Annotated in this window: 67 protein-coding genes and 1 pseudogene (2 of these 68 only partly in view); 39 read left to right on the top strand and 29 right to left on the bottom strand. The window is 41.7% G+C overall.

Annotation, left to right across the window (positions count from 1 at the left end):
- A protein-coding gene (locus WC407_RS06425; protein ID WP_373021777.1) for a diguanylate cyclase crosses the window boundary here: on the top strand, positions 1-1838 show its 3' portion. Its footprint begins 424 nt before the window's first position; only the last 1838 of its 2262 coding nucleotides appear in the window; its start codon lies beyond the left edge, outside the window; it ends in the stop codon at positions 1836-1838.
- 30 nt (positions 1839-1868) lie between these two features.
- On the opposite strand, the gene WC407_RS06420 is transcribed toward WC407_RS06425, so the two are convergent.
- From WC407_RS06420 to WC407_RS06405, 4 genes are read right to left on the bottom strand one after another with little or no spacing between them, the layout of a single operon-like run.
- A complete protein-coding gene (locus WC407_RS06420) occupies positions 1869-3239 on the bottom strand; it encodes a deoxyribodipyrimidine photo-lyase (protein ID WP_373021776.1) in 1371 nt (456 codons plus the stop codon).
- Complete coding sequence (locus tag WC407_RS06415; RefSeq protein ID WP_373021775.1) at positions 3239-4186, bottom strand: YbgA family protein; 948 nt, start codon at positions 4184-4186, stop codon at positions 3239-3241. Before WC407_RS06415 ends, WC407_RS06420 begins: the two co-directional genes overlap by 1 nt.
- Entirely contained in the window at positions 4186-4383 is a 198-nt protein-coding gene (locus WC407_RS06410; protein ID WP_373021774.1) for a hypothetical protein, read from the bottom strand. Before WC407_RS06410 ends, WC407_RS06415 begins: the two co-directional genes overlap by 1 nt.
- Positions 4384-4440: 57 nt before the next feature.
- Positions 4441-4980, bottom strand: a complete 540-nt coding sequence (locus WC407_RS06405) for a hypothetical protein (protein ID WP_373021773.1) — start codon at positions 4978-4980, stop codon at positions 4441-4443.
- A 262-nt stretch (positions 4981-5242) separates the two neighbouring features.
- Here WC407_RS06405 and WC407_RS06400 point away from each other — a divergent pair, with 262 nt between their 5' ends.
- Positions 5243-5758 carry a hypothetical protein gene (locus WC407_RS06400; RefSeq protein WP_373021772.1) on the top strand — a complete coding sequence of 172 codons (516 nt, stop codon included), beginning with the start codon at positions 5243-5245 and terminating at the stop codon, positions 5756-5758.
- 9 nt (positions 5759-5767) lie between these two features.
- Here the strand turns inward: WC407_RS06400 and WC407_RS06395 are convergent, their stop codons facing one another.
- Together WC407_RS06395 and ppa are read right to left on the bottom strand one after the other, a co-directional pair.
- Positions 5768-6058: a hypothetical protein gene (locus tag WC407_RS06395; protein ID WP_373021771.1), complete on the bottom strand. Its 291-nt coding sequence runs from the start codon at positions 6056-6058 to the stop codon at positions 5768-5770.
- A 6-nt stretch (positions 6059-6064) separates the two neighbouring features.
- A complete protein-coding gene (ppa, locus tag WC407_RS06390) occupies positions 6065-6586 on the bottom strand; it encodes an inorganic diphosphatase (protein ID WP_373021770.1) in 522 nt (173 codons plus the stop codon).
- A 160-nt stretch (positions 6587-6746) separates the two neighbouring features.
- Between ppa and WC407_RS06385 the strand changes: the two genes are divergently transcribed.
- Entirely contained in the window at positions 6747-7055 is a 309-nt protein-coding gene (locus WC407_RS06385) for a hypothetical protein (RefSeq protein ID WP_373021769.1), read from the top strand.
- Between the two features lie 13 nt (positions 7056-7068).
- The gene (locus tag WC407_RS06380; RefSeq protein WP_373021768.1) at positions 7069-8898 is read left to right on the top strand and encodes a biotin/lipoyl-containing protein; all 1830 of its coding nucleotides are present in this window, start codon (positions 7069-7071) and stop codon (positions 8896-8898) included.
- 16 nt (positions 8899-8914) lie between these two features.
- Here WC407_RS06380 and WC407_RS06375 read toward each other — a convergent pair whose 3' ends face one another.
- Positions 8915-9910 carry a chemotaxis protein CheW gene (locus WC407_RS06375; protein WP_373021767.1) on the bottom strand — a complete coding sequence of 332 codons (996 nt, stop codon included), beginning with the start codon at positions 9908-9910 and terminating at the stop codon, positions 8915-8917.
- Positions 9911-10213: 303 nt separating this feature from the next.
- On the bottom strand, positions 10214-10666 hold the full coding sequence (locus tag WC407_RS06370) for a hypothetical protein (protein WP_373021766.1): 453 nt from the start codon (positions 10664-10666) through the stop codon (positions 10214-10216).
- Positions 10667-11092: 426 nt separating this feature from the next.
- Between WC407_RS06370 and WC407_RS06365 the strand changes: the two genes are divergently transcribed.
- The 6 genes from WC407_RS06365 to WC407_RS06340 all read left to right on the top strand — a co-directional run bounded on the left by WC407_RS06365 (position 11093) and on the right by WC407_RS06340 (position 16420).
- Entirely contained in the window at positions 11093-12826 is a 1734-nt protein-coding gene (locus WC407_RS06365; protein WP_373021765.1) for a molybdopterin-dependent oxidoreductase, read from the top strand.
- The gene (locus WC407_RS06360) at positions 12823-13998 is read left to right on the top strand and encodes an aspartate aminotransferase family protein (protein WP_373021764.1); all 1176 of its coding nucleotides are present in this window, start codon (positions 12823-12825) and stop codon (positions 13996-13998) included. Before WC407_RS06365 ends, WC407_RS06360 begins: the two co-directional genes overlap by 4 nt.
- An 8-nt stretch (positions 13999-14006) precedes the next feature.
- Positions 14007-14996, top strand: coding sequence for an SAM-dependent methyltransferase (locus WC407_RS06355; protein WP_373021763.1), 990 nt, complete (start codon positions 14007-14009; stop codon positions 14994-14996).
- 3 nt (positions 14997-14999) lie between these two features.
- Positions 15000-15521: an ankyrin repeat domain-containing protein gene (locus tag WC407_RS06350; protein ID WP_373021762.1), complete on the top strand. Its 522-nt coding sequence runs from the start codon at positions 15000-15002 to the stop codon at positions 15519-15521.
- Position 15522: 1 nt separating this feature from the next.
- Positions 15523-15723 (top strand): sulfur carrier protein ThiS, encoded by a 201-nt coding sequence (gene thiS / locus WC407_RS06345; protein WP_373021761.1) that lies wholly within the window; start codon positions 15523-15525, stop codon positions 15721-15723.
- A gap of 118 nt (positions 15724-15841) precedes the next feature.
- Positions 15842-16420, top strand: a complete 579-nt coding sequence (locus WC407_RS06340) for a superoxide dismutase (RefSeq protein WP_373021760.1) — start codon at positions 15842-15844, stop codon at positions 16418-16420.
- Here WC407_RS06340 and WC407_RS06335 read toward each other — a convergent pair.
- From WC407_RS06335 to fliL, 3 genes are read right to left on the bottom strand one after another with little or no spacing between them, the layout of a single operon-like run.
- Positions 16417-16692, bottom strand: a complete 276-nt coding sequence (locus WC407_RS06335; RefSeq protein WP_373021759.1) for a hypothetical protein — start codon at positions 16690-16692, stop codon at positions 16417-16419. The genes WC407_RS06340 and WC407_RS06335 overlap by 4 nt on opposite strands.
- Before the next feature lie 4 nt (positions 16693-16696).
- Positions 16697-17053, bottom strand: coding sequence for a holo-ACP synthase (gene acpS, locus WC407_RS06330; RefSeq protein WP_373021758.1), 357 nt, complete (start codon positions 17051-17053; stop codon positions 16697-16699).
- Entirely contained in the window at positions 17050-17628 is a 579-nt protein-coding gene (gene fliL / locus WC407_RS06325; RefSeq protein WP_373021757.1) for a flagellar basal body-associated protein FliL, read from the bottom strand. Before fliL ends, acpS begins: the two co-directional genes overlap by 4 nt.
- A 102-nt stretch (positions 17629-17730) precedes the next feature.
- Here fliL and WC407_RS06320 point away from each other — a divergent pair, with 102 nt between their 5' ends.
- The 4 genes and pseudogenes from WC407_RS06320 to WC407_RS06305 all read left to right on the top strand — a co-directional run bounded on the left by WC407_RS06320 (position 17731) and on the right by WC407_RS06305 (position 21907).
- Positions 17731-18525, top strand: a complete 795-nt coding sequence (locus WC407_RS06320; RefSeq protein ID WP_373021756.1) for an MlaE family ABC transporter permease — start codon at positions 17731-17733, stop codon at positions 18523-18525.
- A gap of 235 nt (positions 18526-18760) precedes the next feature.
- Positions 18761-19417, top strand: a pseudogene (locus WC407_RS06315) (methyl-accepting chemotaxis protein); the annotation flags it as partial.
- 54 nt (positions 19418-19471) lie between these two features.
- The gene (locus tag WC407_RS06310; protein WP_373022064.1) at positions 19472-19849 is read left to right on the top strand and encodes a CZB domain-containing protein; all 378 of its coding nucleotides are present in this window, start codon (positions 19472-19474) and stop codon (positions 19847-19849) included.
- 3 nt (positions 19850-19852) lie between these two features.
- Positions 19853-21907: an EAL domain-containing protein gene (locus WC407_RS06305; protein WP_373021755.1), complete on the top strand. Its 2055-nt coding sequence runs from the start codon at positions 19853-19855 to the stop codon at positions 21905-21907.
- A 13-nt stretch (positions 21908-21920) separates the two neighbouring features.
- Here the strand turns inward: WC407_RS06305 and WC407_RS06300 are convergent, their stop codons facing one another.
- The 5 genes from WC407_RS06300 to WC407_RS06280 are packed head-to-tail and all read right to left on the bottom strand — an operon-like array spanning position 21921 to position 25712.
- On the bottom strand, positions 21921-22601 hold the full coding sequence (locus WC407_RS06300; RefSeq protein WP_373021754.1) for a carbonic anhydrase: 681 nt from the start codon (positions 22599-22601) through the stop codon (positions 21921-21923).
- Positions 22592-22864: a hypothetical protein gene (locus tag WC407_RS06295; protein ID WP_373021753.1), complete on the bottom strand. Its 273-nt coding sequence runs from the start codon at positions 22862-22864 to the stop codon at positions 22592-22594. The genes WC407_RS06300 and WC407_RS06295 overlap by 10 nt, the downstream gene beginning before the upstream one ends.
- 51 nt (positions 22865-22915) lie before the next feature.
- A complete protein-coding gene (gene radA, locus WC407_RS06290) occupies positions 22916-24268 on the bottom strand; it encodes a DNA repair protein RadA (RefSeq protein ID WP_373021752.1) in 1353 nt (450 codons plus the stop codon).
- 2 nt (positions 24269-24270) lie between these two features.
- On the bottom strand, positions 24271-25155 hold the full coding sequence (ftsY, locus tag WC407_RS06285) for a signal recognition particle-docking protein FtsY (RefSeq protein WP_373021751.1): 885 nt from the start codon (positions 25153-25155) through the stop codon (positions 24271-24273).
- Positions 25156-25157: 2 nt separating this feature from the next.
- The gene (locus WC407_RS06280) at positions 25158-25712 is read right to left on the bottom strand and encodes a TlpA family protein disulfide reductase (protein ID WP_373021750.1); all 555 of its coding nucleotides are present in this window, start codon (positions 25710-25712) and stop codon (positions 25158-25160) included.
- Positions 25713-25766: 54 nt separating this feature from the next.
- On the opposite strand from WC407_RS06280, the gene WC407_RS06275 reads away from it, so the two are divergent.
- The 3 genes from WC407_RS06275 (at position 25767) to WC407_RS06265 (ending at position 28457) form a co-directional block, all read left to right on the top strand.
- Positions 25767-26411 carry a 5-formyltetrahydrofolate cyclo-ligase gene (locus WC407_RS06275; RefSeq protein WP_373021749.1) on the top strand — a complete coding sequence of 215 codons (645 nt, stop codon included), beginning with the start codon at positions 25767-25769 and terminating at the stop codon, positions 26409-26411.
- Positions 26317-27885 (top strand): ribonuclease Y, encoded by a 1569-nt coding sequence (rny, locus tag WC407_RS06270; RefSeq protein WP_373021748.1) that lies wholly within the window; start codon positions 26317-26319, stop codon positions 27883-27885. The genes WC407_RS06275 and rny overlap by 95 nt, the downstream gene beginning before the upstream one ends.
- A gap of 122 nt (positions 27886-28007) precedes the next feature.
- On the top strand, positions 28008-28457 hold the full coding sequence (locus tag WC407_RS06265; protein ID WP_373021747.1) for a CZB domain-containing protein: 450 nt from the start codon (positions 28008-28010) through the stop codon (positions 28455-28457).
- On the opposite strand, the gene WC407_RS06260 is transcribed toward WC407_RS06265, so the two are convergent.
- Positions 28454-29017: a DUF3365 domain-containing protein gene (locus WC407_RS06260; protein ID WP_373021746.1), complete on the bottom strand. Its 564-nt coding sequence runs from the start codon at positions 29015-29017 to the stop codon at positions 28454-28456. The two genes, WC407_RS06265 and WC407_RS06260, sit on opposite strands and share 4 nt — an antisense overlap.
- 65 nt (positions 29018-29082) lie before the next feature.
- Positions 29083-29967 (bottom strand): cation diffusion facilitator family transporter, encoded by an 885-nt coding sequence (locus WC407_RS06255; RefSeq protein WP_373021745.1) that lies wholly within the window; start codon positions 29965-29967, stop codon positions 29083-29085.
- 56 nt (positions 29968-30023) lie between these two features.
- Here WC407_RS06255 and cmoB point away from each other — a divergent pair, with 56 nt between their 5' ends.
- Both cmoB and WC407_RS06245 read left to right on the top strand, forming a co-directional pair.
- A complete protein-coding gene (gene cmoB, locus WC407_RS06250; RefSeq protein ID WP_373021744.1) occupies positions 30024-30917 on the top strand; it encodes a tRNA 5-methoxyuridine(34)/uridine 5-oxyacetic acid(34) synthase CmoB in 894 nt (297 codons plus the stop codon).
- A 2-nt stretch (positions 30918-30919) separates the two neighbouring features.
- On the top strand, positions 30920-31396 hold the full coding sequence (locus WC407_RS06245) for a hotdog domain-containing protein (RefSeq protein ID WP_373021743.1): 477 nt from the start codon (positions 30920-30922) through the stop codon (positions 31394-31396).
- Here WC407_RS06245 and WC407_RS06240 read toward each other — a convergent pair.
- Positions 31389-31982 carry an MBL fold metallo-hydrolase gene (locus WC407_RS06240; RefSeq protein ID WP_373021742.1) on the bottom strand — a complete coding sequence of 198 codons (594 nt, stop codon included), beginning with the start codon at positions 31980-31982 and terminating at the stop codon, positions 31389-31391. The two genes, WC407_RS06245 and WC407_RS06240, sit on opposite strands and share 8 nt — an antisense overlap.
- 220 nt (positions 31983-32202) lie before the next feature.
- On the opposite strand from WC407_RS06240, the gene WC407_RS06235 reads away from it, so the two are divergent.
- Positions 32203-32817, top strand: coding sequence for a hypothetical protein (locus tag WC407_RS06235; protein WP_373021741.1), 615 nt, complete (start codon positions 32203-32205; stop codon positions 32815-32817).
- On the opposite strand, the gene WC407_RS06230 is transcribed toward WC407_RS06235, so the two are convergent.
- Positions 32818-33588 (bottom strand): transglutaminase family protein, encoded by a 771-nt coding sequence (locus tag WC407_RS06230; protein ID WP_373021740.1) that lies wholly within the window; start codon positions 33586-33588, stop codon positions 32818-32820.
- The gene (locus WC407_RS06225) at positions 33573-33836 is read right to left on the bottom strand and encodes a GIY-YIG nuclease family protein (RefSeq protein WP_373021739.1); all 264 of its coding nucleotides are present in this window, start codon (positions 33834-33836) and stop codon (positions 33573-33575) included. The genes WC407_RS06230 and WC407_RS06225 overlap by 16 nt, the downstream gene beginning before the upstream one ends.
- A gap of 29 nt (positions 33837-33865) precedes the next feature.
- On the opposite strand from WC407_RS06225, the gene WC407_RS06220 reads away from it, so the two are divergent.
- The 6 genes from WC407_RS06220 to thrC are packed head-to-tail and all read left to right on the top strand — an operon-like array spanning position 33866 to position 39937.
- A complete protein-coding gene (locus tag WC407_RS06220) occupies positions 33866-34678 on the top strand; it encodes a ferritin-like domain-containing protein (RefSeq protein ID WP_373021738.1) in 813 nt (270 codons plus the stop codon).
- Positions 34679-34738: 60 nt separating this feature from the next.
- Positions 34739-35539: an NAD+ synthase gene (locus tag WC407_RS06215; RefSeq protein ID WP_373021737.1), complete on the top strand. Its 801-nt coding sequence runs from the start codon at positions 34739-34741 to the stop codon at positions 35537-35539.
- Between the two features lie 12 nt (positions 35540-35551).
- Entirely contained in the window at positions 35552-36670 is a 1119-nt protein-coding gene (locus tag WC407_RS06210) for a DegT/DnrJ/EryC1/StrS family aminotransferase (RefSeq protein ID WP_373021736.1), read from the top strand.
- The gene (locus WC407_RS06205; protein WP_373021735.1) at positions 36667-37578 is read left to right on the top strand and encodes a tetraacyldisaccharide 4'-kinase; all 912 of its coding nucleotides are present in this window, start codon (positions 36667-36669) and stop codon (positions 37576-37578) included. Before WC407_RS06210 ends, WC407_RS06205 begins: the two co-directional genes overlap by 4 nt.
- Positions 37562-38413: an acetylglutamate kinase gene (gene argB, locus WC407_RS06200; protein WP_373021734.1), complete on the top strand. Its 852-nt coding sequence runs from the start codon at positions 37562-37564 to the stop codon at positions 38411-38413. The genes WC407_RS06205 and argB overlap by 17 nt, the downstream gene beginning before the upstream one ends.
- Before the next feature lie 54 nt (positions 38414-38467).
- Complete coding sequence (gene thrC / locus WC407_RS06195) at positions 38468-39937, top strand: threonine synthase (protein WP_373021733.1); 1470 nt, start codon at positions 38468-38470, stop codon at positions 39935-39937.
- A gap of 109 nt (positions 39938-40046) precedes the next feature.
- Here the strand turns inward: thrC and ppk2 are convergent, their stop codons facing one another.
- The gene (gene ppk2, locus WC407_RS06190; RefSeq protein ID WP_373022063.1) at positions 40047-40931 is read right to left on the bottom strand and encodes a polyphosphate kinase 2; all 885 of its coding nucleotides are present in this window, start codon (positions 40929-40931) and stop codon (positions 40047-40049) included.
- Between the two features lie 99 nt (positions 40932-41030).
- Positions 41031-42944 (bottom strand): thioredoxin domain-containing protein, encoded by a 1914-nt coding sequence (locus tag WC407_RS06185; protein ID WP_373021732.1) that lies wholly within the window; start codon positions 42942-42944, stop codon positions 41031-41033.
- Between the two features lie 179 nt (positions 42945-43123).
- Between WC407_RS06185 and WC407_RS06180 the strand changes: the two genes are divergently transcribed.
- The 7 genes from WC407_RS06180 (at position 43124) to WC407_RS06150 (ending at position 48250) form a co-directional block, all read left to right on the top strand.
- Entirely contained in the window at positions 43124-43489 is a 366-nt protein-coding gene (locus tag WC407_RS06180; RefSeq protein WP_373021731.1) for a thioredoxin family protein, read from the top strand.
- Positions 43490-44836: an alginate export family protein gene (locus WC407_RS06175; protein ID WP_373021730.1), complete on the top strand. Its 1347-nt coding sequence runs from the start codon at positions 43490-43492 to the stop codon at positions 44834-44836.
- Positions 44837-44949: 113 nt separating this feature from the next.
- Positions 44950-46773, top strand: coding sequence for a protein-disulfide reductase DsbD (gene dsbD, locus WC407_RS06170; RefSeq protein ID WP_373021729.1), 1824 nt, complete (start codon positions 44950-44952; stop codon positions 46771-46773).
- Positions 46770-47153, top strand: coding sequence for a thioredoxin family protein (locus WC407_RS06165; protein WP_373021728.1), 384 nt, complete (start codon positions 46770-46772; stop codon positions 47151-47153). Before dsbD ends, WC407_RS06165 begins: the two co-directional genes overlap by 4 nt.
- Entirely contained in the window at positions 47095-47493 is a 399-nt protein-coding gene (locus WC407_RS06160; protein WP_373021727.1) for a nucleotidyltransferase family protein, read from the top strand. Before WC407_RS06165 ends, WC407_RS06160 begins: the two co-directional genes overlap by 59 nt.
- Positions 47486-47821: a DUF86 domain-containing protein gene (locus WC407_RS06155; protein WP_373021726.1), complete on the top strand. Its 336-nt coding sequence runs from the start codon at positions 47486-47488 to the stop codon at positions 47819-47821. Before WC407_RS06160 ends, WC407_RS06155 begins: the two co-directional genes overlap by 8 nt.
- Positions 47822-47866: 45 nt before the next feature.
- On the top strand, positions 47867-48250 hold the full coding sequence (locus WC407_RS06150; RefSeq protein WP_373021725.1) for a bacteriohemerythrin: 384 nt from the start codon (positions 47867-47869) through the stop codon (positions 48248-48250).
- A 3-nt stretch (positions 48251-48253) separates the two neighbouring features.
- Here WC407_RS06150 and WC407_RS06145 read toward each other — a convergent pair whose 3' ends face one another.
- The 3 genes from WC407_RS06145 to WC407_RS06135 are packed head-to-tail and all read right to left on the bottom strand — an operon-like array spanning position 48254 to position 50182.
- Complete coding sequence (locus tag WC407_RS06145) at positions 48254-48781, bottom strand: hypothetical protein (RefSeq protein ID WP_373021724.1); 528 nt, start codon at positions 48779-48781, stop codon at positions 48254-48256.
- On the bottom strand, positions 48774-49823 hold the full coding sequence (gene lpxB, locus WC407_RS06140; protein WP_373021723.1) for a lipid-A-disaccharide synthase: 1050 nt from the start codon (positions 49821-49823) through the stop codon (positions 48774-48776). The genes WC407_RS06145 and lpxB overlap by 8 nt, the downstream gene beginning before the upstream one ends.
- Entirely contained in the window at positions 49820-50182 is a 363-nt protein-coding gene (locus WC407_RS06135) for a cytochrome c (protein WP_373021722.1), read from the bottom strand. Before WC407_RS06135 ends, lpxB begins: the two co-directional genes overlap by 4 nt.
- A gap of 63 nt (positions 50183-50245) precedes the next feature.
- Between WC407_RS06135 and WC407_RS06130 the strand changes: the two genes are divergently transcribed.
- The gene (locus tag WC407_RS06130) at positions 50246-51463 is read left to right on the top strand and encodes an amidohydrolase family protein (protein ID WP_373021721.1); all 1218 of its coding nucleotides are present in this window, start codon (positions 50246-50248) and stop codon (positions 51461-51463) included.
- On the opposite strand, the gene WC407_RS06125 is transcribed toward WC407_RS06130, so the two are convergent.
- Entirely contained in the window at positions 51460-51759 is a 300-nt protein-coding gene (locus tag WC407_RS06125) for a chorismate mutase (RefSeq protein WP_373021718.1), read from the bottom strand. The two genes, WC407_RS06130 and WC407_RS06125, sit on opposite strands and share 4 nt — an antisense overlap.
- Before the next feature lie 275 nt (positions 51760-52034).
- Here WC407_RS06125 and WC407_RS06120 point away from each other — a divergent pair, with 275 nt between their 5' ends.
- From WC407_RS06120 to WC407_RS06100, 5 genes are all read left to right on the top strand, one after another.
- The gene (locus WC407_RS06120; protein WP_373021717.1) at positions 52035-53390 is read left to right on the top strand and encodes an FAD-dependent oxidoreductase; all 1356 of its coding nucleotides are present in this window, start codon (positions 52035-52037) and stop codon (positions 53388-53390) included.
- A gap of 116 nt (positions 53391-53506) precedes the next feature.
- Positions 53507-53974 (top strand): thiosulfate oxidation carrier protein SoxY, encoded by a 468-nt coding sequence (locus WC407_RS06115; RefSeq protein ID WP_373021716.1) that lies wholly within the window; start codon positions 53507-53509, stop codon positions 53972-53974.
- Between the two features lie 13 nt (positions 53975-53987).
- Entirely contained in the window at positions 53988-54320 is a 333-nt protein-coding gene (gene soxZ, locus WC407_RS06110; RefSeq protein WP_373021715.1) for a thiosulfate oxidation carrier complex protein SoxZ, read from the top strand.
- A gap of 62 nt (positions 54321-54382) precedes the next feature.
- Complete coding sequence (locus WC407_RS06105; RefSeq protein WP_373021714.1) at positions 54383-55111, top strand: sulfur oxidation protein; 729 nt, start codon at positions 54383-54385, stop codon at positions 55109-55111.
- Between the two features lie 10 nt (positions 55112-55121).
- Complete coding sequence (locus tag WC407_RS06100) at positions 55122-55532, top strand: hypothetical protein (RefSeq protein WP_373021713.1); 411 nt, start codon at positions 55122-55124, stop codon at positions 55530-55532.
- A 20-nt stretch (positions 55533-55552) separates the two neighbouring features.
- Here the strand turns inward: WC407_RS06100 and WC407_RS06095 are convergent, their stop codons facing one another.
- Together WC407_RS06095 and WC407_RS06090 are read right to left on the bottom strand one after the other, a co-directional pair.
- The gene (locus WC407_RS06095; RefSeq protein WP_373021712.1) at positions 55553-56104 is read right to left on the bottom strand and encodes a YceI family protein; all 552 of its coding nucleotides are present in this window, start codon (positions 56102-56104) and stop codon (positions 55553-55555) included.
- 95 nt (positions 56105-56199) lie between these two features.
- A protein-coding gene (locus tag WC407_RS06090; RefSeq protein WP_373021711.1) for a DUF4080 domain-containing protein crosses the window boundary here: on the bottom strand, positions 56200-56449 show its 3' portion. Its footprint extends 1247 nt past the window's final position; 250 of the gene's 1497 nt are visible here — the last part of the coding sequence; its start codon lies off the right edge, out of view; its stop codon occupies positions 56200-56202.

Here is a 56449-nt window from a genome sequence, read left to right as displayed (position 1 = left end):
ATTTCAGCATCTCTTCTCAAAATGCCCGTTTTAAAGATCATACATTCCATTCAAAAGACTTTATGGAGGGGAAAGTAGATGTTATGAGTGCCTTTCTCTCAAATCAGCTTTATACTCTCGATCAAGCGGGTATTCCTTATGAAGTCATTGATCCGGCAGAATACGGCTTTGTCATGAGTGCGGTTAATTTGTTTACGTCACAAAAAGAGGCACTGGATCATACGGAACAGACCCAAAAATTTATCAATGCGTCCAATAAAGGGTGGGAATATGCGCTTGCGCATCCGAATGAAATTATTACCCTTCTCCTTCGTAAATATCACGTACAAAAATCGCGTGATGCACTCATGTATGAAGCAAAAGTGACCAAAAAGTTGATGATGACCGACTTCTATCCAATCGGTCAAGCCAATGAGGAGTTGACCATCCGCTCTTTTAAGCAACTGGAACAGGCAGGCTCTTTATTTCCGGGGCAAAAATTGGGTCATTTTATGTTCAAAGATGTCATCGCATCCTCTTCTAGCGGTATTTCATTAACATCGAAGGAAAAAGAGTATCTTCTTCAAAAGAAAAAAATAGTGGTGTGTGTTGATCCGGAGTGGTATCCGTTTGAAGCAATTCGTGAGGGGAAACATATTGGAATCGCAGCCGACGTGATGAAAAATTTTGAACATAAATTGGGAATTCCTTTTGAACTTCGATTGGCAGATTCATGGGATGAGTCGATTGAACAGGCCAAAAAACGGGAGTGTGATATATTCTCTCTTGCTTCCAGTACCCCTGAACGTCTCGTGTATATGGATTTTACTTCACCGTACGTAACGCTTCCGATTGTAATGGCGACGACTATGGATAAACCGTTTACTGAAAACATTACGACGCTACGCGATAAAAAACTCGGAGTGGTCAAAGGGTATGCAATTGCCGAGAAACTTAAGTCACAAAATCCTGATTTGAATATCGTAGAGGTCCAGTCGATAACGGATGGATTGAAACGGGTAGAAAGCGGAGAGCTTTATGGCTATATTGATAATCTGATCGTTATTTCTTCGTATATCCAAAAAGAGTATCCGGGAGTTTTAAAAGTCTCATCACGCCTTGATGACAAGGTTGACCTCGGTGTAGGAACCCGCAAGGATGAACCTCTTCTCCATGATATTTTTGAAAAATTGGTTCAAAATCTGGATGAGCCGACAATGCAGAAGATTTATAACCGCTGGGTGTCGACAGTCGAAGAAGTGTCATGGATAGACCGTGCAGTGGTTTGGAAAGTTCTTGTAGCTCTCAGTGCACTCCTTATACTGTTTTTATGGCGCTATTCTATGCTCAAGCGTTACAATGCTAAATTGTTGGAACTTTCGACTACCGACAAGCTTACGGGTTTATATAACCGACAAAAAACCGATGAAATACTTATTGAAGAGAAGAAAAAAGTGCATCGCTATCCTGCATATTCTTGTAGCGTGATGATGATTGATGTCGATTTTTTCAAAGCAGTGAATGATACGCAGGGGCATCAAACGGGAGATAAAGTTCTTCAAGCGTTGGCCGAAGTTCTAAAAAACAATGTTCGTTCGATCGATATTGTCGGACGTTGGGGTGGTGAAGAATTTATGGTGATTTTGCCTCACACGAATATGGATGAGGCTATGAATGTAGCTGAAAATCTCCGCCACAAGGTAGAAAAATATCCTTTCATAGATAGTAATTCGGTTACGATCAGCATCGGGATAGGGGAATTTTTATCTACCGATAGCGTCCATGAATGTATCGGTAGAATAGATTCGGCTCTGTATGAGGCCAAAGCCAATGGGAGAAATCAAGTACAGCGTGCATAATAAGGGGTGAGAAAAATGTAATACATCCCCTTAAAGCGTGCTTTTAAAATAGTCCAATGCTTTTTTTGAACTTATTTTATGATCAACGATCGGGTGCGGATAATTGTTTATAGAATACTCTTTTAATCCCTGTTCATCACGCAAAATCTTTGATGGAACATCTCTGATCGCAGAAAGGTATTTTTTGATATAGATTCCCTCTTTATCAAATCTTTCCGTTTGGGTGTACGGATTAAAAATTCGAAAATAAGGTTGCGGATCAACCCCGGTTCCCGCACTCCATTGCCATGATAGGATATTGCTGGCTGCATCATAGTCCATTAGATGTGCTGCAAAAAATTGTTCACCCCATTGCCACGGGAGCAGTAAATTTTTGGTAAAAAATGAGGCACATATCATACGTACACGGTTGTGCATATTGCCGGTCTCTAATAATTCTCTGACCCCCGCATCGACAATAGGGACCCCTGTACGTGCAGCACAAAAAGCTTCGAAATAGCTCTCATTTTCAATACCTTTAAACGGATAGCGAAAGTTTTGAGAACTAAGATGCGGATAATGATAGAGGAGCATGGCATAAAAATCACGAAAGATGAGTTGTCTAAAAAAAGGTTCCGTATCAATACCAAGACTTTTTTGTTGAGTAATCCACCTCAATATTTCACGAATCGATATCGTTCCGAATCGTAGATCGCTGCTGAGACCGGAAGTGGCATGCAGAGCCATAACATCTCGATTTTTTGGGTAGAGAGTAAGCTTCGTGGTAAATTGTGCTAGTTTTTCCTGAGGCGATGTAAGATAGAGGCAAGAGAGCGTTTGAGGGATAAAGTTGATTGATTCAAGGGCAATATCTAAGGGGGTATGCTCTTCATCGGAAACATGATGGAGTGTGTCATAGTCAAAATGGATTAAACGTTGTACCGCAAGGGAATATTCAGCCATATGTTCGGGGCGGAAGTGAAGTTTTGAACGGTTATAAAAAGGGGTAAAAACGAGATAGGGGGTACCATCATTTTTAAGCACTTCATCAGGGCGGAATATATAGGTGTCATGGAGCGTATGAAATTCGATTAAATGAGATATCTCTAGATCTCGTTCTTGCGCGTATTTATCATAATCCCCTGAAGCACAAACTTCTGTATAGGAACCGGTTTTTAAGAGCCATTTAAAGACATCGGTCGGCTTTCCATAGAATAATGCGAGATTAAGTCCTCGTGCCTTTAAAGCGATTCTAAGCTGTGTAAGTGTGTTAAAGATGAAGGTTACTCGCCGATCATTAGATGGAAGCGAATCTAGAATACAGGGATCAAAGATAAAGATAGGAAGGGCATCTCCTTCAAAAGATAGGAGGGGATTATCAACAACGCGCAAATCACGTCGGAACCATAAAATTCGTCTCATTATTTTCCGCTGTTAATAGCTGAACGTAAGGCGAGCGATTTGGGGTAGGGATCAAGAAAAATTTGGTTCAGAAGGTATTGTGTATCGTATTTTTTGGCATACAGATGAATCGTAGAGAGGGGGAGTATGAGTGGGACGATTTTATCGGTATAGTCTTGGATATGGCTATGAAGAATCTCTTTTTCGCTTTTGTCCAGATCGTTTTTGAAAAATCCTGCCATATGTTCCAACACATTTCGGGTACGTTTAATGGAGCTTTTACGTCCGATTGCGGTTTTAAATCCAAACTCATACATCCCAAAAATCGTTTCAAGCGGAAGGGAGTCATGGTTACCTGTAATATTACCTAAAGCACGGTAGAGCTGCTCATCTTTGGCTTGTAGCATAAATTTATGGATGGTGTGAAAATGGATGAGATCATTAAACGTAGGATTAGAGGCTTTGAGTTGTTCAAAGCGATCATAGGCAAAGAGTTGCATAATGAAATTTTCTCTCAACCATGCATCTTCAAGCCGCCCCTCTTCCTCCATCGGAAGGAGTGGATAATGTTCACGACACAGGTGGGCAAAGACGCCATCCTCTTTCCCTTCACAGTAGCCGTTTTCGAGATAAAGTTTGGCACTTTTGAGACCACAGCTGGGAGACTTGGATTTGAAAATAATGCCGCACAGTTTTTGGGTTCGGAGTCGAAAAAGTTCATTATGACTTTGCTGCACTAAAGGAGTAGTTAGATCCTCTCCGCTTTTATTGGAATGGACCTGTATCTCATCGGCAATCTTGACGAGCCTAACGGAAGGACGCGGGGTATTAAATGCAAGATGTTCAGGACAAAAGGGGACAAACTCGGCAAACGCTCCAAGCTCATCGGTAATGAAACGATCGTGTTTATGTCCGCCGTCAAAACGGATTCTTTCACCGAGCAGACAGGCGGATACTGCTAATGTCATCAGTGCTTTTCACCGGGAGGAGGGTGCACTTCACCCTCTTTGATCCCTTTAGAAATTTTTTCCAGAGTTTGTTGTACTTTTTCTTCTTGACTCATAGAGTCTTTAATAGGGAGGACAAAAGCGAGAAGGACAAATATCAAACTAAAAACGACTCCGCCTAATACAGCGAGAATGAGTTTTAATTTATCGTCATCCATCGTAATGCTCCTCCATTGATACTGTAGGAGTATTATAACGAAATTTTAGAATTCACTTTAGGATAATTTACCGGATAAGACAAGACGATTTACTATGTCTTTATTTTTCATAACGCGTTCATAGTACGGTCGGTTAACCGATCCACCGTTGTAGCCGCTGATAGCGTATAGATGATCGATTCGTCTTTCATGTAGCAAAATAACGTAATGGGTTGCTATATTTGCGGAAAGTTTTATATCTCCAAGCAAACGTCCGGCAAGCTGTACATCACTAAGGGTACTAAGCCAGTGCAGTTTCTTGACGTTTTGGGATACATGGCGAGCTGTTGCAACTTGAATCTGCATCGCTCCGAGAGAGGCTTTGGTAAAAGACTTTTTATGTCGAAAATCACCGATGGTATGATCGCCCGCGCTGCTTTCAGTTAGACAGATGGCACTTAGGTCATTTTCATATGTCTTGCCGTTTTTGTCAGGTATACTTTTAGCAACGTCTCGAACTGCCTGAAGAACGTGCAGTTGTTTCGGAGTCATTTTTTGGGTGACATCCGATGCCAAAAGGGATAGAGTCATAGTGATTATCAATAGTAAAAATCTCAATATTTGCACCTCGTAATTTAGATGTGAAATTTTAGGGTATAAGTTGCGCTGCAACAATGGTGTCGCCTTTTTAAATGAATCAGTTAAGAAAAAGTAATAGAAAAGCGGTGTGAGCTACCATGAGGCAGGGGTAGAGTACATTAAGATTAGAAGATATAATGGATTTAAAATGTTAAAATATATTATAAATGCACCTGTTACTTTAAGGTTGAGGCTGCAAAATTGGCAAAAAATAGAAAAAAAATCGGTCAAAAAACACTCTGTGAGTAAAAAAGAAACATATTTTCTTAAGTTGATCGGACTTGCATTTATTATTATGCCGTTATACGGTGAAATTTCGATAGGGATATTAAGCTCAATAGAGAATAATGCAAAGGTCAATCTTTTGTATAACAGTAAACCTATAGTGTGCAAACCGTTTGGCATTATACCTTTGGAAAATATGATGAGCGCAGCCGTGAATCCGCAAGAGTGCTCGAGTAGAATTGAATCCTTGTATCGCTCTTCTCCTCATGATAAAGCGTTTGCAAAAGAGCATTTAATTATCTCTCAATCGTACCACTTTGAGCAGATAAAAGGGGGGTGCGTGCTCTATGCAAACGGCTTGGAAACCTACAGTGAAATGTTGCTTAGCAACGGTATCGCGATTGTTGATCCGAAGTTTGATAATGTAGAGTGGAATATAAGGCTGAAGAATGCCCAAAAAGGTTCAGAAACGCATGCAACAGGATTGCACGGAACCTTGATACGAAAATTTTGTATTAAAGAAGAAAAATGAGCAGAGAGATTAATCGTCGCTGGTGAGATAAATCCAAAACTCTTTATGACTTTTTCCCTGATCCAGAAAGTAGATTTGCAAAATAGCGACCCGATAAAGGGTAATCGCCATTTTGGCAAAAGGAACCGCGAGGGAAAGACCCATCCACCAAGGTTGTTCTTTCTCCCCTTTGGTGAGGATCATATCTTCAACACCGATGTTTTTGCTCAGATAGAGGCCAAAGGCGATCGAAAAGACAAAGTTTAAGATCAACCCGAATATAGCATAGGCAAAAATATCTTGCGTTGATAGATCCATCATCACTCATTACTCTTTATAGTTTTTGATAGCGTCTTCAAGGATTTTGGTTGCGGATGCTTTGTCTTCAAATCCTTTTACTTTTACCCATTTATTAGGTTCTAACATTTTATAGGTTTCGAAGAAGTTTTTGATTTTCGCTAAAGTATGTTTAGGAATGTCACCAAGATCTTGAATCTCTTCAAAGGTAGGGTCAATTTTAGATGTCGGAACAGCAAGAAGTTTTTCATCGATACCGCTTTCGTCTTCCATAATCAAAACACCGACTAAACGACAGTTGGTTACACAACCCTCTACCATAGGATATTCGGTAAGAATTAAGATATCCGCCGGATCGCCGTCTTGTGAAAGGGTTTTATTTACAAAGCCGTAGTTCGCCGGATAGTACATCGCCGAGTGCATAACACGGTCAAGTACCAAAGCACCGCTCTCTTTTTCAACTTCGTATTTGATGTTTGAACCGCATGCAATTTCAATAATTGCTTTGACTTTATCGGGATTTTCGCCGTAGCCGATTTTGCTTAGATCCATAAGATACCCCTCGTGTATAAAATAATGAGGCGGATTGTAACGAAAGAACCTAAAAGGTTCATTGAAAGAGGATGCAGTAAATCTTTTTTAATGAACTTTATACTAGAATCACGCATCGTGTAAAGATTACGCGTGCAAATTAAACAGGGGATAGCAAGAAGTGGAATTACTGACCAAAGTAATGAAATATTTTTCAATGTTTCAATCCAAGAATCTCCCGGAATCTCATGAGGGTGCCGTAAGAGCTTCCGACACGCAATCGTCTCAGCGTCATGAGGGTGCCAAAGTAGCAGCAATTGCTGCGGCACTTCATCACCACGCTCAGGAAAATGACGACGTAAGAGCAAAAGTAGCGGCAATAGCGGCTGCACTACACCACCATGAACTTGAGAATGCTCAAAACGGTGGGATGCTCGGTGTAGCTGCCGTAATCGCGGCAATACACCACCATAATAATCTAAAGAAGTAAGGGTTACACGTAAATGGCAAAAAAATACATCGATGTGATGGATACTACCTTTCGTGACGGGTTCCAGTCAGTTTTTGGCGGACGAGTACTCATGGAAGATTTTTTCCCTGCGGTAGAAGCGGCCAAAGAAGCGGGAATCCGGCATTTTGAATTTGGAGGAGGGGCACGTTTTCAAAGCCTTTTTTTCTATTTAAATGAAAATGCATTTGATATGATGGACCGATTCCGTGCCATCGTAGGACCGGATGCAAATCTTCAAACGCTTGCTCGCGGGGTGAATACCGTTATGCTTGACACGGGAAGCCGTGAAATGGTCGATCTTCATGCCAAAATGTTTAAAAAACACGGCACAACGACGATTCGTAATTTCGATGCACTTAATGATGTCGAAAACCTAAAATACTCAGGTGAACGAATTGCATTTCATGGTTTAAAGCACGAAGTCGTGGTTACGATGATGGATCTTCCTCCGGGTTGTGTCGGTGCGCATGACGTAGCATTTTATGAAAAAACATTACGAGACATTTTGGATTCCGGTATTCCGTACGATTCCATCTGTTTTAAAGATGCAAGCGGAACATCCAGTCCTCAAAAAGTGTATGAGACGATTCAAATGGCACGTCGTTTGGTTCCTGAGGGGACCCACTTACGACTCCATACGCATGAAACGGCAGGGGTAAGTGTTGCGTGTTATCTTGCAGCACTCGAAGCCGGAGTTGATGGTATCGATATGGCTGCTTGCCCTGTGAGCGGCGGTACCTCTCAGCCTGATATTTTGACAATGCTTCATGCGGTCAAGGGTAAGAATTTCGATCTCGGTGGATTAGAATTAGAGAAAATCTTGAAATATGAAGATACCCTTCAAGATTGTTTGAGCGACTATTTTATCCCGCCTGAAGCGACACAAGTTTCACCGTTAATTCCATTTTCTCCTATGCCGGGAGGCGCATTGACGGCTAATACCCAAATGATGCGTGACAACAATATGTTGGATCGCTATCCGGAAGTTATTCGTGCGATGCGCGAAGTGGTTGAAAAAGGGGGATACGGTACCTCCGTTACTCCGGTTTCACAATTTTACTTCCAGCAAGCCCTTAACAATGCGTTGATGGGGCCATGGAAAAAAATTGCTCCGGGTTATGGCAAAATGGTATTGGGCTATTTCGGTAAGACTCCGACGGCTCCGGATGCCGAAATTGTTCATATTGCCGCAGAGCAGTTAAAACTTGAACCGACGACTGAAAATGCGATCGATATTGCCGATCGTGACGAAACGAAGTCAATCGCCTATTGGACTGCACGTCTTGAACAAGAAGGCATTGAAGCAACGGATGAAAACATTTTTATCGCGGCATCATGCGACGTTAAAGGTATTGCATTTTTAAAAGGGGAAGCGACGGTTAATGTTCGCAAAAACGCCCCAAAATCGGAAACAAAATTACCAACAATCACATTAGAGGAGAATCAATTTATGGCAAACGGATCTTACACAGTAGTAGTAGACGGACAACAATACAATGTACAAATCATCGGTGGAAACGCCAGTGTTCAACAAGCAGCGCCTGTAGCCGTAGCTGCGGCACCTGCAGCAGTAGCTGCTCCGGTAGTAGCAGCCGCTCCGGCAGCAAACGCGAATGCAATTTGTGCAGAGCTTCCGGCTAACGTATTTAAAATCGTAGCGGAAGTAGGCTCTTCGGTAAATGCCGGTGATAAGATCATGATTCTTGAAGCCATGAAGATGGAAATTGATGTGGTTGCACCGCGCGCAGGAAAAGTAACATCAATTCTGGTACAGCCAAATGATAAAGTTGAAGTAGGACAAGCGTTAGCGGTTGTTGAATAATTAAATGAACTCCCTCTTAGTGAGGGAGTAAATTCTGCTCGGCTTCTTCCATTTTTTGAATAATCAACGGTAAAATATTTTCGCTTTTTGTTTTATCGATAAAGCCATCTGCTCCTAATCCTGCTGCTTCGCGTTTATTATTATCTCCTGTCATAGAGCTGTTCACAATAATCGGAATTGCTTTGGTAAGAGGATTGCCTTTTAAACGCTGTAGAACGGTAAAACCTGACATCTCGGGCATTTCGATATCGGTAATAATAGCCGGAATGGAAGCCGGATTGGGATGTTTCGCGATAAAATCAACCAAGTCTTTACCGTTGTTGAACATTTGAAATGCAATTTGAGCGTGTTCAAATATTTGGCGTAGATGACGTTGCGCTGTTTTAGAGTCTTCGGCGATGAGTACGACACCGTTTTTAAGTTTATCCGGAAGGCGGAGATTTTTCAGTGCGTCTGTGGAGTGAGTTATATTAACCATAGCTTGAGGAATGACATCGGCTAAGAGTTTTTCATAATCGAGAACTAAACAGAGGCTTCCGTCATCAAGGCGGGTATCATTGATAACCAATCCCTCATCCCCAATGCTATACGAATCGGGTGCATGCATCTCATTCCAATTTTTCTTCACAACACGGTATGCGAACATAATCCGAATTCCGATGATAATGCCGTTGAAATCGCAGATTAAAAGATTGGATAACTTTTTCTTTTTCTCATCCAGTTCAACCCCAAGCCATCGCGGAAGATTAAGGATAGGGATTTGGAGTTCTCGGAGTACGATTGTCCCTTCTAAAAGCGGATGAGTGCCGGGAATTAGGGTGAGATGATGCCGTTTTGCTTCAACCACTTCGCGCGTTTTAAAAACATTGATCGCATAATAAGGGGATTCTTCGGCAGCATCGATTTTAAAAACCAATAGCTGAACTTCATTGTTTTTTGCAAGATTTGTGGCGGAATCGACATTTTCCAAAAGGGACATAATAACCTCAAAATATTTGTATTCCTTAATCATATCCAAAAACCCCAATTTTACGCATATTTTGGGATATTTTTTATATCATGGTTACTATAAGGTGTTAATAATGTATAGTATTTCTGTCACAGTTTCATGATAAAGACGGTATTTACGATATTTTTTGAATTCGGATTAGCTTATGCATAGTATTTAAAAAAAGAAGAAAGCTGCTATATTAGTACATTTTCAGTTTGCCAGTAACTGACTTTGTACCTCTTTTAGGTTACTTGAAATACTTATGTTTAGCATTTCAAGCTATTTTTGAGACTTTAATTATGATGAAGTGTGACACTTACTGTATCAATATTTTCTGCTATCTTTTAAAGCTTTTAAACCTCTTAAGCTATCATCAGTAGATGCGCGATTTATTTTTTGTATTAGCGTTGTCAAAACTGAAAGGTCATTATTACATGTGTAAGAATCTTCTCCTAGATAAACGGTATCGTTATCACCATTTAGTGTGATTCTTTTTGCTCCAAAAATTGTAAATGGAGCGGGTGCAGTCATATTTGCAGTTATTACATTTGTATCATTTAATAACGATTTGCCAGATGTAACATCGCCAGTGAACCAACCTCCAATAAAAGGGTTCCAACGGTATGTAATTATTGTTGGATCAAGACTATCTTCTAATACAGATACTCGGATCTCAGAATTATCTGGAGCTCGACATGTTACTGATTTCGCGCATCCACTAAATACACTAACTATACTAGCCAACAATAGTGTACTCACAACCATATGTTTATTCATTGATATCCCTTTCTACTAACTTTAAAAATTAGTTAATATTGCATTTTATTTAGATTTTACTTATGCGTTTATTAACTAAGATAGTTTATTGATTAAAGGAGATATTCAAATATGCAGGTATAGGAGGATAGCATTGGTAAAATTGTTCAAAAATATAGGTAAAGAGAGTTGTTTGAAAGTGATTTTATAAAAAAGCATGTGGCAACTTTCGTGGCAACCGTTGCCATACTTGTCGATTTTTAATTGTCAACGACCGACTAAGTACCCTATAATAGGTGATTTGAAAGCCCCGTATTGTGGGGATTAGTTACAATATTAGATGTTCCTTAATCATATCCTAATCAGCGAGTTTTTTTACTAAATTCTAAAGGGTGTGGACTGTAAAATACGACCAAAAGCGTTAAATGAAAGTTGAGCAGAGTATTAATGAATCAAATCACGGCGTGTCCTTTAGATTGCTATGATGCATGTCGCATTAGCGTGGATAATAGCGGTCGTTTTCGAGGAGATAAAGAACACCCTATAACGCAGGGGTTTTTATGCCCTCATCTTAATCATTATAAATCAACACCGCGACTTTTGGAACCAACGTACAAAGGGCTTCCAATTACGATGGAGGAAGCGTTGACTCTCCTGAATGATGCTTTGAACAGCAGTAAAGAAACACTCTATTATCGCGGCAGCGGAAATGTCGGTATTATGCAACGCAGTGTTGAGCATTTTTTTGCAGAAATAGATGCTGTCGGGACACACGGATCGTTATGCGATGGAGCGGGTGAAGCGGGAGTTTTGCTTGGGAGAGGAGTCAATTATGTCTTAGCTCCGCAAATGCTTGCAGAATCGGAAGTGATCATTTTTTGGGGTCGGAATCCCCATGTCACCCATTCGCATCTCCTCCCTTTTCTGAGTGGAAAACAAATTATTGTTATCGATCCGATTAAGACTAAAATGGCCGAACAAGCTGATGTGTATATACAGATTAAACCTCATTGCGATCTACATTTGGCATTGCTTTTGAGCCGTTTTGCGATCATCGAAGGGCTGCATGATACCGACTTTTTAGAGGCTTTAGGAAGCGGTTATAACGATTTTTACGAGTTGACACAGACGGTTCGGATCAAAGCGACACTGGATATGATTGATGTATCGCTGGGAGAAATCGGAGCGGTATTGGAGATGATTAAGGGGAAAAAGACTGCGATTATGGTCGGGGTAGGGGTTCAAAAATACCGTAACGGCTCAGATGCTCTTCGCGCCATTGATGGATTTGGGGCAATCTTAGGGTTATTCGGTAAAATCGGAAGCGGCGTGAGTTATCTGGGGGATTCATTATCCGGTATTGAATTACCGTTTAATACCATCTCTAAACGTGTTCCGAAACCGACAGTCGATTTTTCCCGTTATGGGTGTGTATTTATTCAAGGGGGAAATCCGTTGGCTCAATTGCCGAATTCCGCTAAAATTAGATCAGAGTTTGCTAGAACAGGATTTAGTATTTATTTCGGACTGCATGAAAATGAGACATCAAAGGCGGCAGATTTGGTTATTCCGGCAAAAATTTTTACGGAAAAAAACGATATCCGCAGTTCGTACGGGGATTATACGATGCAGTTGATGCCGCAAATTCGGGAGAGTGATGTCGGAATAAGCGAATATGAGCTTGCGGCGTATTTATGTGAACATTTTAAAAAGCCTATTTCCTCCGAACGAGAGGCATTGGAGTTTTTGGAATCACAGATTGAAATGATAGAAGGTATCGGATATCGCCGCAATCGCCCAACACTTCCGTATAAAGAGGGGTTTATGACGGATACGGGAGAGTTTGAATTTATTGATGAGATTGATCTGAATATTGATGCGGACGGAGATTTTTTTCTTATTAGCGCAAAATATCCGAAATCGCTCAATTCACAGTTCAGGCGCCCTTACGGAGCCTATATCCACCCTTCATGCGGTTTTGCAGAGGGGGAAGAGGTCGTACTATCCTCACCAAGCGGTTCGGTGGAGATGGAAGTACGATGGGATGAGAGGTTAAGGTGCGATTGTATCCTCATTTATTCAGGGACACCGGGAGTCAATAATTTGACCCCAAGTATATTGAGTTATGAGGGTGATAGCGCTGTTTATCAGGAATTTAAATTAAAGGTAACAAAAAAATGACAAAAAATTTTGAAAATTATGTATTACCGACGTATGGACGTCAAAATGTGAGTTTTACCAAGGGGAAAAATGCCCTTTTATGGGACAGTGAGGGGAAAGAGTATATTGATTTTGCTGCCGGTATAGCTGTGTGCAGTGTAGGTCACGCAAATGAGCGCTTAACGAAAGCGATTTGTGATCAAGTCTCTAAAGTGATTCATGTCTCTAATCTTTATTACATCGAGCCGCAGGCTGAATGCGCTAAAAAAATTGTAGAACTCAGCGGTTATGATATGAAATGTTTTTTCGGTAACAGCGGTGCTGAAGCGAATGAGGGGGCAATTAAAATTGCTCGCAAATACGGAGAGGTTGAGGGAGAACCGAAGCGTTATAAAATTATTACACTCGATCACTCTTTTCACGGGCGAACGATAACCGCACTCAAAGCAACGGGACAAGAGTCGATGCATAACTATTTCGGACCGTTTCCGGATGGATTTGTGTACGCCAAAAATATCGATGAGATTGAATCCCTGATCGATGAACATACGATTGCGGTGATGATCGAACTCGTTCAAGGGGAGGGGGGAGTTCAGCCACAGGATCGTGTCAAAGTGCAAGCGTTAGCTGCACTGCTAAAATCCCGCGATGTATTGTTGATGATCGATGAAGTTCAAACGGGAATTTATCGTACGGGAGAATTTTTAGCCTCTAATCTGTACGGCATTGAACCGGATGTCATTACGTTGGCAAAAGGGCTTGGCGGCGGTGTTCCGATCGGTGTGGTGATGACAAGCAAAAAAGATATATTTGCTCCCGGTGATCACGGATCGACATTTGGCGGGAATTATCTTTCAACCGCTGCGGCAAATGAAGTCCTTGATATTCTCGAAGAGTTAAAACAAAGCGGTGCCTTGGATGAACATCTTCTCTATTTTGAAACCTCATTAGCTAAGTTCGCATTGTCTCATCCGGCAATCTTTTTGGAGCATGTAGGGCTGGGGATGATGCGCGGTTTACGTGTTGTGGATGGTGATACGTTGGGTAAGATTATTAATGCCGCACGCGAAGAAGGGGTAATTGTCCTCAAAGCAGGGCGTAATACCCTCCGCTTCCTCCCTCCGCTTACGATTACGAAAGCCGACATTGATGAGGGGTTTGCACGCTTGGAAAAAGCGATGGCGACGCTATAAGGGAACCTGTGCATTTTAGTCACTATATGAACGATTGGCTCTATGGAGCGGAGGGCTATTATGCCTCTTATCATCCCATTGGCAAAAAAGGGGACTTCTATACGGCGGTCAGTACCTCCAAATTTTTCGGAGGGACCATTGCAAAGCATATTCTTGCCCGTATCGATGAGGGTTTTTTAACACCCGATGCACTGATCTGTGAAATTGGTGCCCATCACGGATATCTTCTTGCCGATATCATCGAATTTATTCATACACTCCGTCCGGCGTTACTTCAAACTCTTCGTTTTGGGATCGTAGAGCGTTTCGGTGCACTGCGAGAGGCACAGCAAAACTATTTTGATGAATCGTTCGGCAATGCTGTATGCTTGGAACATTACAGTGATCTTTCCGAGTTGGATGAGAAATGTGTGTTTTTTATTGCAAACGAAATTTTTGATGCATTCGGATGTGAACTGCTTTATAAAGGGAAAATCGGGCGCGTAGAAAATCATAAAGTGATCTTTGATGTCGAATCTCCGGCAATTAGTGCATTAGCCGGAAAATACAAGCAAGATCGCGGAGAAATAGCGACCGGATATGAATCGTTTGCAGAAGCGATGGCACAAACATCCAAGAAATTTGAATTTATGAGTTTTGATTACGGAGAGCTTGAAGCACGGAGTGATTTTTCGATTCGTGTATATCAAAATCATCAGGTGTATCCTCTTTTTGATGAAAATTTAAAGCTTGAAGAGGCTTACGGAAAGTGCGATATTACCTATGACGTTAATTTTACCCACGTCAAAGAGGCATACGAAGCTCAGGGAGTACAATGTGTCCAATATGCTACTCAGCTAGTGGCATTGGTAGAAATGGGGATTTTGGACCTTTTGGCAATACTCAAAGAACATGCAGGGGATGAAATTTATGCCCAAGAACTTGAAAAAGTGAAAATATTGATCACCCCATCATTAATGGGGGAACGGTTTAAAATGATTCGGTTTGTTAAGGAATAAGAGATGAGAGGGATAGTTATTTTAGGGTGCTACTGTGTGATGGCTTTCGGAGGAGTTTTACATGAAGCGACGTATGAGGGGAATATCGAAAAAATCCAAAGTTACATCCAAACTCACCCTAATGTCGATGAGCAAAATGAAGCGGGACTGAGCGCATTGCATGTTGCGATCAAGATGGGAGATTTGAAAATTGCACAGCTCCTATTGGATAAGGGAGCCGATATCAATGCACAGGATTTGCAGGGCAATACTCCGCTTATCTTGGCTGTTAAGAAAAAAAATATCGAGCTCGTTACGTTTGTCGTTCTTCACGGTGCGGATGTGAATCTTGCTAATAAGGATGGGATCAGCCCTTTGCATCAGGCGGCATTTAGCGGTAACGAAGAGGTGGCCGACTTTTTGCTTAAAGCTAAGGCTGATACACAAGCGCGAAATAATGACGGAGCGACACCGTATGATTTTGCCATGGCAAAGAAAAATCTGATTGTAGCCCAAATGATAAAACTTTATATGATGGGGAAATAGTATGCAGCTCAAAGTAAACGGAGAAATACGAGAATTCGAAGAGGGATCAACGCTGCTTGATCTCATTCGATCTTTGGGATTGGAAGAGCGTGTTATGGCGGCAGCGCTTAATATGGAGATCGTTAAACAAGACGCATGGGGCAATGCAGTATTGAATGAAGGTGATACGATAGAACTCCTCGATTTTGTCGGTGGCGGATGAACTTCTCTCTGAGTCTGAACATCTCCTGAGATAAAATTCCATTCAGATATTTTTTTATACTATTTTATTATTATGAGTTATTATAGTTGACAAGACTTTCTTTGTTAGGAGTATTACAATGAAACATGAACTCATGGCACTTCCCTATGCGCAGTCTGCACTGGAACCTTATATCTCTTCTGAAACACTTTCCTACCATTACGGTAAGCATCATGCCGCCTACGTTAATAAACTCAATGCTCTCATAGAGGGGACCGCGTATGCAGATATGTCGTTAGAAGAGATTATTTTAGATGCCAAAGATGCTATTTTCAATAATGCCGCACAAGTCTATAATCATGATTTTTATTGGAGAGGATTGAGCGGTGTTCAGAGCCATCCATCGGATGAGCTGTCCACAGTAATAGAGCGTGATTTTGGATCGATGGATCTTTTTAAACAGGCTTTTATCGCAGCGGCTGCAGGATATTTCGGTTCGGGATGGATATGGCTTGTACTGAGCGAAGAGGGTAAACTCAAGATCACTGCGACATCCAATGCAGATACCCCGATGCGGCATGGAGAAAAACCGTTATTGACGTGTGACGTGTGGGAACACGCATACTATATTGATTACCGAAATATGCGTCCGAATTACCTTGAAAATTGGTGGAAAGTAATCAATTGGGAGTTTGTCTCCGCAAATCTCAAGCGCTAGCTGTGTTGGAGTTGAAGAAGTTTTTCGTATTTAGTCTTTAGGATAAGATATTCTTTATGAAGTGATTCATACTCTTTTTTATAATCAATTTCATCACTCTGAGCTGTAGGTGAAAGAGGCTGTTTTGATTTTGATAAAATGATATAAGTGACCTCTTTACCATTTTCTTCTTGCAGATGAGTCGGGAGTTCACCGTTCATAGTTTTTTTGATGACGGTGTGAATACTGAGACGATTTTTTGCTGCGTATTTTTGAATACTGATAAGTTCCAAGATGTTACCTTTTTAAGTGTTCTATTGCTACGACGGCGATAGCATATTCTCCATCATGGGTGATAGATACCGACATACCAGTAACGCCGAATGTTTCGATGACATGCGGAGATAGTGTGATTCTCGGTGCCCCTTTTGGAGTTTTAGTGAGGCGTATATCGTGGAATCCGCATTCACTGCTGATGCCGCAACCTAGGGCTTTGGCGCATGCCTCTTTGGCCGCCCAAAATCCTGCAGCATTGCGAGGCGTTTTAATGAGTAAAATCTCATCTTCGGATAAAAATTTGTGCAGGCCACGATCACCGAAACGCTCTATGAGACGCTTCATCCGATCGATTTTAATTAAGTCGATTCCGATCATTGCACCACAAAGTCGGTGAAGTAGACATTTTTGACTTTACCGTCTTTTAGACGGGTATTAAGCTCATTAACAATCCCCTCTTTCAATGACTCTTTCCCTTTAAGGGTAGAAATCTCTTCAAGCGATTTTGAGGAGAGTTGTCGGATGATAATATCGCGGAATATCGGTTTCTTCTCTTCCAACTCAGGGCTAAGCTCTTCACCTTCCATTTCTAAGTTCATTTCAACTTTGAGATAACGGCGGCCGCTCTCAGACAAGAGATTGACGGTAAATGGTTCAAGCGGGAACATAAGTCCTACCTCTGTTCCCCCTTCAGAAGCATGTGCTTCCCCTCCGGATGAATCCCCTTTAGCAGCTTTCTCTGCACCGCCTGCGGAAGCCTCTTTTTTGGCTCCATTGCCGGCTTCTGCTTCGGCATCATGATTTCCCATCATGAGTGCCGCTACAACACCGCCGATGACTAAAACCAAAACTAAAACAACGATTATGATGATAAGAAGCATATTCCCCGATTTTTTCTTTTCACCACCCTCTGGGGTTGCTTCGTCGTGGTGTTCTTTTTCTTTTTCAGCCATCCATTGCTCCTTCACGTAAAAATAATTGTTTATTGTATCTTGAAACCTTTGAAATTTGGTTTGTTTTGAGTAAACTTAGAAGATTAAAATGAGGAACGGTATATGGTTGAGAGATTATTTGGTGCTATTGGTCGTCCGTTTCTCACTATGTTTGCAAGTATTGAAAAATTCGGTCTTTTTTTATTATTCCAATCCCATCTATTTCGGCTCTATCCCCAAGTTTTTAAACGTCCAAAGATAGTTCTGACCCAAATTGAAGTGATCGGTCTTGGGTGTATGGGTGTTGTTACCTTGACGGCGCTTTTTACGGGGATGGTAGAAGCAATTCAGCTTTACAGCGGATTCCATCAATTTGGTATTGAAAGTTTTATAGGCTATACCATTTTTCTCTCCATAACCAAAGAACTGGGGCCGGTCTTTGCCTCATTGATGCTTATCTCACGTTCTATCAGTGCAATGGCCGCAGAACTCGGTACTATGCGTGTTTCTGAACAGATTGATGCTATTGATATTTTAGGGGTCAATTCCAAAGAGTATCTTATTACCCCTCGCATTGTTGCTACGGTGATCTCTTTGCCTCTGTTGGTAATATGGTTCGACTTTATTGCGGTAGGATCTGCCTATATGATTTCGACACATGTTCTTGGGATTAATCCCATCGCTTATCAAGAAACCCTGATGCGTCTTGGTGAATTTGATGATATTATGACCGGGGTTATCAAGGCAGCGTTTTTTGGATTTATTGTGAGTTCAATCGGAAGTTATATCGGGTATCACACGAGTGGAGGTGCTCGCGGAGTAGGACAATCGACGATTTACGCGGTTGTCTATTCGGCTGTTGCAATTTTTGTAGCGAACTACTTTCTCTCATCGCTCTTTTTGTATTTGGATTGGTAAAAAAAAAGCACGCTAAGATAATCCAAATCTCCTCTTTCAGTATTATTTTATCTCATTTTTATCTCATTTATTTTTTATTTGTGTATTTTCTACTCATTTTATGCATCTTACTTATTTTAATCATAAAATAAAACAATTGTTTGCTTTGTTTCTATAGTATTTGCCAAATATTATTGCTTGTAATGTATATCTAATAAAAAATAATCTATTTAATTAGATTGCTGGGTGGTTTGTGATGTTCTGGGGAAGAAAAGTGGCTGAACTCAAAGTTAATATTGTGGGACTTGAAAAAGAAAAAGAGATATTCATAAAAAAAATAGATGATTTAGAGGAAGCTAATCGTTTATTAAAACAAAAGATGTCCGAGGAAGAAAAATCTTTAAAAGAGTCTTCTTTAAAAGAAATTCTTATTGATCTTTTGTTAGGCAGCTGTACAACGAATGTTGCGATCATCCAAAAAGATTTTTCCGGCAGTATCGAGAATTTGCATAAAATGCAATTGCATTCTAAAACATCCTCATTAGGTTCTCGTGAGAGCATTTTAGACATATCTGTTAACTTACAAAAGTTAATGGAATCGATCTGTGCATCGAATGAAGGGGTTCATAGATTGTCAAGCGGAATTAATGATGTATCCTCTTTGATGATGCTTATTAACGATATCGCTGATCAAACAAATTTATTAGCACTCAATGCTGCAATTGAGGCCGCACGGGCAGGGGAACACGGGCGAGGATTTGCTGTTGTCGCCGATGAAGTACGTAAGCTTGCCGAACGGACCCAGAAAGCGACGAAAGAAGTTGAGATTACTATTAACTCCTTAAAGCAAGAGTCTTCTAATATTCAAGAATCTTCAGAGGATATGACCAAGATTGCCCGTGAATCTGAGAGATTAACCACCAATTTTGAATCAACATTGCAAGCATTTGCCGAAGATGGTGAAATTATGGCATCGTCGATAGACCATGTGCTTGATAATACTTTTGTCGGATTGGTTAAATTAGACCACTTGTTATTTAAGACGAATGCCTATATTTCAGTACTTCATACGGATGCTACCGCGCAATTCTCCGATCATAAATCGTGTCGCTTAGGTAAATGGTACGATACTGGGATCGGAAGAGAACGATTTGGACATACACAAAGCTTTAAGACGATGGAGCGACCGCATGCTGAGGTACATCGCAATATTATTGAAGCGGTGCAGTGTATCAAAACCGGTTTATGTACGGAATCCGAAAAAATTATTCAGAATTTTAAATCAGCCGAAGCAGCCAGTCAAGAACTGTTTGTATTACTAGACAAGCTTCCTAGTGAGCGTTAAAGTATGAAAAAAAGAGTATTGGAAGATACGTTTGATACGATGGAAATGATCGTCAATAGTACCGGTGCATTAGTCTATGTTATTGATTTGGAAAGCTATGAGCTTTTATTTATTAATGATCGCTGTCGAGAAGTTTTCGGTAACGTTGAGGGAAAAAAGTGTTATCAGGAACTGCAAAAAGATCAAATAATTCCATGTACTTTTTGTCCTATTCATCAAACGGATAATCCTCTTTTACATCCGATCGGAGCTAATTTCGAATGGGAAAATTGCAACTCTCTCAATGGTCGGCATTATCTTTTTAATGATCGGATCATACAATGGAAAAATGGGAGAAAGGCCAAAATTCAAATTGGTATTGATATCACAGATCAAAAACGGTTAGAACATGAACTAGCGGATGAGCGAGAAGAAGCAATACGTTCTTTTGAAGCACTTATAGATGCAACGATAGAGGGGTTAATCATTTTTGATGAAGATAAACGATGTATGCGTGTCAATCAAGTCGCCCCTTTATTACTGGGATATACCGACGAAGAGATGCTTGGTCGGTATGCATTGGAGTTTATCGCTCCTGATTCTAAGGATTATGTGAGAAATGTGATTCAAAACAATGATCAAGAACCGTATGAAGCTAGTATGCATCGTAAAGACGGAAGTGTATTTCCGGCACTGCTTCGGGGACGAGATATCGTTTTAGCGGGTAAATCTATTCGAGTATCGGCTGTTATGGATATCACCCATATTAAGGCAAAAGAGGCTCAGATTTTACAGCTTGCTCACTTTGATTCATTGACAAATCTCCCTAATCGGTTGCATTTTTGTGAAAAGTTAGATGATTCCATTAAAAAAAGTAAACGAAGCGGATACTATGGTGCATTATTGTTTATTGATCTGGATCATTTCAAAGCAGTCAATGACTCTAAAGGGCACATGTTGGGTGACATGGTTTTGGTTGAAGCAGCAAAAAGAATTTCAGCTGTTATCCGAGAAAGTGACATATTAGCTCGTTTGGGTGGTGATGAATTTGTTGTTTTGGTCGATACATTTGAAACAGACAAGAAAAGAGCATCTGCGGATATTGCAATAATTGCAAATAAACTGCTTTACGAATTACAAAAGCCTTATTTGATTGACAATAGTGACTTCCGGTTGACTGGGAGTGCCGGAATCGCTTTATTTTTGGGAGAAGAATATACGCTGGGTGATTTAATGAAATATGCCGACAGTGCTATGTATTGTGCTAAGGATAGCGGAAGAAATACTTTTAGCTTTTTTGATCCGATATTACAAACAATTGTTGAAGAAAAAATCTATATGATCGAACGATTACGGATGGCTATAGAGCGACAGTCTATGGAACTTCATTACCAAAATCAGGTCCAAGTAGATGAACACAATATGGTTGTGGGAGTTGAAGCATTGATTCGATGGAATGATCTGGAGAGGGGAATGATATCTCCGGGACATTTTATCCCCATTGCTGAAGAGAGCGGATTAATCGTCCCTTTGGGTGAATGGATATTGCGTGAAGCAATGAAACAGATTCAGTCGTGGGAATGTGACCCTATAAAAAATAATTGGCGTGTTTCGGTCAATGTAAGTTACAAGCAATTCGAAAAAGAGACATTTGTAGCAATGGTTGAAGCATTTATTGAAGAATTTGATATTAATCCAAATAAACTTCGACTTGAAATTACAGAAGGGCTAGTGATTAAGAATACAAAGGAAGCTTTGGAAAAGCTACATCGTCTTAAGGAGATTGGCTTAACCATATCTATTGATGATTTTGGTACAGGGTACTCATCCCTTTCGTATTTGAAAAAACTTCCGATTGATGAGCTTAAAATTGATCAATCCTTTATCCGTGATCTGGTAGAGGATCCGAATGATAGGATCATAGTACAGACAATAATCTCAATCGGGCAGCAATTTGGATTGGATGTAATTGCTGAGGGGGTAGAAACGCATGAGCAATACGAACAGCTGAAAGTCATGGGATGTAAATACTTTCAAGGCTACTTTTTTGGAAAGCCAGTAGATTCTTTGTCGCTATGAGCTTGCAGAATCGTTACTCCCCAAGCTCACTAAGAGGGCGAAATTGATAGGTATCGGGATCGTAGTACTCGATTGCACCGGTTTCAATGTCGTAATACCATCCGTGTATAAATAGTTTTTCAGCCTCGACCAGTTTTTTAACGTAGGGGTATGTGAGAAGATTCTCGATCTGAGTAACAATTGAGAGACGCTCGGTAGCCCGTAGCAGCTCTTCTTTTGGTGCATCATCACCAAGAGCGACTGTAGCCATCGATTTGGCTTTTTCCCCGAGTGTTAGCCACTTAGCCGTATGAATCATCGATGTATCGCACGATGTTTTATAAAGTGCTTCGATCGCGCCGCAATGGGAATGTCCGCAAATAATGATTTCGGAAACTTCTAAAACCCAAACCGCGTATTCGATTCCCGCTGCAGTGGAGTGAAAATCTTCGTCCGGCTTGTAGGGAGCAACGAAATTACCTACATTACGGACAACAAAAAGGTCACCCGGAGACGATTGTACGATCAAATCGGGGATGACACGTGAATCGGAGCATCCGATAAACAGAGCGCGTGGATTTTGCCCCTCTTTAACAAGATTGAGCAATTGTGTCTCATGTTTTTTAAAATAGGTTTGCTGAAAGGTTTCATTTCCGGCGGCAAAATCTTTAAGCCGTTGGACGCTTTGTCCCGGAGCAGTGTTTCTTAATGGCACTCTTTGATCCCTAACTGACACATGATTTGTTCGAATACTTCGCCACCTTCGCGGTCACAATCATCATGGTACTCGATGGTAATCATCTTTTTACCGCCGGTAACATCTCCACCGTAGATAATCGGCTCAAGAGAGCATGCGGCTTTACAGGTATCAATAGCTTCTTCAATTTTGTGTTTCTCTTCTTCTGTTGAATAGGCAAGAGAAAGTTTACAATAGCGTTCTTCGGATTTATGATCTGCAATTATTGTATTTTCAGTCATGAATAGATCCTTAGTGTATGGTATAGAATGATTATTATAACCTTTCTAAAATTAAAACCACTCCAACAGTTTGCTTACTTCATCGATTTCATAGCATTTCATGGTGGTTTTTTCGAGAGGTTTTTTCGGAATCAGTGCTTTGGTGATGTGTTGGGAAGCCGCCTCTTTTAGCCGCTGATCAAGCTGAAATACTTCGCGAATATCACCCACAAGGGATACTTCACCGATAAATACCGTCTCTTTGGAGATTGCACGGTTGCGAAAACTGCTGATGATAGCGGCAAGGATAGCCAAATCGGCTGAGGTTTCGGTGATCTTGATCCCTCCGGTGATGTTGATGAAGACATCATAGCTGTTCAGCGGAATTTCGAGTTTCCGCTCCAGAAGGGCTAAGAGCATATTGAGGCGGTTGTTCTCAAATCCCGTCGCCTGACGTTTCGGATTCGGTGCGTGTGTGTCACTCACTAATGCTTGCACCTCGAGAACTATCGGGCGTGATCCCTCCATAATGACGGTAAGGGCTGATCCGCTTTGGGATTTATTGCGGTTAAAAAAGCGTGAAGAGAGGTCTTTGGCAGACATCAGCCCTTCCGAACGCATCTCAAAAACCCCGATTTCACTCGTAGGGCCAAAACGATTTTTAAATCCTCGCAGGATGCGCAATTCATGAGAGCTGTCCCCTTCGAAATAGAGGACAACATCAACCATATGCTCCAATACGCGCGGTCCGGCGATGGACCCCTCTTTGGTGATATGACCGATGATAAAGATGGCAATGCGGCGCTCTTTTGCGATTCGCATTAGATCAAAAGTAATTTGGCGCACTTGCGTCACCGATCCGGGAGCCGAAGCGATGGTTTCTGAGTAGAGGGTCTGAATGGAGTCGATGATGATACACTCGTACGGACGTTCGTGAAGTTCGGATAGAACCTGTTCTAGCCGTATTTCTGCCAGTAGATAGAGATTGTCGACATTGGCACCCAAGCGGTTAGCACGCAGTTTGATCTGCCCTTCGCTCTCTTCACCGCTCACATAGAGGACGTTACGGTTTTGTTTGGCGAGATTGGAACCGATTTTGAGAAGGAGGGTTGATTTTCCTACCCCGGGACTTCCGCCGATAAGTACCAATGAACCGGGGACGATCCCTCCTCCGAGTACCATATCAAGTTCGGCGTCATCACTGGTGTAGCGCTCGGTCGTCTCTTCGATGATTTGGGTGATCTCTTTGGCTTTTGCACCTGCCGATGGAGAGGATGAAGAGGTGAGTTTGATCATCTCTTGCTGCTGTTCGTTCAGCTCAACAAAACTATCCCATCCACCGCAGTTGGTGCATTTTCCCATCCATTTAGGGGTGGTAAAGCCACAGTGTTGACATTCGAATAGGACGTTTTTTTTCTTGGCCATGATTATTTGGGTTCTTCCCCATAAATCGCATCCAAAATTCCATCCACAAATTCGTATTTGTTAAACGGTATCAGATGTTCCGGCTGTTCGCCGACACCGATGTAGAGGATCGGAAGCTGCAGTGCGTAGGCGATACTAAATACCGACCCCCCTTTTGCCGTTCCGTCGAGTTTAGTGATGATGATACCATCGACTCCGACCATCTCATTAAACGCTTTGGCTTGCGCGATGGCGGATGAGCCTTGTGTCCCATCAAGAATCAGGATTTTACGATGGGGTGCTCCGGTGTGGGCTTTGTCACAGATGCGGACGATTTTTTTCAACTCATTTCCAAGATTTGTCTGGGTATGGAGCCGTCCTGCGGTATCGATAATAACTTGCTCAAATCCGCGTGCTTTGGCTGACTCGATAGTGTCATACGCAACGGCGCTAGGGTCATGCCCTTGGCGTGAAGAGACGATCGGAATTTCGAGTTTATCGGCCCATCTCGTGAGTTGTTCGATGGCGGCGGCACGGAACGTATCGCCTGCGCCGAGGATGACCCGTTCGCCGTTATCAAGGTAACGTTGCGCAAGTTTTGCAATGGTAGTCGTTTTGCCGGCACCGTTGACACCGATGATAAGGCTAACGGTTGGTTTATTAGGGTTGTCGGGAAGGGTGTTTTGAGCAAAATTCAAGGTTGATAAAAGTTTGGATCGAAGCTGATCACGGGTTATCTCATTTTGATAGAGTTCACGGAGAATAATTTCGACAAGAGCGTATTCGACATCCGCTTCAAGGAGGATGTTTTCGAGCTCGTCTTTAGAAATCGTTGCTTTCTTCTCCGGAATAATAGAGCTGATGGCTTCGACCGTTTTTTGGAGACCTTTTTTGATAAATGAAAACATGCTTATTTACCTAAAGCCTGTGCGATATCGTGGTCAATAATCTCTTCTTGGGTTGCACCTTCATAATGGGTGACATATTCACCGTTTTTATAGAGCACCATCAACGGAATCGGAAACTGTTGACCTACGCCGATAGTTGAAGCCATAGCGCGAGAGAGCCCTTGGTTATCCGCTTTATTTGAGATAAGATAATTGCCTGCTCGGTATTTTTCGCGGAATCCTTCGAGATCGGCATTACTTTTGTCATCTTCAATGGTAATTCCCATGATTATCAAGTCGTCGCCGTATTTTTTTTGAAGATTTCCGAGATGTTGGGCTTCAGCACGGCAAGGTGGACACCAAGTAGCAAAAATATCAAACAAGACCACTTTGTCTTTACCGGCATCGAGGGCAAAATTGGTGCCCCGTTTTTCAACAGTATAGGATTTCCCTTGGGTGTCCATGAGGGTGAATTCAGCAGTAGAGACCAAGGCCTCTTCGGAGGACTCTTTTTTATTGCATCCTTGGAATGCTATAGCGAGGGAGAATAAAGGGATTAAAAAAGTTGAAAAACGCATACAAAACCTTTTTAGAGTAAAATTATGAAGATTATAACGAAGCAAAGGTAAAAAGTGACCAAAAGTGATTTTAGAACGCAGTGCTTAAATCGACTTAAAAGTTCCAATAAGCATACTAAAATTGCGCGAGATGCGAGTGTGCGGCGATTATTGCAAAAAGTGCTGAATACGTTGGATTCAAAGCGTATTTTGGCGTTTTGGCCGATGGGATTTGAAGCGGATATTCGGAAAAATATTGCTCTTGCACGACAAAGGGGCGAAGTTTATTTGCCGTTTATGGATGGCGTCAGTTTCAAAATGGTACCATTAAGATACCCGTTGGAACGTAAAGCTTTTGGGATTTATGAGCCTCGGGATTCACGTAAAAAGATAAATTTAATAGATATAGCTATTGTTCCTGTGGTAGGCGTTGACGGCTCACTCGGTCGAATAGGTTTCGGCAAAGGGATGTATGACCGATTTTTCCCGACCCTGAAGACGAAACCGTTTACAATATTTGTGCAATCATGCGAATGTAAGACAACAAAAAATTTGTGTGATGATTATGACGTGCTGGGTGATCTGCTGATTACGCCGCAGGGAATATATGGCTTAGAGGATTTTCATGTTAAACGAACTACTGGTAGGGGGCGGCGTCGCAGCCCTTGGCGGAGTAGTCGGTTTTTTAATTTCAAAAAAGATTTCATCCGCCCATTTTGATCTGTATTTGGAGCAAGCAAAAGCAAAAGCAAAAGCAATTGATAACGAAGCCCAAATGATGCTTGAACGTGCATCTATACGTTCACGTGAGATCGAAAAAGAGGCAGAGAAGAAATACAATGAAGCTTATGAACAAGTCAAAAAAGATCTTATTGACCGAGAAAACAAAGTTCAGCAGTCTGAACATGACTATGAGCGTTTTCGACAAAATGAGCAAGAACGTTTAGCGAATGAGCGTTTAGCAGTTGAAAACAAACGACTCAATGTCGAGCGTAATGAGCGTGCTTTAGAGAAATTAAAAGATGACTATCGCCAAAAAAGTGAACAAATGAAAGTGATCGTAGAGCATCGTGCCGGTTTATCGGTACAAGAAGCTAAAACGATTTTGTTGGAGCAGACACGCGAAAGTGCCCGCTTAGAACTAGCCCGCGAGGTTCGTGAGCTTGAAGAACAGAGTAAAGAACAACTCAGACGCAAAGCCTATTATATTCTTGCACAAGCTACATCGCGGTTTGCAGGTGAATATGCGGCTGAGCGGCTAATTAGTGTTATCCATTTGGATGATGACGAGCTTAAAGGGCGGATCATTGGCAAAGAGGGACGTAATATTAAAACGCTTGAAATGGTGAGCGGGGTCGATATTATTATTGATGAAACCCCTAATGCTATTATCGTCAGTTCATTTAATCTTTACCGTCGTGCTATTGCAACAAGAACGATTGAACTTTTGATTCAAGACGGGCGTATACAGCCTGCGCGGATTGAAGAGGTATATCAAAAAGTATGCGATGAGTTTGAAGAGGCAATATTACGCGAAGGTGAAGATGTCATTTTCGATTTGGGCATTACCGGAATGCACATGGAATTGGTTAAATTAATAGGACGATTAAAATACCGTTCAAGTTACGGTCAAAATGCCCTTGCCCACACATTAGAAGTGGCTCATTTAGCCGGTATTATGGCTGCTGAAATGGGGGGAGATTCTAAATTGGCACGACGTGCAGGATTACTGCATGACATCGGTAAAACACTTACTCAAGAAAACGGAGGAAGTCATGTTGATATCGGGGCAGACCTTTGCCGACGTTACGGCGAAGATCCGGTAGTTATAAATGCCATTTATGCCCATCATGGGCATGAAGAGATTAAAAGTATCGAGTGTGCGGCTGTGTGTGCTGCCGATACGCTTTCTGCGGCTCGCCCGGGAGCACGACGTGAAGTGCTGGAGAGCTTTTTACGCCGTGTGAGTGAAATTGAAGAGATAGCGACGCAAAAAGCGGGCGTAAAACAAGCGTATGCGATTAATGCCGGACGTGAAGTACGGGTTATTGTCAGTGCTCTCAGTGTAAACGATGATGAAACGGCTTTGATAGCTCGTGAAATTGCGGATGAAATTTCTCAAAAAGTCCAGTTTCCCGGTGAGATTAAAGTCAATGTGATTCGTGAAAGCCGTGTGACCGAGTACGCACGTTAAATTCAATATAATGGGTTTTATTTCATAGGTAAATGTTATAACGTTGTGATATTTACTGGGTATCATTACTGATTATTTCCTAATATTTCATTTTTGAAATTAAGAATAAGTAGGTGAATGCAATGAATAAAGAAGAGACCTTAACGCATCTGCGAAACGCTAAAAAAGCCCATATCACATGGGTACAGCGTGCTCATGCCCTTATCGAAGGGTTACCGATAGAAAAAGAGCAAGTCCCCGTAAGCTGTACCGAGTGTAAATTCGGTTTATGGTTTTACGGAGAGGGGCAGCAGCTAGCGATGATGCCGAGTATGGATTGTCTTAAAGAGATTGAGATACTTCATTATGAGTTACATGATGTTTATATGAAGATTTTTAAAATTTATTTCAGCGATGAAGATCGCTCCATTCTTTCAAAACTTTTCGGTACACGTAAAAAAGTTTCTACGTTAAATCAAGATATTGCAAAAGAGCATTACAATCAGCTCAAAGTAGTATCTGAAAAATTAATTGCAACGATCGAACGCTTAGAAAGACGATTGTTTGCCCTCCAAGCGGGAAGCTTCGTTTAATTTTGCTTAGGCATGGTAATAACGATCATTCCTCGTAAATCTCCCATTTTATAACCTGTCGCTTTATCCTCTGGATAGGTTGCTTTTATCGCTTTGTAGAGCGGTGAATCGGCGGCAATATCCCCATGACATTTCAAGCACGCTTCATTCGTAATTACGATCGGTTTGTAATACGTATACTCTCCGTTTCTACTGGTTTGAATCTTATACGCCAGTAGCGGCTGCTGTGTGTGCAGTAGCCCTTCCCATTGAGTTAAGATACTTTGTTCGTCCGGTGTCGCTGCATTGATCGGATTACGGTTTTTGGCACTTACCCGTTTAATACTTGTATTTGACTCTTGGGCAATTTGAGCAGTGAATACAAGAGCATTTTGCGTACAAAAATGGAGTGCTCCTACGGCACCGATGCTTTGCATTTGAGTTTTTAACTCACCACTGAGTTTTTGAACCAATGCACTGGAGAGAGCCGATCCTTTTTGAATAGCTTGATCTTGCGTCAGCGGCTCGGCTACCAATAGAGATGAGAGGAATGAAAGTAAAACGAGAGAAGAGCGACCCATACTATATCCTTGATTGATAATATCTATAATATTAACAGAATTTTATTGATGGATTTGCAGGGGATTTATTCTAAATGGTTGTTTTCAGAATCATCATAGGGATCAAGGTGAATAAGGGCATAAACGGTATTGTCAGGGAAAAGGGCATGTAATGCAAGCTCAATTCGATCCCCGACAAGATGGGCATCATACAAAGAAGTACTGATGCTAAAGACGATATGGATACTTATATGAATTTCGGAACCTGAACGTCGGGTTCGAAGATCATGGTATGAATTGATATCGAGTTGCTTGTTTAATAGGGTGTTAATGTTAGCAACATTTTCAGGTTCCAAAGCCGCGTCAAGAAGCATCATGATTCCGTCGCGAATCAGGGGAAATGCCGAGTAAATCATATAGCCGCTGATTCCGATTCCGAGTATGGGGTCAATGATCGTGTAGTCCGTTAAGGCGATGAAAGCCAAGGACGCCAGTACGGCACCGTTGCTAAGAAGGTCTGTTTTATAGTGCAACGCGTCTGCTTGAATAACCATGTTGCCGGTTTTTTTGGCAACGTAATTTAAAAATAGCACAAGTCCAGCGGTAATGATAATAGATGCAATCATAACCATCAACGAGGCATTAAGGTGGGTGATGACACTTCCTTGAACCATTTTTGAGATTGCTTCATACAGGATAAATAAGGCAGAGAGGCTGATGATGGTCCCCTCGATGACTGCGGCAAGCGGTTCGAGTTTACGGCGACCGAAGTTAAATCGCTCGTCCGGCTCTTTATCTGAGTTATGAAGAGCAAAATAGTTAAATGCCGATACGACCATATCGAGCAGAGAATCGACTGCCGAAGCTAAAACGGCAACCGAACCGCTGATAATTCCGACGGAGAGTTTAAAGGCTACCAGTATGAGGGCTACAGAGCTGGAGACAAGAGTGGCTTTTTTTTCTATACGCATGGCACCATTTTAGCCTATTATCGCTAAAATTGGATTCCAAAGATTTAGGAGAGAAGATGGATTTGAACGCAATTAGAGCAGAACGGTTGAAATGGATGGAGTGGAAAAATATTGCACCGGTTCGTAGCGCGTTAAATTCTTTACCTTCGGTAGATACCACCTATACCCTATCCGATGTCGTGACTCTTAGCAGCGATGAGAAGGTGGATATACAATCCATAGAAAATGTGGCCCGAATGATGATGCCATGGCGTAAGGGGCCGTTTGACCTTTTCGGTCTTTTTATTGATACGGAGTGGCAAAGCAATCTTAAATATAATTTTTTGCGTCCTCATTTCAATCTACACGGGAAAAAAGTAGCCGATATCGGATGTAATAACGGCTACTATATGTTTCGTTTTCTCGAAGATGCTCCATCCAAAGTGGTGGGATTTGATCCCTCCGCACTTTTTAAGTCTCAGTTTGATCTTATTAACCATTACATCAAAAGCGACATCGTGTATGAATTGCTTGGGGTAGAGCATCTCCCCTTTTATGAAGAAAAATTTGATGTCATTTTTTGTTTGGGTGTTTTATACCACCGCAGTGATCCGATAGCAATGCTTAAAACGCTCCGTCAAGGTTTGGAAGAGGGTGGTGAAGTTTATCTTGATACGTTCATTATCGAAGGGGACGAAGCGTATGCATTGTGTCCGAGCGAGAGCTATTCTAAAATCACGAATGTCTATTTCGTCCCGACGCTTAAAGCACTCGAAAATTGGTGTTTGCGTGCCGGTTTTAAGTCGTTTGAAGTCCTCGGAACAGTACGAACGACCTCCGATGAACAGCGCAAAACAGACTGGATAGAATCGCAAAGCCTTGAAGATTTTCTCGATCCGGACGATAGTAGCAAAACAGTAGAGGGATATCCTGCGCCGATTCGGGGATATGTTCGACTTAAGAAGGGGTAATTTTGGCCAAACAATCACACGAGATCGAAGAAAAAGAGTTACAAGTAGCACTTAATCCGCAGGTTGCATTAAATACGCATGAGAAAATAAACACGGTATACAGTGGGGATATTGACAAGTTAGAGAAAGGGTATGCGCGCATTGTATTGGAAACAAATGAAGTAATGCGTGCGGATGATGTAGGGCTCGTACACGGTGGATTTATTTTCAGCTCTGCCGATTTTGCGGCAATGGCAGCAGTGAATGAACCCAATGTCGTATTGGCATCGTGCAGTTGTCTATTTCTGGCACCCGTACGGGTGGGAGACGTGGTAGTCTTTGAAGCGGTAGAGCATCAAAAAGAGGGACGAAAGCGTAATGTCACCGTAAAAGGATATGTCAGTACCATTAAAGTATTTGAGGGTGAATTTAAAACGGTTGTAACCGAGCGGCATGTATTGCGACTCGATCTTATGAAGAATATTGACGAACCTAAATAGATCGAATCCAATAGTCGATATTTCGCTGTTCCGCCGGAACGGTAGTCGATCCCCCATGACCCGGATAGAGGGTTTTGGTGGATTGCATTTTTGCAAACTTTTGCAAACTCTCTTTCATCGCTTCTCCATCGGAGTAGGGGAAATCCCAGCGTCCGATGGAATTGTGGAAGATAAAATCCCCGCTGAAGATCGCATCGCCGATCTCGATCATCGAACATCCCGGGCAATGCCCCGGAAAATGGTGAAATTTGACTTCGATTCCCGCTATAGCAAATATTTTATCTCCTTCCACTTCCACATCAGGATAGGATGCAGGAAGATCGGGCATAAAGGTACTGTTTTGAAGTAAAAAAACATCTGCTTTAGGAGTATAGAGCGGAATGTTTAGAGCCTCTTTGAGCTCTTGATTGCTCCAAACGTGGTCAAAATGACCGTGAGTATTGAGTATGGCTACCGGATTGGTGACATTTGCCATAACCCACCCAGTCGCGCCAATACCCGGATCGATGATGATTTCTTTGCCATCAATTTTAACAATATAGCAGTTAGTCTGATATGCTCCCATCGGTTGAACTAAAATTTCCATAAGTTACTCTTTTTTTAGTCGGATTGTAGCATAAATCAAATTCGCTATAATTTATTTTATTTGAATGGATATGGAGATAAAAAGAATGATCAAATATTTATATAAGATGTTTTTCAACAAGGGTGAAAAACCAATCTTTTTGTTCTTTATTTTCAGTTTCATTGTTTTTGTCATTTCGCTAATTCAAGTTCCAATTTGTGAATGTATACACCATGAAGTCTTGAAAATCATATTTCTGTCAGATGGTATAAAAACAATTTCAGGTGGCATTGTTTCTGCTTATGTTTTGTATATTTTTGTAGAGCTTAAACCTAAATATGAAAAAGAAAAAAAAGCTTTATATGTTCTTGATAAAGCAATCGCATCAGTAGTGGAAGGATTTTTTTTACCAAATATTTTTCAGCATGAAAAGTCAATTCGACATATTAAATTCGAGATGAAATCTTCTAATGAAAAGATTCAAGAAGCAATTCAAAATATTAAAGATAAAGAAGTTGACTTTTTACAATTAAAAATTACTATGCAAACAGCACATTCACGATATTTTGATTTTCAAAATTTATTGACTTTAGCCGTAAACTTATCACCTGAATGTGGATTGTATTGGCTTGATTTGATTGATAAAATTCGTCTTTTAGCTGATGAGATGGAAAATCAAATTGATAATCCAGATATGAATATTTTACATGATTTAAAAAGTATAAATTCAACTAATGAAATGAATCCAACAGCATTATTTTGCTCTAGCTTAATGTTGAGAGTAATGGAATTTTTTGAATCTGCAATTGAATGGAATAATCAAGACAAAAAAATTCTAATACAGTCTAATGATTAATTAACCAAGCGAAAACTTGACGTTGCTGAGTTCTTCGGGACGATTCTTTTGTATATCGTATATCCCCTCAAAACTATACGGAAATTGTCCGTTAAATTCTCCGATCTTCGCTCTGCTTGCCGTTGTCTCGGCATAATAAAAATTCTTTCCTTCCATCGTGAGTTTCGCATTTAGAAACGGGATGTTCTTGGTATCATTGAGATGAACAGCGACGAAAACATGATGGGGGACATAGACGAAACGGTATTCAAGTCCTCTTTCATTAAGCAGTGACGCGAACAGATTTGATTTGTCGTCACAGTCTCCCCAGTTGCTTTTTACTACGGTGAGGGCGTTTCTACTTGTATAGTCAGTGCGGTAGGGAATAGCGGTGACGTAGTCAAAGAGTTTTTGAGCTTCGCATCCATCATCACCGTTGCACCCCTGTGTGAGCCGTTCGGCGAGAGGGGCGAGTTCCTCCTCTCGTGCCAGATTGGTTTTGATCACCATACCGTTGAACTCGATAACCCCTTTGTCATACAAGCTCACAAATTGCGGAGAGGATAATGAGGGGTGAGAATAGGGGCGTAAATCGCGTGTCTCGATTAATGTGATCGACATTCCTGCATACGTGAATAGTCCTACTATCCCCGCTATACTTAATAGACTCATAAAACTTGCTTTTGTTTTTTGGATAGGGCGTTTGCTGTGTTGAGTTGCTGATTTGATTATTTCACGGTAAACCAGCGTAGCTATAAAGAGAATAACCGCTATTTTTATCCACAGTTCCATAATCCCTCTTTGGCAGTGCGTTTCATCCGTTTGATAGCGAGTTCCCGTTTCAATGCACTGCTTTTATCACTGCACGTTTCACTGTACATCAGAGTTACCGGACGTCGTGAACGGGTGTATTTGGCTCCCTTGTCCGAGGCGTTGTGTTCATTGAGCCGTTTTTCCACGTCGATGGCAATCCCCGTATAATAGGTATTGTCACTGCATTTTAGGATATAGAGGGTGTAGGCTTTTTCGGATGATTTCATGATTGAGAGTATACGATATAATGGCATTTATGGAACTTTATAACACCCTTGAAACCATTTTAACTGCTTGGGATCCGAGAGAAAAAATAACGCTCTTCAGAGATTTTTACGGTACGTATTGCCGCGGTGCATTCACACGAGATACAACAGCATATCCTGCCGTTTTCAACCAGCCCTCTTACCGTGGTTTCTGCAGCGTTATCGATCCAAAAGAGGTTCCTCGACGGACCAAACTCAATACCCCTCAGGGACAAATTCTCTTATTACATGCCATAGCCCATATCGAATACAGCGCGATTGATCTTGCCCTTGATGCTGTGTACCGTTTTCGCGACTGCGGTGAAACATTTGAACGCGATTGGCTCGAAGTTGCTGACGACGAGATACGCCATTTCGAAATGATTGAGGCTCTGCTCCGAGAATTGGGAAGCTATTACGGAGAGTATCCGGTGCATGATGCTCTGTTTGAAGCTTCCATGCGGACATTGGAACTGATAGAGCGAATGGCTGTGGTTCCCCGATATCTTGAGGCCAACGGGCTGGATGCGACCCCTCAAATTTTACGAAAACTTGAATCGTTTAAAGCAGACCCGATGATACAAAAGATTATTGCGGCTCTTCATGTTATTTTGGAAGAAGAGATTGAGCATGTTCGAAAAGGGGACCGTTGGTTTAATGAAGCATGCAACGATAAACACGTAGAACCCTCTGTCTATTTTGATATCATAGAACGCTATTATCCGCATAGTTTTCCTCGCCGGGTTGCTATAAACTGCGAGGCAAGACGAGCGGCCGGCTTTGACTCAGATGAGTTAGAAAGAATTTCTCTTGATAAATGTTAACGACGACGTTACCAAATTAAGTTATAATGCAAAATGTTAAAATAGTCATAAGGTTTTAGAGTGGGTAAATACGAACTTATTGGCCGATATCTGAGCGAATTTGTAAGTCAGGAAGTCCGAAAAACCGGTTTGAAAAAAGTGGTTATCGGGTTGAGCGGCGGATTGGATTCGGCAGTGGTAGCCGTGTTGGCTCATCGTACATTCGGAGATGATTTGTTGTGTATCAAAATGCCTTCGCACTACTCATCTCAAAGTTCGTTAGACGATGCGGATGAATTATGCGGTGCATTCGGTATCCGTTCTGAAACACATAGTATCGAACCGATGCTGCGTGCGTATGAAACATCCGATATGCCACCCCTTAGGGTCGGTAACTTATCAGCTCGGCTTCGGATGGCGACATTGTTTGATATTTCGGCGCGTGAGGGGGCTTTGGTACTGGGAACCAGTAATAAGAGTGAACTTATGCTCGGTTATGGGACATTGTACGGTGATTTGGCGAGTGCCATCAACCCTATCGGTGATTTGTATAAAACCGAAGTCTTTGAACTTGCCCGATTTTTAGGGGTACCCGCTTCAATTATCGACAAGCCACCTTCGGCAGATTTATGGGCAGGGCAGAGTGATGAGGTCGAGATCGGATATCCGTATGAAGATTTGGATCGTGTGTTAAAACGTTACGTCGAAGCGCGTCATACGTGTGAAGAGATGATCAATGATGGAGAAAATAGCCATTTAGTCGATATGGTAACGACGAGAATATACAAGAATCAGTTTAAACGGAAGATGCCAGTGATTGCAAAATTGACCTCACGTACGGTCAATCATGATTTTAATTATCCCAGAGATATAACTCTATAAAAGGAGCAGTGTATGAGTATTCCATTTTTTCGTGTAGAAGTAGGTGGTGATGAACGAGAAAAGATCGATGAGGTCTTTGATGGGGAAGCTCCCGATATTATCAGTGATTTAGAGACAGCATTTGAATCTTATATAGGTGCCGCACATGCACTTGCAACATCACATGGAACAGCAGCGTTGCATTTAGCAATGTTGGCGATTGATCTCAAACGCGGTGATAAAGTTTTGTGCTCTATCAACGCTTACCCTTCTGTTCCGGAAGTGGTTCGTCATTTTGATGCGGAGCCGATTTTTATCGATATAGATGCAACAACCTTTAATATCGATTTAGAAAAATTAGAGGCATATCTTGCTGAAAATAAATCGAAAAAGCTCAAAGCGGTAATCGTATCGCACATCGCCGGACAAAGTGTTGATTTGGAACGGCTCTACGGTATCGCACGATTGTACGATGTTAAAATCATTGAAGATGCTTCGGACGCTCTCGGCGCTACGTATAAAGGCCAAAAAATAGGCTCTACGGGTGCAGATATCACGTGTTTTGATTTTAGTCCTCATTTGCGCCGTAATGTGTGCAATGGCGGAATGATGGTGAGTGATGATGAAGAGATTATAGAGCGGGCAAGACTGCTTCGAAACCATGCAATGGTTGTTGATGATGAAGCCCTTGGGTATATTTATGACGTTACCGATATTGGAAGTCAATATATGATGAGTCCTCTTGATGCGGCAACAATATTGGTACAACTTGATAAGCAAGATGATACGGTTGAGCGTCAACAAGCGATTGCAGAGCGTTTTAATGAACGTCTTGAAGGTGCTCCGCATATTAAACTGCCTATCGCTGAGCAAGATCATGCGTATTCGCTTTATATTATAAAAGTCGATAAAAACCGTGATTCATTTGCCCGCGAACTCGCAGCGAACGGGATTGAATGCGGACTTCACTATATACCGCTTCATCTATTGAGCTATTATAAATCAAAATACTCATTGCGGGTAAATGATTTTCCCGTAGCGTTACGTAATTATCAGCAAGTTTTATCGATCCCTAACTATGCGGCATTAAGTGACGATGAGGTTGAAGAGATTTGTGATGCAATTTTGGATGTAGCTTCTACGCGCGTTTGAAACGTTTATTCGTACGATGGGGTGAGGGGTATTTATATCACCCCTCGCTGAGCCAAAAACTTCTTTCCCTATCCCTTTTACCCCTCACTTTTCTCTATTGTATTATTGCCTTTTTTCGATATCGTTGGAGTGTACCGATCAATGTCGGAATTCCGGTCGTCAGTGTCGGTAATCTTACCGTCGGTGGAAGCGGTAAAACACCGCTTGTGATTGAGTTGGCGCATCATTTTACAAAACCCGCGATCGTTTTACGCGGATACGGTCGTAAAAGCAGCGGGATGATTGTGGTTAAGGATCGCGATATTTTATGCGACATAGCCATGAGCGGTGATGAAGCGATGTTGTATGCTAAGAGTCTTCCGCATGCTGTTGTCATTGTAAGTGAAATACGAGAACGGGGGATCGCCGAAGCTAAAGCCATGGGATGCGAGATGGTTTTTTTGGATGATGGTTACGGCAAACATAAAATCGATAAACTTGATATTTTGATTGAGGTGATTACCCCCAACTCCTTTTGTCTCCCCAGTGGTCCCTATCGTGAGCGGCTATGGAGAGGAAAAAAAGTGATTCATGCGATTGAAAATGAAACGTTTGTCCGCAAGGTAAAAATTCAAAACGAAACACCGAAAATGGTTTTGGTTACGGCAATTGCACGACCGGAAAGACTGGATATCTATTTGCCGGATGTGATGGAAAAAGTTTATTATGAAGATCACCATTTTTTTACCCAAGGGGAGCTTGAAGAGATCATAGTCCGCAGCGGGGCAACCAGTCTCTTGGTAACTCAGAAAGACTTTGTTAAAATGTCATCTTTTAATATCAACTTTTCGATTATGGAACTTACTCTGGAGTTGGATAAAACGTTGATCACTACCGTAAAGGATTATGTACATGCTGCGCAAAATTGAAACCGTTAAAACCCTTATGGACGCGATGCCGTTCATCAAAGAGTTTAGAGATGAGATTGTGGTGATTAAATACGGCGGTTCGGCACAAAGTTCGGATGCACTGAAAGCCAAGTTTGCCCAAGATATTGTTTTGCTCCATTTGGTAGGGGTAAAAGTGGTCATTGTGCACGGTGGAGGGAATCGTATCTCTCAGCTGCTGGGGGATCTTAAAATTCCGACTGAATTTATTGACGGAGAGCGTGTCAGTACTCCCGAAGTAATGCGGATTGTTGAAATGGTTCTTAGCGGGGAGATTAACAAAGAGATCACCTCTTTGCTCAATTCTCACGGTGCCAAAGCGATCGGTATCAGCGGTAAAGATGCCCATTTTCTTATGGCAAAACCAAAAGATGAAGCAAAATTTGGTCTTACCGGTCGGGTAGAGAGCGTCAAAGCCGATGTGATTCATAATCTTTTACGTGAAGGATTTATCCCCGTCATTGCTCCGATCGGAGCAGACGAGAGCGTTGGACATCCGGGATACAATATCAATGCGGATCTTGCAGCATCCGCAGTTGCAGCAGCCATTGGTGCGTGTAAAGTTATTTTTATGACCGATACTCCGGGTGTTTTGAACAAAGAGAAAGAGCTGTTCTCAACGTTGAGCGAAGCACAAGTGGAAGAACTCAAAGCGGACGGAACGATTAGCGGCGGGATGGTTCCTAAAGTCGATTCATGTCTCGAAGCGGTTGATGGAGGGGTACATAAGGCTCATATCATCGATGGACGGATTGAACATGCGATTTTGCTTGAACTTTTTACCTCGGATGGCGTCGGGACTCAAATCACCCTCTAAGCAAGCCCTGATAGCGGCTTTGCTATAATCACAAAAATTTTATAAAGTGGCACAATGAAATTTATCGAAACACGCGGAAATGACGGAATCCATCCAGAGCAGATCTCTTTTTCAGAAGCGATTTTAAGTCCTATCGCATCCTTCGGAGGGTTGTATGTTCCTGATTCTCTTCCGAGTTTAGGGGAGTCTTTTTTAACGAAGCATTTGAACTCTTCATATAAGGTGCTAGCCAAAGATCTTTTAACAACCCTTGGTATTGACATTGAACCTTCGGTTATTGATGAAGCATTGTCGCTTTATGACAAATTTGATGATCCTACCAATCCGGTACCGGTGGTAAAGGTACGTGAGGATTTGTATGTGAGCGAACTGTACCACGGTCCTACCCGTGCATTTAAAGATATGGCACTTCAGCCGTTTGGTGTCGTTCTCTCCTCTATTGCACAAAAACGGGGAGATGAATATCTTATTCTTGCTGCTACCAGCGGTGATACCGGTCCCGCAGCGCTAGAGACGTTTAAGAACAGAGCGAACGTTCGTGTCGTATGTCTTTATCCTGACGGTGGAACTTCGGATGTACAGCGTCTTCAAATGGTGACGGAAGATGCCAAAAACCTCAAAGTTATTGGGATTAAAGGGGATTTTGATGATGCTCAAAGCGCACTTAAACGTCTACTCGGTTCGGTAACGTTCAAAGATGCGCTAAAAGCAAAAAAAATCTCTCTCTCTGCTGCCAATTCAGTTAATTTCGGACGGATTATTTTCCAAACGATTTACCATATTCACAGCTATCTTGAACTGGTTCGTAAAAATGCGATTAGTATGGGAGAAAAAGTGTATCTCGATGTTCCAAGCGGAAATTTCGGGAATGCCTTGGGTGGTTTTTATGCCTATAAAATGGGGCTTCCGGTCGAAAAAATCATTATTGCTTCCAATGAAAACAATGTCCTAACCCGTCTTATTAATACGGGGCGCTACGATTTGCGCGGTGAGAAAGTGGTTCCAACGACTTCTCCTGCCATGGATATTTTGATCTCCAGCAATGTTGAACGTATTTTGTTTGATCTATTTGGTCATGAGCGAACGAAAGAGTTGATGCAGGGGTTGGAGAGCGAGCGTTTTTATGCTCTAAGTGATGATGAGACGATGAAACTTCAAGCGATGTTTGCAGCCGACTATTGTAACGGTGCAGAGGGGAAAGGGTACATCAAAGAGGCATTTGATGCAGGCTATTTGATGGATCCGCATACGGCAACGTGTTTTAAAGCGTATGACTGCTGCGCGACGAAGTCGATCAAAACGATTGTATATTCGACGGCGGAGTGGACAAAATTTTCTCCGACCATTGCCAATGCGTTAACCGGAGAGGTGGACTCACGCGATATTGATGCACTTGAATCGATTGCTGCAAGTGCAAATACACCAATCCCGGATATGATTAAAGGGTTGTTTTCTAAGCCGATCGTGCAAGACAGTGTGATTGATAAAGAGAATATTGAAAACGAAATTTTAAAATTTTTATAAGTGACTGCCGAAGGGATTGTATCCCTTCGATGTAGGTTATTCTTTACCCAAACAGATTACGGATACTCTCTTTCATCAGGGATTGTATCCCTTCGATGTAGGTTATTCTTTACCCTTCATTATTAAGAGAGTTGTTATCTTTTGCCGCCATCCCGATTTCCATCAGTTTGATCTCTTCATCTCCCCAAATTAGAATTTTTTTAGACGTTTTTAGATCCGGCGGATTTTTAGTCGGGTATTGAACACTGGATAAGATATGTTTGATACAATTGATTCGTGCTTTTTTCTTGTTATCGGAGCGGATGATAATCCATGGTGCGGTGCCGGTATGGGATGCTTTGAGCATTGAGTGTTTTACGACGGTATATTTGTCCCACAGCTCTTGGGATTTAGCATCAACAGGGGAGAGTTTGAATTGTTTGAGCGGATCGGTTTTACGCTCTTTAAACCGTCGTGCTTGTTCCGTTTTAGATACGGAAAAGTAAAATTTAAAGAGGATAATGCCTGAATTGACCAGCATCCGTTCAAACTCACTGACATGGTTCAAAAATTCATGGTGTTCTTCTTCGGTACAAAACCCCATGACCGGTTCAACTCCGCCTCGGTTATACCAGCTCCGGTCAAAAAGGACGATCTCTCCGGCACTGGGCAAGTATTCTGCATAACGTTGAAAATACCATTGGGTTTTTTCGACGTCGGAAGGTTTATCCAGCGCAACGACACGGGCACCGCGAGGGTTGAGATGCTCGGTAATTCGTTTGATGGTCCCCCCTTTGCCTGCGGCATCACGCCCCTCAAAAATCATAAGAATCTTCAATCCTTTGTCTTTGACGTGATTTTGAAGTTTAAGAAGCTCAATTTGAAGTGTTTTGAGCTCTTTTTCATACTCCAATACCGATTGTTTGACCCAAATGGGGAGGCGCTCTTCTTTTGAACTGTTTTTACGTTTTTCATCTGCAGGCAAAGCTTGCTCTTTCCGTCGATCTTCATGCATAATATCTTCGATTTTTTCCGCTTCGGCTATTTCGGCTGTAGCCATAGAGTGTTTACTTCCCATTAAAATGACTCCTTGCTTTTGGTCATTGTAACGCATTTATAGCGTTGTTCGGATTAAATCGTTTATCTTCATGGGGTCTTGTGTTGAGGTAAAACAGGATGATTCTCCGCAAATAGTAATTTCATCCATTGATTCATCATTGTACAGGTAGGTAAACGGATAAGTAATATGTTTTAGTTTGAGAAGATTGTCCGAGTTAGATTTTACGAGTCGATCCCCGCGTAAATAACGGATGGTTTGTTGGGTCAGTTTGGGGTAATAGAGTGGGGTTTTCATCAACTTTATAGAGCTGTATTCGAGGCTTTTAAAAGCAAAATGGCGATATTTGGAATCGACTAAAATTCCCAGACTTAATAGGGCATCCACCATCATTGCCATAGCACTCGGATAGGTGCCATCATCCAACTCCCCTACGGTTTGGAACGCTCCTCGGCTAAAATACCATTTTCCCTCTTCATAAAAGAGTTCCAGTGCCTTATTGGCAAAACGTTGTGCTTCGACAAGGTAGGCTTCATTGAGAGTTATTTCATAGGCTTCGATCAAGGTAACACATAGGTAGGCATAATCTTCTAAAAACGCATCAATTTTTGGAGTTTTATGGATGAGAGTAGAGTGCTGCAATGATCCGTTCTTATCCATGGTCGAAAGAAGCGCATCAAGACTCCGAAGAGCTTGATCTTTGAATTCGGATCTATTTTTTCCTAAAATAAAGAGGGAACGAATCATCATAGCATTCCATGCGGTAATTACTTTTCGGTCGATGAAAGGATAGGTACGTGACGTTCGCAATGCGGCAAGACTCTTTTTAACCGGTTCAAACCATTCGGGTCGTTCCAATGATGCAAGGCGTATAATACAGTGTCCCTCAAAATTTCCCTCCGAGGAAGCACCAATCGCCTTTGCAGCATCACGGGGATTTTCAACGTTGCATTGTTCGAGTGCGAGAAGTATTTCTTCGTAGGTGTAAACAAAGTATTTTCCCTCTTCCCCTTCACTGTCTGCATCACTTGCACTGTAGAAAAGATCGTCTTCCATCATAAAACGGAGCATAAATCGTGCTGTCTCTTCGGCAATATTCAGGTAATTGCTGTTCTTATAGACGATTCCGGCTTGTGCGTACAGTGCGCAAAGGAGGGCATTGTCGTAGGTCATTTTTTCAAAATGGGGAACGAGCCATAGCTCATCGGTGCTGTAACGGCAAAACCCGCCATCGACAAGATCATACAGCCCCCCGAGCGCCATAGAATCCAATGTATGAGTTACCATGGCGGTTAATGTATCATCGTGTTGCAGTTGATCAAGCGTCATTAGCGTTTCTAGGGTAGAGACATGGGGAAATTTCGGTGATTTGGAAAATCCGCCGTTTTCTTGATCAAAATTGTGTTGGGCTTGAAGGGTAAATTGGGTGATGATTTTTTCATTGAGAGGTGTTGCTTGTATGGGATTATTTTTGGGACGGAGATAGCCGCTGATCTCCTCGGCATTTTGAAACAGTTTTTCATCATTATGAGCTACTTTTTCGGCAATGATAGCGGTGAGCTCGCTGAATCCCATCATCTGATTGTGATTATGGGGAGGAATATAGGTGGCGGCGTAGAACGGTTTATTATCGGGAGTGGAGAATATGGAAAGAGGCCATCCGCCTGCTCGACGATTAAGGAGCTGATGCAGCTCTTGGTAATGTTTATCGATGTCGGGACGTTCTTCACGGTCGACCTTGATACAGATAAAGTGTTGATTAACGAACTCAGCGATCACGACATTTTCAAATACCTCATGTTCCATCACATGGCACCAATGACAGCTGCTGTAGCCGATGGAGATAAAAATTGCTTTATGCTCATGTTTTGCCCGTTCAAATGCCTCATCACACCACGGATACCAATTTAATGGATTGTTTTTATGCTGCTGTAAATAGGGTGAATCTTCAAGTGCAAGTCGATTGGACATAAGCTACTCCATATAAAATTGAGGTAGTGTAGCATGTTAAATCATAAAATAATTTGCATTCTCATTGCTTTTTGACTTTCATTTTTATGCGTCACTATGGATCCATCCAGTAAAATGATATGATTGAAAAGAACTTTTGAAAGGGAGAAGGAATGAGAGCCATATTAGGGTTAATATTCATGATTATAAGTGTTTTTGGCGGCGATATCGTATGGCAAACATCGTATAAAGAAGCGGTAGAGAAAGCCAAGAATGAGTCAAAGCCGATGGTATTATTCATGAACCAACCGGGATGCGGTGCGTGTGAATATATGAAGAAAAATGTCCTCTCCGATCCTCAAATAGTTGAATATCTCAATGCACATTATGTTGCAGTATCATTGGATATTCATAAAAACGATGCGCCTGAGCAGTTTCAAGTCAAGGTAACCCCTGTTTTTCATTTTGTGCGCGGGGATGGCTCAATAATTCAACCCACTCTCATCGGTGGCAAGACGGCTCCCTTTTTCATTAAATTGCTTATAAAAGCTGATGAAGCACAATAAATGAAACGTTGTTTGTGGCTGTGTCTTCTGAGTTCGGGTGTTTGTGCGGATGAGGAAAATCTTTCAAAGATCACCTTTGATGGTCAATACCGTGGACGATTGGATATGTACAATGGAGTCAATAAAGCGGCTTACGGAGATCAATCTATCGATGTAAAGGGAAAGGTTCGAGGTAAATCGAATGATCGGCTCTACTTGCAGCAATTAATTGCCGGTTTTACCTATGTTCCTTCCGATAATTGGGAATATAAACTTTATATGTATGATTCTCGTGCATGGGGTTCCTCTTTAAAAGGAGAGGACTTTACGATCAATGCCGGTACGGCTGATGCCTATAAAATGGATTATTATAACGATCATCTTGAGCTATTTACGGCGTATGTACGGTACAAAAATCTGTTGGACAGTGGTATTTCTCTTACAGTAGGACGGCAGAAGCTCGGATATGGTGACCGTCGTGTATTTGGTCCTGGTGAGTGGAAAAATACAATGGGATGGCTTTGGGATGCTGTCCATTTTTCGTATAAACACGAAAAAAATTTTATCGATGGATGGTACGGACAGACGCGTATAATATCCCCGGATGACTTTAGCTTGATTGAAAAACATCGTTATCAAGGAGTTGGGATTTATGGGCATTATGAAGGGGATCTACTCAATATAGAGCCGTTTGCAGCATGGAAAAATCCTCTTTATCATACGACGCTTCCTTACGAAGATTTTTATTACGGCGGCGGTCGAGTTTATAAAGAGGGATTGGGTTGGATTATGGACATGACCGGGGTGCAAGAAATTGGTCATTCCGGTGACAAACACGTTGATGCGTATGGATATGTGATGAAAGCAGGGTACCAATGGGACACCCGATATACGCCGAAAGTTATGGCGGGAATTACCTATGCAAGCGGTGATAAAAATCCGTATGATGCTCAAATAACGACGTTTACTTCTCCATTTGGTATGAATGACGGACCCTATTATGGCAGAGCTGATATAGTAATATGGAGTAATATAAGAGATGTTGAGGCAAGTTTTAGTACGATGATCGTTCCGGACTTACGAGTGGAACTTGGATGTCACCGTTTCAATCTTGCCGATCCTAATGATAAGTGGTATGAGTTTGGATATACAAACAAACATGGAAACAGTTATACGCATCTTGGGGATGAAATTGATCTAATTGCAAATTACCGTATAAACGAATCATTCGGGTGGTTGGGAATCGTTTCGTATTTCCAATCAGGTGATTTTATTCGTAAAAATAATATTGCACAAAATAATGCTTCTAAACTATTTTTGCAATTCGAATACCGTTTTTCGACAAAAAATAAAAACGCGACTCATTGAACTGTTCTTTTAAAGCGTATATACAAGCAAAAGTATATTAACAATGTTTCTGTCCGATAAAGCTAACCGCTAAATGCGCTAAAATAAGCAGCAAAATTAAAAATGGGGTTTTTATGAAGTTATTCTTTATTTTACTGATCTCTTTGAATGTATGGGGTGTAAGCTTTTTACAGCCCGAAGAGGCTTTTAAGCCGAAAATCACTCAAATAGATAACGATACGATCGGGGTTGAAATTACCTTGGGTGATCAAATTTATCTGTATGCGGACAAACTGAAAGTGGAAGATGCCGATCCTAAAGACGGGATCGATTTTACAGCCATCCGTAATACTTCCAAGAGCGTTGATCATGAAGGTCAAAAAGTTTATGAAACTTCTCCGACCTATCAAATTGAGTTAAGTCCGAATAAACTAGTAAAGGGAGAGCAAACGGTTCGGGTTAAACTCTCTTTTCAAGGGTGCTCTTCGGCTGGATTGTGTTATGAACCTCAAGAAAAAATACTGGAAATTCGTGTTAATGCGGATAAATTTTCTTCCAAAGTAGCCTCTAAACCCGAGTTGATTAAAGCGGCGGAAATGGAGTCACCGGCTGTGGCCGTAGCTGCATCGGTGAGTATTCCTACATCAGTGGAGAAAAAATCGGAAACCGATCAAATAGCCAACGTCATTAAAGGGGGAAGCTTATGGTTTATCCTCATAAGCTTTTTCGGATTTGGATTACTTTTGGCTCTCACCCCGTGCGTGTTTCCGATGATTCCTATCATCTCTTCAGTTATTGTTGCTCAAGGGGCGGGATTGGGGACACGACGCGCTTTTTGGCTCTCATTGGTCTATGTACTATCGATGGCGGTGGCTTATACGATCGCCGGAGTTTTAGCAGGATTATTCGGGGAAAATTTACAAGCGGCGTTTCAAACCCCGTGGATTATTACCCTTTTCGCCCTTATTTTTGTGGCTTTGGCAATGTCGATGTTTGATTTGTTTGAATTGCAGATTCCCAATGCAATCCAATCTCGTATTTCCCAAATCAGCGGTCAGCGAAGCGGAGTAATCGGAGTCGCTTTGATGGGCTTTCTATCTGCATTGATCGTGGGACCTTGCGTTGCCGCACCGCTTGCCGGAGCGCTTATCTACATTGGTCAAACCGGAGATGCCCTTCTTGGCGGTGCCGCACTGTTTGCTCTTAGTATCGGTATGGGAGTTCCTCTCTTGGCGGTTGGGACAACGGCCGGAAAATTCATGCCTAAACCGGGGACATGGATGGATACGATTAAATCGATCTTCGGTGTCATGCTCATCGGTGTCTCTATATGGATGATCAGCCGTATTATCGATGAAAATATCTCGATGATGTTATGGGGTGGATTAGCGATTTTTGTAGCGATTAATATCGGAGCATTGGAACCGATTCGTGGGCGATGTATTCGATGTCAGCGTGCCAATAAAAAAGCACTCGGGATTATTATTTTACTCTACGGTATGTCATTATTGTTAGGTGGAATGAGCGGAGCCAAAGATCCGCTCCATCCGCTCGATCCGTTTTTGCCTTCAAAAGCTGCAGCCGAATCGACGGTAGCCGCCCATAAAAGTTTTCAAAAAATTACCTCATTAGAGCAACTCAATGCGATATTGGCAGAGAATAAAGGGAAACGGGTTCTTGTAGACTTTTATGCCGACTGGTGCACAGCGTGCAAAGAGTTTGAGTCCAGAACCTTTAGCGATGAACAGGTCAAAGGGGCAATGGATAAATTTGTTATGGTACAAGTAAATTTAACCGCCAATGACGATGCGGCCAAAGCAATCAGTTCCAAATACGGTATTTTTGGTCCTCCCGCCATTTTATTTTTTGATGAGCAGGGGAACCGTTTGAAAAATCAAGATATCGTCGGGTTTAAAGAACCCAAAGAATTTTTAAATCATTTAGGAGAAATAAAATGAAAAAAACAACCTTATCTCTTTTGCTTATCGCATCGTGCTCATTTGCCGAAGTCAAATGGGCTCCATCCTATAATGCGGCATTAGTTCAAGCGCAAAAAGAGAAGAAAAACGTCATGGTAATGCTCTCAAAAGAGGATTGTCCGGCATGTGAATATATGACAGAGACTGTTTTTGAAGAAAAAGCGGTGTCCGATATGATCGAGAAAGAGTACATCCCTGTTCATATTGATATTCATAATGACTCTATTCCCAGCGGATTAGGGTATATCGGCACGCCGACATTCCATTTTCTGGATGCAAAAGGGAAAAAAATCGGTCGTTATGACGGAGCGGCAAATATTCCGACTTTTATGGGGATATTGGGGAAATACAAAAAGTAGACTTGAGCAAATATTTTACGAATATGCTAGAATACACGCCATGAATACACAGTATGAAATAGTCGATTTTTTACAAAATAATCGCAAACTTCTTTTAGAAAAATATCATGTTACTAAAATAGGGCTATTCGGCTCATTTGCTCGTAATGAACAACAAGAGAATAGTGATGTTGATTTATTGATAGAGCTTGAGGAAGGGACGCAAAATATTTATGATTTAAAAGATTCTCTTAAACAATTTCTTTCTCTCTCTTTTAATCGTAGTGTCGATATAGCTCGTGAAAAATATTTAAAGCCATATGCGAGAGAACAGATTTTAAAAGATACTTTGTATGTCTAATAACATTACTTTTAATCTCAATGCTCTTATTGAGTCTATTGAGAAGATAGAGTTGTATTCGCAAGATTTCAAAGATGCAGATGGATTTTATCATGACCAAAAGAGCTTTGATGCTTCGATGATGCAATTCGTCGTTATTGGTGAAATAATCTCACGTTTAGATGAGACCTTCAAAACGTCACATACGGAAATCCCTTGGCAAAAAATAAAAGATTTTAGAAATATTATTGCGCATGATTATTTTGGTATTGATGCAGACGAGATTTGGGATATTATCAATAATAAATTATTACCTTTGAAAAGTGATATTGAAAAACTAATAGAATAATGTTGTAGAACGATAATTGAATACGTTTTATAAAAAAGGCTCTTTATGTCCAATTTATCGGATGCTCTGAAAGTCGGAGTAGACGCTATCGATCAAAGACACGAAGAATTTTATAGTCTCTACGAAACACTTAAAAATGTCCCAGATAATGAGTTTTTAGAGGCTTTTAATGCAGTTGTTCTCCACACGATTGGACATTTTTCCGAAGAAGAGGCGGACATGGAACGCTTTGCTTATCCGAACAAAGCCGAACATAAACAAGAGCATCAAAAAGCACTCGATGAGATGAACTATTTTAGGGAGAAAGTATCAAGCGGTAAGCTGATATTTGCCAAAGCGTATGTGCAGGATCGGTTGGGGGATTGGTTTCGTACTCACTTGCTCAACATGGATAGCGATTTGGCTCGGGTAATCACCCTGAGCCGATAATTCTTATTTCTTTTCGACCAATTTATCCAAAATATAGAGCTGCATATTTTTATGCGGTACCTCTTTTTCTAATGCTTCGGAATAAATCTTTGCTACTTCTTTGGCATGGAGATCATAATCAAAATGGGGAAAGTGATTTTGCCATGCACTTTTAATAATCTTCAATGCAACTGTATCGATGAGATACTCTTTATAAATGGCGTAGGTTGCAAAAAACATCCCGGTAAACAAAATTGCCATGATAATAAGTAAATGGCAGTCTATTTTGGCTAAAAATGGGTGAAATGCAATCGAAATAGGTAAAATAACCAGATGCCAAAGTCCGATAAATACGAGATAGCTTCTCCCTACACTCATTCGAAATCCCGGTATTTTCCCCTCTAACTTCAATCCCTCTTGATACATCTTATTGGTTTTAAGGAGATCACGAAAAAGCATCGGTCCATCCCCCAGTGAGAATACATAGGGGATGATTTTCTCATCCGTAAAGGTGCTGATTTTGGTATTCATCCATGAAAATAGTCTAAACATTGTCTTCCTTGATAATTTTGCTGACACGCACGGCACTGCCATGCCCTAGTAGGTCTCGCAGACGTGCGGCATCGTTAAAAAATGCCTCTTTGTCCATTTGAATATAAGCATTATACAGATTTTGGGCATTGACTTCGTTCTGAATGAATTCAGGATGAATGGGACGTTGGTATTTATGAAAAAATAAGAGATTCCCCAGCCCCGCATAATCGAGTTTTACCAATTGCCGTGCAATAGCATAATCGAGTGCTTTTGCAATGTAAACAAGGATGAACGGGGTACCGATCAGAGCTGCTTCGAGGGTGGCTGTACCGCTGCAGATAAAAGCAAAATCGGATTGGGCTAAACTGGTGTGCGCTTCATGGGTAATTTCGAATTTTGAAATATCTCCGTACAACTCATCGATTTGCTCTTGCGTGAAGTGGGGAGGGATAACAATGAGGGCTTGGCACGTCAACATACTGCGAAGCTCGCGAAAAACAGACATGAGCCGTTTAATTTCGCCGGGGCGGCTTCCGGGCATAAAGGTGATTTTACCGCTGGGGATAAGATCGGTTTTTTGAATTGTAATCTCATCAATGAGCGGATGCCCGACGTATTCGATAGGGGCGTTAGGGGAATAGTATGAGGGTTCAAACGGCAGAATAGAGCACAGTTTTGTAATCGTTTTTTCCAACACCGGGATACGTTTTTTCTTCCATGCCCATGCCTGAGGAAGAATATAGTATATGATCTCTTTTTCCGGATAGCGTTTGCGAATCGCTTTGGCTAGAGGGAGATTAAATCCGGATGAGTCGATGAGCAACACTTTATCCGCATCGTGCGCAAGCTTCACCATTTGATCTTTTAGACGAAAGAAAAAAGGGAGCTTTTTGAGTGCATCCACAAATCCCATGACGGAGGTGGAGCGGAGATCCACGATGCTTTTTCCGAGCGATGCGTCAAAAATACCGCTGAGTTCAACGTCTGAACCGAGTTCTTTGACGAGATAACTCAAATGGACATTGGCAGAGTGTTCGAGTGCACTGATGAGAAGCTTCATGAACTTCCTCCCCCCGTACCTGAATCATCAGGAGAATACTTCTCTTTGCTGTTTTCGTGATAGTCACTTAAAAAGGTTGTAACGGCATCGATTTGAGCATCACTCAGTGCCATGGCAAAAGGGATCATCATTTGTGCCAATTGGGTATCCCCTTGTTTGGATCGAAGTCGTTTGAGTTTGTATATGAGAAATTCTTTGCGACGATAGGCGAGTGGAGGGTAGAGATTGGTTCCGGCGGCGGATACTCCATGACAGCCGTTACACCCTTTGGCAAAATAGAGTTTTTTACCTTGATCGTATGCCGACGGAGAAGCCATAAGTGCCATCACCGGTACGATCGACAGTATGATTTTGCGCACTCTAATCCTTTTCAAAACATTCTTAGACTAAAATGGCGTAATTATAGCGAACGGGAGTTAATTATGGTCATTTCTGATGTCATTATCTGTGATGCACAAGGGGAACGCAAAGGAGATGTGAGAATCGAAGCGGGAGTGATTACGCAGATCGGAGAGAATCTTACCGATGAGGAAGTGATATCGGCTAGCGGGTGCTATTTGCTTCCGGGATTGGTAGATACGAATGTGCGGCTCAAAGACTCACAGCTAAGCGGGATAAATTTTGAAAAACTTTCACGTCGCGCATTAGCGGGAGGGGTGACTACGGTGGTGCTTGCCAGTGATTCCCATCCACAAATCGACAATGAGATTACCTTGGAATTTGTTCAAAAGCACCGACAATTACCTAACGGGGCAACCATTGAGACAACGCTCAGTGCATTAAGTGCCTCTGGGACCCTTAGCAATATTGCTATCATGCTTAAAAAAGGGTGTCTGGCCGTACACACTTCTACCATCAGTGACTATAATCTTTTGAGCCGTATTGCTCAGTATTTAAAAATGGCGCAAAAACCTCTCTTCTATAAAGCGGAAGATAAAAGTCTTTTTGAGAGCGGTGTAATGTGTGACGGCAACGTTGCAACCCGTTTGGGCCTTCCGGGAATATCACCGCTGAGTGAAGTGGTCCATATTGCATCCATGATCGAAATTGCGCGCCATTTTGAGATCTCTATTGTCTTTAAAAGTGTCACTGAACCGCGATCAGTGGAGTTAATCGCTCAAGCCGCCGCAGAAGGGATAAAAGTAGCGTGTGAAGTCTCTATCCATCATCTGTTGCATAATGATGAGGCGTGTATGGGATTTGATTCCGACGCAAAGATTAATCCGCCGTTGGTGAATCGTGAAAAACAGCGTTATCTGATAGACGCTCTCCAATCGGGGAAAATAAATTCACTTACTGCATTGCATCAACCCAATTCAGATGTTCATAAAGATATTACTTTCTTTGATGCGAGCTACGGTACGACATCGATTGAAGAATATCTACCGTTATGCTATACCCATTTGGTTAAGAGCGGTAGAATGAATATGGCTAAATTGATAGAGTTGGCATCACAAGCTCCGGCGGCTCAAGTAGGGCTGTCGGCCGGAGTAATAAGGGATGGGCATAAAGCGGATATGGTTTTATTTGATCCGAACCGTACAACACCGGTACTTCACCATCACAGTTTGTATAAAAACCAAGTGTTGGAGGGCAAAGTGGTCATGGCATTTTGCGCGGGAGAAATCACACGGTTTTAAAGAGAGCGTGCATTTTGGAATTCAGAAATTTCTGATTCCACCATGGCATCGACCATTATAGTATAGAGTTTCGTTAAAAGGTTCGGCGACACTCCGAATTCCATCGCCCGTGTTCGGACACGGTCCATAACCGCTTCCATCCTATCTTTTTCTTTAATATCATCAATTGAATCTTTGAACCGAGCCGCTTGTTTAACATATCCGTTTCGCTCTGCGATAAGCTCGACAATTTTATCATCCAAATCATCTATATAATGACGAACTTCTTCTAATGAATGGCACTCTTCTATTTTCATCGGGTTTCCCTCATAGCTAGCATTGCGATATCATACCATAGATGAGATTTGAGCTGATTACGAAAAAAAATCAAAAAATATTTTTTGATACTAATGTGACAAAAAGGCCGTTTTTAAGTATTTTACCCCTTATTCGGTGATTAATTTGTGAGATTTAATAATAACTAATAGTGATGATAAGATAATTATTATTAATATTTAAAACCAATTAAGCTTGCCGCTGTTACACTGCCAACCGATACAAAAATCTTATACTTAAAACAAAGGGGTTTACGATGGCGCTATCAAGAAGAGACGCGATGAAATTTACCGGATTAGCGGCAGTTACGGCTGCAGCAAGCGGTTATGCAAAAGGGGATGAAGCTCCTAAATCGGCAGCAAAAGGGGTATTGCTTTCACCCGCTCCGATTCCGGCGGCGAAAGGACCTCGTGTTGTTATCGTAGGTGCTGGACCCTCAGGTCTGACCATTGCTAAATACGTTAAAAAAGGTAATCCAAACATTGACGTCGTATTGATGGATAAACGTTCGGTATTTATGTCTGGTTTTATCAGCAACTTGGTAGCGACCGGTATACTCCCGCTAGAATTTATTACTCATGACTTTTTGGAAGGTGCACGCAACGGCGGTTACCATTTTCTCCAAGCGACAGCACACGAAATCGATCGTACGTCTAAAATCGTTTATACGAATGAAGGTACGGTTAAATATGACGTACTCGTTTTGGCTCCGGGGATTGATTACGATTACTCGAAATGGTCAAAAGGGGATGTCGCTCTTGAAGATGCATTGAAAACTAAATTTCCGGGTGCATTTATCGCAGGAAGTGAAACCCTTTCGTTGAAATCTAAAATTGAAAACTTTGAAGGCGGTGTGTTTGTTCAAACCGTTCCCGGCGGTAACTACCGTTGTTTGCCTGGGCCGTACGAGCGCAGCTGTTTGATCGCTAACTACATGAAACGCAATAAAATCAAAGGTAAAGTGGTCATTTTGGATGAAAATCCAAATATCACTATTAAAGCGGACGGTTTTCACTCGGCTTTTGAAAAATTGTACGGCGATTACATCACGTATATGCCAAGTACCACCATTACCAGTATCGATCCGTACAAACAAAAAATTGTTACGGAACTCGGCGAAGAGATCGAGTTTGCCGATGCAGCATTGTACAGCCGTGTCCGCGGTAACAAAATTCTTGAAATTGCCGGTGTCGCAAAAGACAGCCAATTCAATAAGCTGGAAGCCAATATCGATGTATTTACGTACCAAGTTATCGGGGATAAAAACGTATTCTGTACGGGGGATGTACGTCCTATGGGCTTCAGTAAATCAGCAAATACAGCTAATACCGAAGGGCGTATTGTCGCGGCAAACATTGTGAAACACCTTGCTGGGGTAGATCTCACTCAGAAGAACTGGTCATCTCCGCATACAACCTGTTATTCAGCGGTTGATGCAAATCCATTGCGTGCTATTTCGGTGAATGCGGGATATGCGTACGATGAAACTAAAAAATCATTCGGTTTTGCGGATGCGAGTACCATGGAAGAGTGGAACAGCCAAAAAGGTATTGATGCCGGAAAAGGTCTCATGGAATGGGGCAAAGGTCTTTACCGAGATTTCTTTAACTAAATACAGTTCTAATTTGCACGGGTTTATACCGTGCAAGATAGTTTCAAGCAATCTAGGATTGTTTGAACTTGTCTTGTGGTTAAATACAAGAAATATATTTTGAAAGAGAGGAAGAAATGGAAAGACGCAGTTTCATGAAGGGTACTTTTGCCCTTGCAACTATCGGATTGCTTAATCCTGTCCTTTTCCACCACGCTTTAGCGGCTGAAGAGGCTATTGAGATGCCCTATAAAGATTTAATAGAAGAGTATTTATCGGGAAAAAAAGCGACTGATGGCAGTTCGATTATGACGCTTAATGTACCTGAAGAGCCTGAAAACGGTGCTGTTGTACCTGTCGAAGTGACTATTAATTACCCGATGAATACCGATAATTACATTAGCAATATCACGGTATTAACGACAAAAAATAAAGTCAATAAAGCAATTTCATTTGATTTAACCCCTGAAAATGGAATGGCCTACTTGTATGTTAATGTAAAAATGGGTCAAACCCAAGAGGTTGTTGTTCTGGCTAAAACGAATAAAGGACAAATCTACAAAGCGTCAAAATCTGTCCGAGTCGCACTCGGCGGATGCGGTTAATTAAGGAGACGAGATGGAATTACGCGGAACCATTAAAATTTTAGACGAAGGCTACAAGGTCGGCGATGTTGTTAAAGCAAAAATAATTGTTATTCATAAAATGGATACCGGTTTTACGAAAGATAAAGAATCCGGTAAACAATTTCCCCGTTTCTATATGAAAGAGATCAATGTGGCTTATAACGGAAAGGTTATTGCCCATTTTGATTTGGATGTGGCCACGAGTCAAAATCCGGTCATCCAGTTTCCGTTCAAAGTAACCGGAGCGGGAGAACTTGTCGTTGATTTTATCAATTCTGAAAGTGATAAAGCACAGAAAAAAGTGGCTGTTACACCGGTAGGCTAAGCAGTTATTCTTAAAAAAATTACTATATTAGGCATCAGTGCCATTGAATTGGGATAGGTAGAATGGAGCGTAGAAATTTCTTAAAAATTATGGCCGCAGGTGCTGCGGTAGTTGCAGTTAATCCCTCTTTGATCCGAGGAACTTTGTATGCGGATGACGGACGATTGTATGTTACGTATGAAAAAGCTCAGATTGTGGATGCATCCGGAACCCCTATTAAGGCATCCTCTTTGGAAAAAGAGATGACGTATATTTTTAATTACCCGTATGCATCTACTCCGTGCATGTTGATCAACTTGCCGGAATCGACACAACAAGAAGTTGAATTGAAATCTGAGACAGGAGAGAGCTATGTCTGGAAAAACGGTGTAGGTAAAGATCGAACCGTTGTTGCATATGTCGCTATTTGTGCTCATCAGATGACCCATCCGACTCCGAATGACAGTTTTATTCAGTATGTTCCGAAGTCGAAGCCGACTATGGCCTACAGCAAAAGCGGTATTATCGTCTGTTCATCGCACCTTTCTGCTTACGATGCGGCAGCAGGTGCAAAAGTACTCGGTGGAGCTGCAACGCAGCCACTGGCTGCTGTCGTGCTGAATGTTGCTGAGGATGATACTATTTGGGCAGTCGGTATTTTAGGCCCTGATAAGTTTCAAGACTATTTTAAATCGTTCAAACCGGAACTAAAAGAGTTTTACGGCGGAATTGCACAGGCGAAACAGCTGGTCTCTATTTCGGCTAAAACCGTTAAACTGAGCGAGTTTTCCAAAGAAGTTATTCAATATTAAAAGGGTCATTATGAAAAAAATACTTATGATGCTCGGACTTTCGTCTGTACTGGTATTATCACTTAATGCAGCGGAGAAAGATCATCGCACAATGTTGATGAAAGATATGCGTAGTATGCTTGAGGCAATGGAAATTATTCAGCGCGGTGGATTGTACAGCTCAACAGAGGAGATGAAGCTCGGTGTTAAAAAGCTTCAGGGGACGTTGAAAGTTTTGGAGAGTGAAGAGATCAAGTTTATATTGCCGAAAGATCAAGTCTATGCGTATAAATTTGCTCAAAAAACAGCAAGTATGCTCCGTCTTTATTCAGATGATATGATTACTTCGATCGAAGCAGGGCACATGGATGAGGCGTTAGAAGATTATAACCAACTCCTCAAACAATGCACATCCTGCCATATCCGCATTCGTAACTGGTAAGTATCTCTCTAGAGAGATACTTAGTAGCAATTATTTGCTATAGGGATTTCAAATCCGATCTCTACGTCCTGCCATGTTTTTCCGCCGTGGAGGTTAAAACATGTCGTAGTGATCGATTGCAGCGATTTAAGCATTGCAAAGTCGCTTAGATCAATTACCCCTTTTCCCACAATTTTTCCTTCTTGGACCCCGTAACTCATCGGTATTGATTTGGTAACCCCGTTCATGGTAATTTCCACTAACGCTTTTGAATCTTTGGCGGATACGATTTTGGCGGCGATCGACTCTACATTTTGGATTTTGAAAAATGAGGCGACGAGGGTGGCATCGCGCCCGGGATTACCGGAATTGACACTTGACGTATCGATGTTTAGATGACTTCCGGTTAAGAATTCTTCGATTGTTTTTGCCGATTTTGGCGAGAAGACGGCATGATCGAATGAACCGCCAACTCCGATTTTTTCATAGGTTTTATACGCTTTCCACGTTACTTTTGCGTTTTCTGAATAATAGGTACATTCGGCAAATGCACTGCTTGCTAGCAACAACCCGGCTAAAATAAGTGTTCTCATAAGGTTCCTTTGAAATAGAGTAGTGCTAGTTATAGCTTAATCTTATTTCTAAACGATTAATATATACATATTAGCTCAATGCTTTAAGAGAGAGGCTAAGATCGCTTTGCTTGCCGTTTCGGGGTGACACGGTTCTCATGGTTTTTTTTATCTACGGTCGATTGTCTCAAGAAAAATGGGATTGTTTTCTCCGGTCGTTGGCTTAAGTCAGAGATTAATGCCTCTTCGACAATTTGGGTAGTATATTTACTGACAAGATAGGTATGGATCAACGATATTTGCCGATCCAAGGATATCTTCCAGGTAGAGAGGGTCTGGGTATAAATCCATTCGCTAAATGCGTAG

The organism is Sulfuricurvum sp. (assembly GCF_041651515.1).
In the GTDB taxonomy this organism is placed as follows: domain Bacteria; phylum Campylobacterota; class Campylobacteria; order Campylobacterales; family Sulfurimonadaceae; genus Sulfuricurvum.
Note: the sequence above shows the minus strand (reverse complement) of the source record. Positions and strands in the feature narration are given on the sequence as shown.

Coding starts and splice junctions, on each gene's coding strand:
- WC407_RS06185 (WP_373021732.1), bottom strand. CDS start 42,944: ATGTCCAATCGACTTGCACTTGAAGATTCACCCTATTTACAGCAGCAT.
- WC407_RS06105 (WP_373021714.1), top strand. CDS start 54,383: ATGGAGCGTAGAAATTTCTTAAAAATTATGGCCGCAGGTGCTGCGGTA.
- dsbD (WP_373021729.1), top strand. CDS start 44,950: ATGAAGTTATTCTTTATTTTACTGATCTCTTTGAATGTATGGGGTGTA.
- WC407_RS06380 (WP_373021768.1), top strand. CDS start 7,069: ATGGCAAAAAAATACATCGATGTGATGGATACTACCTTTCGTGACGGG.
- WC407_RS06180 (WP_373021731.1), top strand. CDS start 43,124: ATGATTATAAGTGTTTTTGGCGGCGATATCGTATGGCAAACATCGTAT.
- lpxB (WP_373021723.1), bottom strand. CDS start 49,823: ATGAAGCTTCTCATCAGTGCACTCGAACACTCTGCCAATGTCCATTTG.
- WC407_RS06360 (WP_373021764.1), top strand. CDS start 12,823: ATGACAAAAAATTTTGAAAATTATGTATTACCGACGTATGGACGTCAA.
- ppa (WP_373021770.1), bottom strand. CDS start 6,586: ATGGATCTAAGCAAAATCGGCTACGGCGAAAATCCCGATAAAGTCAAA.
- rny (WP_373021748.1), top strand. CDS start 26,317: ATGTTAAACGAACTACTGGTAGGGGGCGGCGTCGCAGCCCTTGGCGGA.
- WC407_RS06095 (WP_373021712.1), bottom strand. CDS start 56,104: ATGAGAACACTTATTTTAGCCGGGTTGTTGCTAGCAAGCAGTGCATTT.
- WC407_RS06125 (WP_373021718.1), bottom strand. CDS start 51,759: ATGAAAATAGAAGAGTGCCATTCATTAGAAGAAGTTCGTCATTATATA.
- WC407_RS06210 (WP_373021736.1), top strand. CDS start 35,552: ATGAGTATTCCATTTTTTCGTGTAGAAGTAGGTGGTGATGAACGAGAA.
- acpS (WP_373021758.1), bottom strand. CDS start 17,053: ATGATCGGAATCGACTTAATTAAAATCGATCGGATGAAGCGTCTCATA.
- WC407_RS06365 (WP_373021765.1), top strand. CDS start 11,093: ATGAATCAAATCACGGCGTGTCCTTTAGATTGCTATGATGCATGTCGC.
- WC407_RS06265 (WP_373021747.1), top strand. CDS start 28,008: ATGAATAAAGAAGAGACCTTAACGCATCTGCGAAACGCTAAAAAAGCC.
- WC407_RS06255 (WP_373021745.1), bottom strand. CDS start 29,967: ATGCGTATAGAAAAAAAAGCCACTCTTGTCTCCAGCTCTGTAGCCCTC.
- WC407_RS06295 (WP_373021753.1), bottom strand. CDS start 22,864: ATGACTGAAAATACAATAATTGCAGATCATAAATCCGAAGAACGCTAT.
- WC407_RS06240 (WP_373021742.1), bottom strand. CDS start 31,982: ATGGAAATTTTAGTTCAACCGATGGGAGCATATCAGACTAACTGCTAT.
- WC407_RS06225 (WP_373021739.1), bottom strand. CDS start 33,836: ATGAAATCATCCGAAAAAGCCTACACCCTCTATATCCTAAAATGCAGT.
- WC407_RS06130 (WP_373021721.1), top strand. CDS start 50,246: ATGGTCATTTCTGATGTCATTATCTGTGATGCACAAGGGGAACGCAAA.
- ppk2 (WP_373022063.1), bottom strand. CDS start 40,931: ATGCATGAAGATCGACGGAAAGAGCAAGCTTTGCCTGCAGATGAAAAA.
- WC407_RS06100 (WP_373021713.1), top strand. CDS start 55,122: ATGAAAAAAATACTTATGATGCTCGGACTTTCGTCTGTACTGGTATTA.
- WC407_RS06350 (WP_373021762.1), top strand. CDS start 15,000: ATGAGAGGGATAGTTATTTTAGGGTGCTACTGTGTGATGGCTTTCGGA.
- cmoB (WP_373021744.1), top strand. CDS start 30,024: ATGGATTTGAACGCAATTAGAGCAGAACGGTTGAAATGGATGGAGTGG.
- WC407_RS06375 (WP_373021767.1), bottom strand. CDS start 9,910: ATGATTAAGGAATACAAATATTTTGAGGTTATTATGTCCCTTTTGGAA.
- WC407_RS06280 (WP_373021750.1), bottom strand. CDS start 25,712: ATGCGTTTTTCAACTTTTTTAATCCCTTTATTCTCCCTCGCTATAGCA.
- WC407_RS06175 (WP_373021730.1), top strand. CDS start 43,490: ATGAAACGTTGTTTGTGGCTGTGTCTTCTGAGTTCGGGTGTTTGTGCG.
- WC407_RS06305 (WP_373021755.1), top strand. CDS start 19,853: ATGAAAAAAAGAGTATTGGAAGATACGTTTGATACGATGGAAATGATC.
- WC407_RS06145 (WP_373021724.1), bottom strand. CDS start 48,781: ATGTTTAGACTATTTTCATGGATGAATACCAAAATCAGCACCTTTACG.
- WC407_RS06155 (WP_373021726.1), top strand. CDS start 47,486: ATGTCTAATAACATTACTTTTAATCTCAATGCTCTTATTGAGTCTATT.
- WC407_RS06115 (WP_373021716.1), top strand. CDS start 53,507: ATGGAAAGACGCAGTTTCATGAAGGGTACTTTTGCCCTTGCAACTATC.
- WC407_RS06420 (WP_373021776.1), bottom strand. CDS start 3,239: ATGAGACGAATTTTATGGTTCCGACGTGATTTGCGCGTTGTTGATAAT.
- WC407_RS06165 (WP_373021728.1), top strand. CDS start 46,770: ATGAAAAAAACAACCTTATCTCTTTTGCTTATCGCATCGTGCTCATTT.
- fliL (WP_373021757.1), bottom strand. CDS start 17,628: ATGGCTGAAAAAGAAAAAGAACACCACGACGAAGCAACCCCAGAGGGT.
- WC407_RS06370 (WP_373021766.1), bottom strand. CDS start 10,666: ATGAATAAACATATGGTTGTGAGTACACTATTGTTGGCTAGTATAGTT.
- WC407_RS06230 (WP_373021740.1), bottom strand. CDS start 33,588: ATGGAACTGTGGATAAAAATAGCGGTTATTCTCTTTATAGCTACGCTG.
- WC407_RS06415 (WP_373021775.1), bottom strand. CDS start 4,186: ATGACATTAGCAGTATCCGCCTGTCTGCTCGGTGAAAGAATCCGTTTT.
- soxZ (WP_373021715.1), top strand. CDS start 53,988: ATGGAATTACGCGGAACCATTAAAATTTTAGACGAAGGCTACAAGGTC.
- WC407_RS06260 (WP_373021746.1), bottom strand. CDS start 29,017: ATGGGTCGCTCTTCTCTCGTTTTACTTTCATTCCTCTCATCTCTATTG.
- WC407_RS06410 (WP_373021774.1), bottom strand. CDS start 4,383: ATGGATGACGATAAATTAAAACTCATTCTCGCTGTATTAGGCGGAGTC.
- WC407_RS06220 (WP_373021738.1), top strand. CDS start 33,866: ATGGAACTTTATAACACCCTTGAAACCATTTTAACTGCTTGGGATCCG.
- WC407_RS06120 (WP_373021717.1), top strand. CDS start 52,035: ATGGCGCTATCAAGAAGAGACGCGATGAAATTTACCGGATTAGCGGCA.
- radA (WP_373021752.1), bottom strand. CDS start 24,268: ATGGCCAAGAAAAAAAACGTCCTATTCGAATGTCAACACTGTGGCTTT.
- thrC (WP_373021733.1), top strand. CDS start 38,468: ATGAAATTTATCGAAACACGCGGAAATGACGGAATCCATCCAGAGCAG.
- WC407_RS06150 (WP_373021725.1), top strand. CDS start 47,867: ATGTCCAATTTATCGGATGCTCTGAAAGTCGGAGTAGACGCTATCGAT.
- thiS (WP_373021761.1), top strand. CDS start 15,523: ATGCAGCTCAAAGTAAACGGAGAAATACGAGAATTCGAAGAGGGATCA.
- argB (WP_373021734.1), top strand. CDS start 37,562: ATGCTGCGCAAAATTGAAACCGTTAAAACCCTTATGGACGCGATGCCG.
- WC407_RS06320 (WP_373021756.1), top strand. CDS start 17,731: ATGGTTGAGAGATTATTTGGTGCTATTGGTCGTCCGTTTCTCACTATG.
- WC407_RS06340 (WP_373021760.1), top strand. CDS start 15,842: ATGAAACATGAACTCATGGCACTTCCCTATGCGCAGTCTGCACTGGAA.
- WC407_RS06310 (WP_373022064.1), top strand. CDS start 19,472: ATGGCATCGTCGATAGACCATGTGCTTGATAATACTTTTGTCGGATTG.
- ftsY (WP_373021751.1), bottom strand. CDS start 25,155: ATGTTTTCATTTATCAAAAAAGGTCTCCAAAAAACGGTCGAAGCCATC.
- WC407_RS06395 (WP_373021771.1), bottom strand. CDS start 6,058: ATGATGGATCTATCAACGCAAGATATTTTTGCCTATGCTATATTCGGG.
- WC407_RS06160 (WP_373021727.1), top strand. CDS start 47,095: ATGACGGAGCGGCAAATATTCCGACTTTTATGGGGATATTGGGGAAAT.